Below are 51,269 nucleotides of genomic sequence, written 5' to 3' on the forward strand. Positions count from 1 at the left end.
CAGCCGTTGGAGCCGTTCTACAAGCAATAGCTTGGCTCCCGGGCGCGCGTGATCAGCTTCGCATCGGACAATTGGTCTAGCCCGGTCGTGTCGCCGATCGACTGTAGCTTGTCCATCTCCTGCCACGTTTCGTAGTCAGCGGTCACAAGTGCGTCACGGACCGTCACGCGCGGCGCGCTCTCCGATCAATTGAGCGGGGGGAACGCCAAGCCGTACTTGCGCGCCAGGCGCGCTCGGAGCGCGGCGCCGTGCCGGTTGATCTCGTCGCACTTCCGGCGGTGTTGTTCTTCGCCGGAACGCCACGAGCCGGCGGCCCCTTTGCGATCGGCGGCGCTCGCGGAGCCAAGCAGCGATGTGGCCCGCTCGTTAAGGGTCACTTCCTCCCGATACCAGGCCATCAGTTCGCGCCCAAGCTGCAGGGCCTCGGCATCGACGCCGCGCGCGTCGAGAGCGCCGAGCGCTTCGGAGGCGAACCGACCGGCCTTCAATCGCGCCCCCACGAATTCGCCGGCATTGGCTGCCGTCACGTTCGCCGGCGGGGCGCGCATCGCCGATTCCCGCGCGATGACGTCGTTGAGCGCGTTCCAGTAGCCGAGGGTCGTCTGTCCCGCAGAGGGCTTTTCTGCTGCCGGCTGTTCCGCACCGCGTTTTCGCGGAGGCGTCTCGATTTCCTGCGCGGACACGGCCGGCCTTCGGGTCGGCAAAGCGGGGTGCTCTTGTCGGTCTGCTAGCGAATCGTCGATTTCAGCCGACTCCTCTGTTGCGGCCTCAAGCTCCGCCAAGCGTCGTGCGAGCTGTTTCTTTTCGAGGACGGCAATCCGTTTTTTGAGCGCCTCGACCTCGGGATCGGGAGATAGCGCGTCGGCGGAAGGCGAAGTCGCGGGAACGGCGACTACGACGGCGTCGGTCTTACCTGCCGAGATTCCGCCTTTGAACAAAAGGACCCCGACGAGAAGTCCGCCGATCAATCCGCCCGCGATGACCGTCCGTTCACCGTTGTGCATGGCCGCCTCATCGAACTCGACACGTCATGGGGCGCGGCATCGGCGCAGCTGCTCGACAATGAACTCTAGCTCATGCCGGAGAAACGGGCCGCGATTCTGTCGTTTTTTTTCGGACCTCCGCAGCATCTCTACTTCTCCGGCCGTTCCAGCAGCCGGCGGAGGGACCGACAGAATGGCACTACCGACGCTGGAGCCGATCGCAGACGCGAACGCGACCAACAGCGCGAACAAAATGGAGTCGCTGGCACGCGTGATGTGATTACCCCTTGTCCGCGTTTGTTCGTGACTTGTCCGCGATAGCGTGAAAATGAACCTACCGGAGAGCTTGGCAGCGTTTCCCGGCGCGTTTAGAAGTCCGCTGGGCTGGACGTCCGATGGGACTACGATGTTCCTGATACTGGGATACCGAGTTTGCCAAGAATCAGAACATCGCGGTAAATGCAGGCACGAGCGCCCGTAGCGCATCATCCGCATTGATGATGTGTCTGTGATCGTCGCCAAGGCGTCATCCGAGTTACGGACGGCGGAGCAAACATACCCACGGCTTGCAGCCTGATCTTGTGGCTTGTAGCGGCGTAGAAACCGCCAGCGGGGTGCGAACCGCTGGCGGTATTTTTATTTTGCCAGATTGGCAGCCACAGAATGGCTCAGAAATTGCGCCGACGGGACCGCTTGACCTTGGAGACATACCTTTTCGTCATTGCCACAACATTCACATTAGGTCATAAACCCCATGACCTGAACACATTATAGAGCGTGCGACCAAATTTCCGGAAAATGGCCGGCGATTCCCTAGTTATTTTTGGGGTGCTTGGCGAATCTAGACGGACGGCATGGACGTGCCCAAAAAATGGCCAATGAGGCGTCAAAATGTACACGCTACGGCCAGACTGCTAGTTTTCGGATCAGCTAATGAACGGGGGATTGTCCATGCTTCACACTCTTTGTCGCTACCTTTGCGCGCTTGCCATTCTCTCAATGGCTTCTCAAGCGCACGCGGGTTTCCTCATTGGAAGCGCCGCCAACTATGCCGTTTTGGTTGAACCCCATCTGCATAACGTCCAGTTGACCAGCGATTCTGGTATCACTGGAAATCTCGGGGTAGGCAGCCCGGTCAACTCTGTCGGGCTGTCCGGCGGGACAATTCATGGCAACGTAGATTTCTCTGCCGCGCAGCCATCCGGCGGGCCCAACTTTGGCGGCACCGTCACCGGCACAGTGTCAAACACCGTCGCTGCCGTGACTTCGGCCCTTACCACGATGAACTCACTCAATACGACGTTGGGCGCTGAGCCAGGCACAACCTTGGTGATTTCGGGCAGCGGCCAAGTCATCAATGCCTCTTCCGGCACGATAGACGGCAACGGCAATGAAGTTTTCTCCGTCGCCTCGAATAAATTTAACAACAACAGCGGCGGAATCACGATCAACGGGACCGCGAGTCAATACGTGGTCATTAACATCGCCAACGGCAACAGCAATGAGAAATTCAACGGCGCGTTTAGCCTTTCGGGCGGGATTACGTCTGACCACGTACTGTACAATTTCGTTGGCACGGGCGGGGAATTAGGCGGTGCTGCGAACCAAGCGATCGCGAACGGCATCTTTTTGGCACCAAACATGAAGGTCAACGTCGATGCCGTTAATCTCCACGGTCGCCTAATTGGTGGCGGAAGTGCATCAAGCAATAACGATTTCCAAATCGTCTCCAATGCTTTCGTGACCGCCCCAGTGTCCGTGCCCGAGCCGGGCAGCATTGTGCTAGCCGCTTTGGGCCTTATCGGGTTGGCCGCGTGGCGTCAGCGCCGCAAGACGACCACATAGTCCCGACGGATCAAGCGATTCAAACACAACGACCCCAGGCGACATTGATCGTCTGGGGTCGTTTCATTGACGTCCACAGTGGCTGGTCAACGGACGATCAAGGGTGGTTCGCGAGCGATCAAGAATTTCCTCAATACCGACGCAAATCCCGGGTGGATGAGGATGGTACGGGATTTGCCCAGTCTCTCAGGCTTCGGCAGTCAACCACATACAGCCGGCCGGACAAGTCTTTGGCGGATAGGAATGTCCCAACGAATCGAGTTGAATCCACTCACTGAACACCACCTCTATTTGGTGCTGTTCATCACGAACGCTGGCGGCATATAGAAGCCCGTCGCGTCTCTGAATGTCGCGCTGCGCGCCAGCGCGATTCCCTACCCAGGTCGATTCCTCGATTTGAGGCGCGCCCCTAGTGCGCTCAAGTTTAAGCGGAGATAGCTACGCAATGGCTAATGATGTGAACGTCCGGTGCCCCAAGTGTTATCACGATACTGCAAAGGTGGTCGGCCAAACAGCAGACTTAGACGATTCTGGGAAGGCGGTCGCGACAATCTCTGACTGCCGATGCGAGCGTTGTGGTCATATGTTCAAACGAACGAGCGACCCACCTGCCGCGAAGGATCACTAGCTCCTTTTATATGCTGTTGGCCCGGTCGGATTGCCGTCCTGCGGTGTTCAATCTTCGGGCCTGGCTGCTTAGCGGCTCCCGGGCTGGCCGCTGGGTGGATTGACTAACGACTACCCAGCGGTCTTTTTATTGACGCCGCGCTCGTACTCGCTAGACTGGCGGCCGTGGGCAGCGATGCTCATACCGGGGCGCTCGAAGTTGCTCTGCCCCATGCGACGGGCGGCCCTCTGCCTAAATAAAGCAACCTCGGTAGCAATTGCTACCGAGGTTGTTTCGTTTGCTGGAATCGGTATGCCGGTGAGCGGTACAATAGCTCGCATGTCTACAATGCCTCCGATCCGCCGCCGCTGGTTCCAATTTGGACTTGGGACATTATTCATATTGATGGCTGTCATCGCAAGTTTTCTAGGCCATTACCTCAACTGGATATGGGAAAGGCATGCTCTGATCGCGGACGATGACGCAACCCGTATTGCTGAGGGTTTTGCGCCTGATACTGCAGTCGCTGGAGTGAACGTGTCCGCCCCGCCAATGCTTAGGCTCTTTGGCGAGCCGGGCTGGCACACGATTCATATTATGGCTGATGGATGGGGCGAGTATACGGACGACGATCGGCGCAAGATCAAGCGCACGAGGGCGCTATTTCCCGAGGCATATGTGCGGACCTTCCACCGCAAGGACGGCCGTTTCTTCACCTGGGAGCCAGAGGCGTTCGGTCTATGATCGCAGCCCTGGCGGCTTCTTTATGCGCGGTACAATAGGTCGCATGTCAGATGGCTCTACGACGCGCCGCCGCTGGTTCTCTTACAGCCTGCGATCGGTGTTTTTCCTCCTAACCCTGGTAGCCATTGGTTTGGGTTGGGTGGCGTCTGAGCGAAAGCGGTCAGAGCGTGAACTCCTGATTGCCGAAGATCTTAAAACGAGAGGGGCGCGTATTGACATAGCAGGACGTTTTGATGGCTCTGACCCGTTTTCGCAACCAGCCTGGTGGCAACGGTCGCTGTCGAGAGTCTGCGGCCAGAAAGTTCGGCAGGTCATCGTCGATGGCCCGAGTTTCTCAGGAGAAATCCCCGAGGTTGCAGCCCTTACGAAGCTTTCCGGCATTGGTTTGCACTGGACTCAAATTCGCGACCTGTCGCCGCTGGCGAAACTGACTTCTCTCGAAAATATCACGGTCGATGGCGGTCCAGTGAGCAATATTTCCCCGCTCGCCGAACTAACGAACTTAGTCGGCCTTGATCTCAATGTCAGTGGCGTTAAAGACGTGTCTGCACTTGCAAAGCTTGGGAATCTGACCGTACTTCGCTTGCAAACCTCTGGGGTCACGGACTTGTCACCGCTCGTCGGTCTCAAGAAGCTACGGTACCTCAACGTTCGACAAACGCCAATCAGCGACGAGCAAATCGAGTTGCTGAAGTCGGCACTTCCGGATTGTGAAATTGATAAATGACGCCGGATGCCCCAAGCTCCTGACGATTGCGTTGTTCATGTTGACCTCAAGTCGTATTTGTAGGTGGTGTGACGGTGCGCCATACGGTTAGCGAGTCACTGACCGGGCATCCCGGTATGGGTGCTGGCGACGATCAGCAAATCGAGACTGCCCGGACGATGACCGTGGGCAGCACTGGATACAGCGGAATATGGTCGCGGTGCTGTAGGCTCATCATTTCGCCACCCCGCCACGGTATTCGGGTGTGTTCATCAGCTCCGGGTTGACCATCGCCAGGGCGGTAGCCTTCGCGTCTGCCTTGTCGTCCGTGAAATAGTCGGCATTTGGCATGCGCTGCCCGGCCGAACCGTATGCCTTGACGCGGTACTCTTCAACGTCGCGGTTGTAGATGATCTTGGTACGTGCAATTCTCATCGTAGTACCTCGGCCAGCCGAGTGAAGTGAACGGAGCCAAAGACGTGGGCGACGTAGTAAACGACGAAGCAACAGAAAACGATGAGGCACGGATTCAACGGCTCTGGCTTGTTCCGCAGATAGTAGAACAAGCGCGGCTCTGTATCTGGCATGGTGTGAAACCCCTTGTCCGTAAGTTGTCCGCAACTTGTCCCCGAGAGCAGCAACAAGAGCCGCTTTCGGTGTTGACGGACCGGACAGGGATTGCAGAACGACCGAGAGATAAGGGGTTAGGTGGTCGTTCCGGCCGTATTAGAAGTCCGCTGCTCTATCCAGTTGAGCTACGGGCGCTTGTGCCTGAATTTACCGCGATGTTCTGATTCTTGGCAAACTCGGTATCACAGGCTGGGCGCCCAATGGGACTACGATGTTCCTGATACCGGCAACGTCATGACCAAGACTACCGACAAATGGCCGGAGAGCAAGGCGCAGACATCTGACGCCGCTTTTCCGCTGTTTCGGCGGGCCGGCGCCCGCTGGGTAATGCAGGTCTGTGCCAAATTCGCCTGCATTGGCAGAGGCGCTGACGATTCACGCGGCGGGAGCGACCCCTCTCATTGCGACCCCGTTGTGCTATGCGAAGGGCGGGCTGCTTCTTACGGGTCACACTTTGCCCAAATGGGACTCGATCCTATTCGCGCGATGTCCGCTTGTCGTATTCAATCATCGGCCTGATCGCCGTCCTTAATGACGAAGCGGGCCTTCAACCGCGCGACTTCGCTCGCCAGGCCTGCCAACTTCACGGAACGCAATACCTCGTCGAAATCCTTATACGCCGCCGGCGCTTCGTCGAGCGGATACATGCGGCAATTGGTCAGGATGTCTGAGTCCACGAAGGAACGATCAACCTCGGCTTGGTCGAGGGCCCGCTTGGCGGCCTTGCGTCCTAGCTGTCGGCCGGCGCCGTGATTCACGCTGTAGCAACTGATCGCGGCACCCGGCTCGGCGACCATCACTGCCGAGCCTGCTTGCGGATTCCCAGGAAGCAAAATCGGATGACCGCTGTCAGCAAAGGGAGTTCCGCGCAGCGCATGATGCCCAGCGGGGAATGCGCGGGTGGCGCCCTTGCGGTGGACCCAGGCCTGGCGATTGTCCACGATTTCCTTGCGCGCGATGTTGTGGCTGATGAAATACACCAATTGGCCGGTGGTGCCCGGCAGGATTTCCTGAAATGCTTCCAGGACCAGCGCATTGATCAGCAGATGATTGACCGTAGCGAAATTGGCGCCGAGCGCCATGTCGTCCAAGTAGGAATCCGCCTCGGGCGTGCCCAACGGAGCATAGACCAACTCGCGGTCTGCTCCGGGCAGCGGAATATCCCATTGAGCAAACTTCGCCTGCAGCGCCTTGAATTGGCCGGTGGCCAGTTGATGACCAATCCCGCGCGAGCCACAATGCGAGAGAAAGGCCACCGCGCCGTCGACGAGTCCAAATGTTCGCGCCACTCGTTGGGCGCGTTCGTTGGCATGAACGTGCACGACTTCACACTCGCCGAAATGATTACCGCCTCCGTACGAGCCAAGTTGCGAGACCTTGGCGGCGAAGCGGTGCATGCTCGGCAACAATCGTTCGAGCCGCAGCGCGAGCGAATCCGTCGAATCGTCGTGCCCTACGTGCGAAGAGTCTTCGCAACGGCTAACCCACTCGACCGGAATGCCCAGTTGTTCGCAGACGCCGGCCGAAGCCCCTTCGATAAGGACTCGCTGGCCGAGTTCTTCGCCGACGTGGCGCGACTTGGGGGCGTTTCGCTTTCCCCGGCCCGCGCCTGTGGGCGTGCGCTCGCAGATAGCGTTGATCAGGGCCCGCCGCGTTGCGCGATCGACGACCGCAGCGGCCGGCAATGAAGTCTGCAACAGGCTCATCGAGCACTTGATATCGACACCGACCGGACCGGGATAAACGTGCGTGGGCGAAACCAGCACGCAGCCCACCGGCGCGCCGTAACCGCAATGTGCGTCGGGATTGAGAACCAGGTCCGTGACTCCCGGAGCGGTTCGCGAGTTGAGGGCCTGCTGCAAGCAAAGCGCGTCAAATGTCGCTCGGATGGCCTCGGTACCAATCACCGTGATGGGCTTGTGCTTTCCGCCTGCCGGCAGGATCGCCGTCGCCTCGCCGTTGGCAATCATGGAAAACTTGCCCTCATCGGCTACTGTATCGCGTTGCATGGCGGGCTCTCTTTCAATAGGCGGCGACAAGTTACGAAGAAACGTTCTGCTGCTCTAACCAGCTGAGCTACAGCGCCGGCAGCTGCTCGGCCTCGGCGCGGAATCGCATCCGTTCGTCGTTCTTCGCCTCGTTCTTCTCCATCCACTCGACGTCCGATTCGAATAGCCGCTGGTCAGGGGCTAGTCAGGCGATGGGAGTCGAACCAGTCGAAGATTTCCTTGACTGAACTGATCGCCACCGACATGTGATCGCCGTCGGCGTACTCCAGGTACTTGACGTCGAAACCGAGCTCCTTGGCCTTCTCGGCCACCTCGCGACAGTCGGCCACCGGCACGATCGCGTCTTTGACGCCGGCCACGATGATCAGCGGTATCTTGCGGCCCGAATTGAGCCCGTTTGCGATGAAGGGCAACATTTTTGATCCGGCAATCGGAGCTAATGCAGCGAAGCGATCGCGATGCTCAAGTCCGATGAACCATGTACCGGCTGATCCCATGGAATGTCCTGCCAGATAAAGCCGGGCAGGATCAATGTGGTAATTCGCCTGCATCAGCGAGATCACGTCGAGCACGTCCTGCTGCGCGCCGTTCTCCTTGAGATAGTTGCTGGTCGGTCCGCGGCCGTTGGCCGCGACGATGATATACCCCCGCTCTTCGGCTAACTTGGGCCACACCTTCTCATAGCGATCAAAGAAATTGTTCTCGTCCCCTCCGGCTCCGTGCAACAGCGCGATCAGTGGGTAGGCCTTTGCCTGGTCGTAGTTCTTAGGCAGGTAGAGACGGTACGGCACCAGCTTGCCATCGAAATTCGAGCGATAGGCTAGCCGCAAGTCACCGCGAGCATCGGCCAGTGGGTCGCGGCCGTCCTTGAGAGCGGCGGCCAATTGTCCGGCCCGCTCAAGTTCCGCGTCAAAATCCATCAGCTCAAAGAGTGCATTGCCGCGCCGCCGATAGGCGGAGTGCAGGTAGCCTGTCAGGTTTTGGAAGTTGCCGCCCAGATACGTCTGATGCGCAAGTTTGATGGTCTCCAACAGGTATCGCGCGGTTAGAGCCGCAGGGCTTTGCTGCGCGCCAAGCAGTTCGAGCATCTGTTCGCTCGCGGCAAGGCGCTTGTTGAGATCCTTGACGATCACGAACGTGCGAAAATATTCAAACAGATCCGCGCCCTCGCCGTTCTTCAACGTAGCTCGCAACAGGTGCGTTCCCGGACCCACCAGCTTCGAGGGATCGAAGATGAGGCCGGCCGTTTCGCCGCTATGACGCCCTTTGACGTCGAACAGCGCAATGCCCGGCTCGACGGCGGCGACCTTTGTGCCATCGGACGCGAGGATATCGAGCGCCAGGCGATACGGCCCCGCCGCGGCCGGCGCGTCAAATAGAAACGTGACGCGGGTTTGCAGTAGCTCTTTGGGAGCAAGCACCTTCTTCTGAATGCTGAAATCGAGCGCCGTCGTCAATTCCGTTTCGGGCGTCCACTCCTTGCCGGCTATCAGAACCAATGCGTGCGTATAGCCGCGATATGCGTTGACCGGGTCGAGCAGCACGCTCTGGTTCGCCGACTCTAAGAGCGGCATGATCTGGCTCGTGTCTCCACCGGCCAGCTTATAAGGCATCAGCATCGAGCTGGAATTCAATCTCCCGAAACGAGCGTCGTCCGGAGTAATTTGCGCGGTTACCGGCGCCAGCGCCAGGATCGCAAGGATCAGTATTGTCAGGGAGAGCACGGCTATCGGCAGCTTGGCTTTGGACATCGTCTTCCTCATTCGTTCAGCTAGAGGTTTTGCCTTGCGGTCGAAGCTGCGCCATGTCGGCGGTCAGCAACGCGCCAGTGATTTGCGCCATGGTCGCGACTTGCGTAACAAAATGTTGGGCGTCGAGGGCCTCGATACGGGCTCGCGTCGACCAGTAACCGGTCATCGAGCCCATGGTGGCGCTGCCGGGCACGCCAATTCGCCCCGCAATGGCGCCCAGCCCATACCAGGGGCCTTGATCGCCGCCATGCATTCCTTTTCTGCCTGGGCACTGCACCTGTACCCGCTTCAGACCGTTGTCCTTCACGGCAGCGATGGCCAGGTCCAACAACGCCTGGTTGTTCGTGACCCAAACCGTCGATGGCTCAGGCTGGCCGGTGCGATGCCGCGGTTTATTCGGCAGGTCGAGATACTCAACCTGTCCCAAATGTTCGATGCCGACCGCCGCCACGACCGACTTGTAGAAATCCGGGTGCTTCGCGGCGTAATCCTGCTCGGCAAACGCGCGTTCTGCGCCGGGCATATAGTGGCGCGCGTCGAGAAAAATCATCACCGTGCGCGGGCGTTCTGTCTGCGGGATTTGAGAGAGGTAATGAACGATGCCCAAAATGCCGAAAGCGCCGTTGTCTTGCGAGATCGAGGGGCCGTCGGTGTGCGTGACTAGCATTACCTGTTCCTCGGCGGGCGTGCCGTAGTGCTTGCCGGGCAGAAAGCCAAACAATTGGTACGGCGCTGCCTTTTCTGTTTGGGCGATCAGCCGCAGCGTGGCCTGCGTGCCCGAGTTGGCCGCTGCGATTGCCTCGGCGCCCGCCTCGCGATCGAGCAACAGCGTGGGCAAGTTGTACCGTGCCGGCACTGGAAAGTTGTATGTGCCCGCCAACGCCTCGTAAGACAGGTCGACCACCCACAACATCCCCGCGGCGCCGGCCTTCTGGAGCTCGTCGGCATGACCTTGCACGTTCATGCGGCCAAACGGGCTTGAGCCGATGCCGGCGGAATTTGGAACCAGCGGATTCGGAAACGTCTCGGCCTCGGAGAGATATTCGTAATCGCCGAACGGGCTTGCGGCCCGCGCTCCGCGCACTTCCCAAAAAGGTGGCCCCGGCGGAATGACAACGATCTTGCCCTTGAGCGCTTCGCCCGACATTCCCTGTCGGTAGGCAACCAGGGCGCCAGTCACGCCGGCGGCTGCCGTCATGCCCGAATTGGCGCCGTAGCTGGCAACTCGTATTTTCTTGCCGTCGATGGTGAGCGTCCAGTTCGTGTCGTCGGGCCAGTCACTGGTGAACCACCGGTCATAGGTCCAGGCGTTGCGAAAGACGTCCGTGACACCTCGCGCGCGCAGCTCCCGTTCGGTGATCTCGAGAAAGTTTTTCCATGACGGGCTGCCCGCGAGCGTCGGCCCGCCCAACGAATCCTTTGCCACGTGCCAGGCCTGCGCCTCTTTGGCCGTAATCAAGAACGGCTGATGGATGCGAGTCAGATGCGGGCTAACGGCTTCCGGTCCAAGAGCATTGGCAGCCGATGCGGAAAATGCAGCCGGTCCCAACGCAATGCCCGCCCCCAACCCCCGCACGAATGTTCGGCGTTTCATTTCGGCCTGTCTCCCGCAACCACTGTGAATGGCGAGCCAAAAAGCCAGCGTTTGGGCGATTGAAAAAACCAGCGCCCGAAGTGATACGAGCAGCTTAACCCGCCGACGGCGGGTTGTCTCGGTGGTTTCGCGGCGCGCAAGACCTTATCAGTTATCGCGAAGCGCCGAAAGTCGCTCGAAATCCGACCTTCAGAGCGGGTACTCCCCATTCGTGCGCGAGACTTTGCGTTATCTTTTCCCGACTACTGGGAGTGTTGTTCTCTCAATCGGCAGCGTCGATACGACGGAGCCGCAAAACATTGGCAGGATGCGCCGATCAAGTTTTCGGTGAGCTGACATCGAAAGCAATCTCAGCGAGCGAACTCTCTGCGGCCACCGGCAAGAATTAGGTATTCGTCGGCAGTGATGACAACGACTGCACTGCAGTGGTACTGGCTTTGCGGTCGGGCGACTATCTTGCCCGTCGGCCAAATCGATACAATGGAGCCGCTTGTTGCCCGACAAATCGGTTGATTCAAAACGCGCGGTCGAGAGGAGGCAAAATCCTATGACGTCGATGGTTGGGCTGATCGGTTGGTCGTTGTCGCCTTCAAGTGTTGGCCCATGGACGACAAGCACGCTTGTGTTCTTTGTCGTTGCCCTTGGCGGGGCCGTTCTTCGTTCCGAGGAACATGATATTGACGGTCCTCTCCGGGATCGAGTCACTCATTACGCGATTTTAAGTACAGGCCCGTCCGGCGGCGGCAAGCTTGCTGGTTTCTATTGGGAAACCAACCAGCTCATGAATGCCGCACTTAGGGAATATGGCTATCTCGACGAAGCGATTTACCGGCTTTCGGAATTCGGCATCACTCAGGGACAGGACATCGACGGTCGCTCGACACTGTCAAATCTTCGTCAGACCCTTGATCACCTACGGCACATAATCAAAGAACAAGACGATCTATTCATTTTCCTGATTGGGCACGGCAAGCCCGCCGGCGGCGACTTCACGTACACGATGGTCGACGGCGATCTTACAGCGACGGAATTGAAGGAACTCTTGGATCGCCTTCCCACTCAAAAACTGACCATCGCCCTTCATCCATGCTTCAGCGGAGGATTTATTCCGAAGATCAGCGGCAAAGGCCGCGTCATCGTCACGTCGACCAGCGATTCCGAGGTCAACGCCATTCCGTGGGCAGAGGCGTTTATCCGAGCGTTGTCTCCGGGTGGAACGAAACAAGCCGTCTCCATTAAAGATGCGTACGTCGCTGGTCTTGAACCCGGACGCCAGCGGTACGGAACAGACGTCAAGGAGCATCCATTGCTCGATGACAATGGTGATGGGATTGGCCACTTCGGCGAACAGAAAGTCGTGGACGGCGATGGACGAGTTGCCGCTGATCGATTTCTCGGCGATCGCGGTCGCCTGCTTCGATTCAGCGAGAGCGCCGTCCGAACACTACGCAAGCAAAACAGCTCGCTGATTTTGTGCGACCGAACTCGCCTCGCCGACATATTCGTAACTGAGGCAGTCTATCTCGGTAAGTTGGGAGGGTACAAGGACGATCCCGGCGCGAACTCAACCAGCGTAGATGATCATCGTGCGTGGGCACTCGATCACGACCCGCGTATGCTTTCGCTTAATCTTGTCGATAAGTACCTAGTTCAGTTCGATCGTCAGGCTAGCTCGGGAAAGGCGGCGGCTGATCATTTCTACGCGGAGGCCTCAGCGCGTCTGGCATCCTATGGAATTGATTTGGGCAACAGCGGCACCAACGTCGATATCTCCCCGCCACATTTCGAATGGGCCAGTCGCACCTCCATAGAGCGTGTTCGCGACGAGCTTGAGGCCAAAGTCCGCGCACTAATTGTAGGTGCGAGTGATTGTCAAAAGCGGTGAAATATGGATTTGACTCGTCAGAGTGCAAATCGGCGGTATGCGATTGATCGTCTTGAATGCTTTTCAGCGATGAGGCATTACAGTCGAGGGTGGACTGATAAAATCGGTGGTGAAGTCGGTCCTAGCCCAGGTATCGCCGGCGCATGGACGTCTTTGGGCTTTCCTAGCGGTCGCGGCAGCAATGAATGGCAGTGCGCCGAGCCCATGTTGAACTGACCGAGGCTTCCCTGGCTATTGCCTCCGGACACGCCCTCATTGGTGACTTCGTTGCCCATACGCTCGAAAGCCCGGTTCACCAACAAGCCGGACGATCGCCAAGCGGACGCCGCCTACGCGCACAATGTCGCCTGACAGGCAACCGGGGGCTAACTATAAAAGGAGCAAGGTCGACGCTGACAGCCTCCGGTGAGATCCTGATTGATTTGCCACTTGGACTCGCGCATGCCGATGCTGGCGCCAGCGGTTGATCTCGTCGCATTGTCAGAAATCGCCTATCGCGCTTTCTTAGAGGGACGACTATGTTTCGCCATTGCCTGGCAGTCACCGTATCTGTGTTGTCGCTTTCGGCCGCCGTGCGCGGCGCCGACTTGAACGCCTACGAGCCGCCGCCCGAGGGCAAGGTTAGGATCGTGCGTGACACCTACGGTGTGCCGCACATCATCGCCGCGCGCACCAGGGACATCTACTTCGGCGCCGGATATTGCCAGGCGGAGGACCAAGTCGAACAAATCGGCAAAAACTACCTGCGCGCCGCCGGTCGCAGCGCCGAGTTCGAGGGCATATCCGGTCTGGGCATGGACTATTTGGTGCGAGCGTTCGGTGTGCCCGCTCGCGGGGACGCCTCGTACGAGCAGCTTCCTGTCGAGCACCAGCAACAACTGGTCGGGTTCGCCGCTGGCGTGAATGCATGGCTCAAGGAACTTCGCGATCAGGCGCCAGCCTGGATCGAGCCGGTCCGCCCACAGGACGTCATGCGGTTTGCCACGTATTCCGATATGCAGTTCACGCTGTCGCATTGCTTCCACGATCTCAACCGCGCCGGCGTCAAGTTCAACGCGGCCGAGGTGACCGCCGTGCTCGCCGACCGCCACGCCACGTTTGGGTCGAACCAGTTCGCCATTTCGCCACTGCGATCGGCAACCGGCGCGGCGCAACTGTCGATGGACCCGCACCTGCCGTACACCGGCTTCCACCGCTGGTACGAGCAGCACCTGATCGGCCCCGAATTCAACGTGATGGGGGCCTGCTTCTGCGGGTTGCCGTACATCAGCATGGGGCGCAGCGACGCTAGCGCCTGGTGCATGACTGTCAACGCCCCTGACCTGGGCGACATGTTCGTGTTCGATATCAATCCAGACGATCCCAACCAGTACCGCGATATCGACGGCTGGCGCAAGTTTGACGATCGCGAAGAATTATTCCTCATTCGCGATGGCGAGAAGAAGGCCGAGCGGCGATTGCCGGTGCGCTGCACTGTGCTGGGCCCGATGGTCGCCCAGCAGAATGGCAAGGCCTATGTGTTCGCGCTGCCCTGGAGCGAGCCGGCCGAGTCCGCCAATCGAGCCCGGCAATTCGGCGCCATGGCCAGGGCCAAGAGCGCCGGTGAGTTTCGCGACGCCTTGCGGTCGCTGGGTTTGGTGATGGGCAACGTGGTCTATGCCGACGCGGCCGGCGATATCTTCTACATTTCCAACGGCCGCATTCCCAAGCGCGACGGCCGCATTTCAAGTCACGATCCCCGGCCCGGGCACGAAAGCTGGGCCCGCTGGCAGGGCTTTCACTCGCTCGACGAATTGCCGCAGGTGCTCAATCCGCCCTGTGGGTACGTGCTGAACACGAACAGCGGGCCGCAGAACGTCTGTCCCGATGTGGCCCCACGGCCCGTGGATTTTCCCAGCTACCTAATGGGCCACGAGGCCAACAGCCGTTCGCGCCGCCTGTCGGCACTGTTGGCGGCGGACGAGAAGATTACGGTCGACGAGATGCGCGCCTATGCCACCGATACCCGGGTTGAAGCCGCCGACCTATGGCTGGACAAGCTGGTCGACCGCATCCGGGACCATCAGGCCAAAAACGCGGCAACGATAGCCGCCGATGACGCTACCTTGCTAAAGGAAGTAGTCGCCGTACTGGCGGCCTGGGACCGCCGGGCCGATCTCGATTCCCGCGGTGGCGCGTTGTTTTTTGTCATCTGCACGCAGCCGCAGTTTCTTGCAGCAATGGACGAACCAGATTTTAACAAAGCCGCAGACACGATTCTCAAACAGGCGCGCCTCGCCAAGCAGCGCTGGGGTGCGCTCAACGCCCCCTGGAGCGATTTCTGCCGGATTCGCCGCGGTGACGTCGAGCTGGGGCTGGTCGGCTGCGGTCAGGGTGAAGAACGCTTCGCTTCGTTTATTACGCTGCGGCCCAGTTTCGGGCCAGTGCGGGACGAGCGCATGTACAGCATCGGCGGCTCGAGCTACGGCATGGTGGTCGACTTTTCCAACGGCATTCGCGCGGTAAGCTGTCTGCCGTTCGGTGTAAGCGAACATCCCCAGTCCAAACACTTTGCTGATCAATTGCCGCTCTACGCCAAAGCCGGTTTCAAGCCAGCTTGGTTCGACCCCGATGAAATCCGTGACCACACGGAAAGCCAGCGGGAGCTGACCACTGCCGAATAGTGCGATATGCGCCGACAAGCACGCCGTGAACGCCGCAGGGACCTTAGTAAGTGGAGTTGCCTGGCTCGTTGTTGTCGCGACCGGCTAGCCGAGAAGCAAAGGACATGCGCTCGCTGGGCTCTTCGATGTCCGCACGTCTGGAAGGCCCGGACGACGGGATTGTCCAGGGCCTCGAACAAACCTCCGTAGAAACTGGTTAATGTGCGAACGACGATCTGACACTGAGAATACCAACAACTACAATCTGGCAACGCGAGTGTGACTACCATTTGCCGGCGCAGTATGCTCCACTGAGTTGTGCGCATCATCAAGAATCGGGAAAGAAAGCCATGGTTCGATATCACTTAAGAGTTGGTGCCGTTGTTGTGCTTCTTTTGGGGATCTCCAGCATATCCACAACCCTGTGGGCGATCGAAGGGACGGAACTGGATTACAAGCCCGACGTCACGTACGCGACGGTCGCGGGCGAGGAGCTGAAGCTCGACCTGGCGATCCCCAAGGGGCTGGATCACGCCGTGCCGGCGATCGTTGTTATTCACGGCGGCGGCTGGTTGGCCGGCAAGCGCCAAGACATGACTTCCGTCGCCAAGGAGGTCGCCGCCCGTGGCTACGTCGCGGCAACGATCAGTTATCGCTTTGCTCCTAAACACCGTTTTCCAGCACAGGTCGAAGACTCCAAATGCGCAGTCCGCTATCTGCGCGCGCACGCCAATGAATTGAATATCGATCCAACGAGGATTGGGGCCTATGGTGTATCGGCGGGCGCGCACCTGGCGATGATGCTTGGCGCGCTTGACTCGGCCGACGCCATGGAAGGTGACGGCGGAAATCCCGAGCAGCCGAGCAAAGTGCAAGCCGTGGTCAGCTTCGTCGGTCCGGTCAATCTGGCTGGAGAGAACTATACCCCGACGCAGGTGCAGATTCTGACAGCTTTCCTGGGAGGCGATCCGAAAGAGAAGCAGGCTGAGTGCCGCTCGGCTTCGCCCATCACGTACCTTAACAAGGGCGATGCACCGACCCTGTGTTTCTTTGGAACCAAGGATCCACTTGTCTCGTACGACCAGGCGTTGCAAATCGCCACGGCGCTTACGAACTCCGGAGTGCCAGGACGAGTTGAGATGATCCTTGGCGCAGGCCACGGCTGGGGCGGCAAGGAACGAACGCGCACACATAATGCCACGATGGCGTTCTTCGACGAACACTTGAAGAAGTAGCCGTTGGAGCATCCCCTATGAACTGTGGATCTTGAGGTTCACAATAGGTCAAAGTCACCAACCGCGGATTCATTCTTCATCGCGCGCCCAAGACGAACCGTCAGGGGTGTTGTGCGACCAAGGTCACGCCCACCTTACGCAGTGGGAATCAAGTTGCTGCCATCTTCAATTGAATTGTAGAATCGCCGAAGTTTGGGACATTTGACGCCTATTAATATCGGTTCTATCATGCGCAACGAAATCGATTCCTGTCGCTACCTGTATCTCCGCGCGGTTGACGAGCCGGAGGAACTGCGCCTACGGGTTGTGGTCGATGAAGCTAGAGCAACGGGTTCGCCGGAAGATTTAGGAGTTGCCGGAAACGTCGTAAGTGGCTATGGACCGATCGTGTCGGACGTCGGCTGCCGTTCGTTCGAGTTGATATGGGCAAGTTATGTCGCGTACTCCGTGCGCAACGAATCGTTTTGTTGCCTAGATAAAGCCGAGGCATGGACGGGGCGATTGCTTTGCAAGTACTCGAAATCGCATTTCCTGAACTACGTAAAACAGGCAACGATTGCGCGAGACGACTACCCCGGGCCGGTCCATCATTGGGGCGTGAATTGCCTTAATCATATCGTCGACGTTGCATCTATTGTCGAGCCTACTGTTCGACTAATCGGTTGACTTTTGCAATGTATCAACGGCAGGCGCGTCTGCCGTGCGCGCTTGCTAACGGCGTGCTGCGGAAATAGCTCGGGGCCAAAAGTCTTGCCATTCCACTGTCCTCGGTCTATTCTCTCGCTAATCGCTCGGCGGCTCCGGTTGCTTTCCAGATGGAATCTAGTCAAGCAACTGAGCGGCTTGGGCCGCGTCACAGCGGCACGCAGACCGGAAAGTGCGTCAGGACGAACCGTCCGAGGGCCTTTAGCTCGCGAGCACGTACACGCCCATCCAGCGGATCGGTTGCGAAACCGGTGCTGCCAAGCAAGTATGTCGGCTTGTGCATTCGGTCGATGTGACCGGCGCGAGGGCTAGTCTTGACCCCGTGCCGCCATCAGCGATGCTTCGGGAAACGTCGCCTTTCGACGTGAAACAGGTTACGCTCGACTTTTGTCGGATGCAAAATTAAGCCGCAGCGTCCTATGGCTTCCTATTTCCGAGAGGCCCAATCATGCTCCATCGCCTTGGTGTCCTCGTGCTTCTCCTTTCCTGCCGGGCCTACATCGGTCCCGTTCTGTTGGCTCGCGCCGACGACGTCGCGCCGAAAGAAATCTCTGCCCTCGATCAACACTTTAACGAGCCGGGCAAGGACATCGCCCCTTGGACTTTCGTTCCGGAAGGGAATGTCAAGGAGTTTTCGACGGCGGAGCATCCCGGGTTGGCCACGATCTACGAGGCGGGTGCGGGAAAGGACATCAAGGGAATTCTGCAACAACCGATCCGTATTGGCGAGTATCGATTGCCGTGGGAGTTCCAAACGTCGTTGGTGCAAAGTTTCAATCTGACAGCCGGCGTGGGGGCCAAGACGCAAGTCAACGCCGCAATCGGGCTGAACGTCGCAGTAACATTCTCCGACCCCGTGACGTGGCCCAGTGATCGGACGAAACGACCGTCCAATACGCACGATTTTCAATTATTGGTCGTGCATCTGGGTTGCACGGGTGAGGCGGGTGTCGGGCTGCCGCAGTTCTCATCGGAGCCGCACCCAGAGACCTACCTGGTGTGGGGGCGCGGCGACCTGGGCGACACAGTGATGGGTGATTGGCGCATTCCCTATGTTTGGATTGGGGATGGCGCGCGATACGCGGGCCCGGCAAGCCCGCAGCTCTATTTCCGGCTTGTGCTCTTGAGTCCCACTCAATTGGCCGTGGGCATTAAATTCGACGCATCGCACGGCTGGAACATGCGAACCATTGACTGCAGCGAATTTGGCGCGATCACCGGCGTGTGGGAATTGGGGCCGATCATTTCGGCCGATCGGTGGATTCCCGACGTCTTGTGTCGAAATCTGCCGCAAGTGAAGGGACCGCACCCGCTGTTCCTGGGACAGGTTGCTGCCGCCAATGGACCGCCAGCGATGACTCCTGTGCGCGCCCCCAAGCCGGAGCCGCCGAATCCTAAGTACGAGTACTACGTCGACTATTGTGTTTTCTTTGGCGCCAATCCCAGGCCCTTCGAACAATTTTCCGACGATTTCAACATCCTCGGTTACCTGGGACGATGGCAAGTTCAGGAGCAGTGCACGCTGTTGGACACCCACTCGCATCCTGGTCACTTGATGCTGAAACTATTGGGACCTGGCCTGGGCACCGGATTTGGGCCTGCCGGTGGATCGTCGCTCAAGTTGTCGGATTATCCGCCGCCGTGGGAAATCGAGACCAGCATGATCGCGCCCGACAACTCGGCGTATTGGAACTTCTGGATGAACTTCATCGCGATCGATCAGCAGGGTAAGGAATTCGGCATGTGGACACCGGGCGTGGAAAATGATCCCAAGACCGGCGGACAGCGCGTCTATTCGGGCGCGACGTTCAAGGTGCGTTTCGAACCCGCCGTGCCCGAAAAGATCCTGTCCAGTAAGCCATTGGGAATCCTAATTCAATGCATCGACGATGCGCACGTTCGGCTCGGCTTTCGCGCGAGCGCAAACGATCCTTGGTTCCTGTCCGAGGTATACGACGTGGAGAAAGAGTTAGGGAAGCGAATTGGCGCATTCGGGATGCATTGCTGGAGCACTTCAACCGGTCGCATGTATGGGGCACCTGGCGGCGGGCCTATGTACCAAAAGTTCTTGATTGACTACGTTCACTACCGTTACGGGCTATCCACAACCCACAAAAATGGGACCTGAGCGATGACTGCGCTATTCGTCGCATGGATTGCGCAAGCCGCGGCAAGCACTCTTGCCTTGGGACAGGTTGATCGCGTGCAGCTCGTAGAGGACTACCAGGTACTGCAACGCGACAGGAACGATCGAGCCTCTTGTGTGATGTCGCTGCCCGAGGACGCGCAAGGAATCTCGACATTCGTCATTATGGTTAAGGACGAAGCCGGCAATTCGCTGTGGCGACGCGAAACGGGCTCGATTGAACTGGGCGACAAAGGGCGCGGTGTGCCGATCGACGACTTGGGCGTCGGCGGTCCGTACATAATCTCGATTGCCTCGAAGGACGATCCTGCGACGGCCCCCTGGCAGTTTCGCAGAGTGCTGGTCGGCGACATTTGGATTTTGGGCGGGCAGTCGAACATGTTCGGCATCGACCGCATCAAGCAAGAGCTGCCCGCGGTGCCCTATCTAAACATCCTCGACATCAAGCATATCGAGAGGGACTCACATTGGTGCGCGGGCGTGCCACCTATCCACCGCATTCCCGAGTCGCTCGCGCCATTTATCGTCAAGGCGCAACACCCGGAATATTCCGAGGAGAGGATCCGAACAATCATTGCCAGCAAAGTGCCGGTCGGCGGGATTGATTGTTCGTACTTCTTCGCACGCGCGTTGTATGCCGAGAGCGGCGTGCCGATCGGCCTGATCCCCTGTGCCACGGGCGGTGCGTTGGCGATCTGGAATCCACAGGATCGCGCCACGAATCGCTATGGATTCTTACTTCACCACATCATGCGTGCTGGCGGACGCGTTAAGGGAATGTTGTTTTTTCAGGGAGAGCAGGATGCGATCTTCGGCGACAAGGATAGCATCGCGACGAAGCCATCGCTCATCGGACCGGTGTCCACCTACAGCCAACAATTCAAATCGTTCGTCGAGTCGCTTCGCGGCGACGTTCATGATCCGGACATGCCTGTGATCTTCGCGCAGATCTGCCGGCACCACAATGGTCCCACTGGGCGCGACTGGGCATGGGAGGCGGTGCGCGAGGCGCAGCGGCGACTGCCAGAGACTCTGGCGCATTCGTATTGTGTCCCGTCGATCGACCTGAACCTGATGGACGGTCTACACCTCGACGACGATTCGTTGCAACGCATGGGCCAGCGGATGGCTCGCTTGGCACTGCCGTATACCAAGAAGGGAGTGGCCAACCGGACGGAAATCCGACTGAAATCAGTGACGCGGGTCGCAATGCCGAAGCCGCGCATTGTCTTGCAGTTCAGTGGAGTTAATGGGCGCTTGCAAGCGCCCGGCCGGCCGACCGGGTTCGTCTTCAAAATGCCAAACGACGAGCTTGTCGATTGGGTTTTCAAGGCAGAGTTGGATCCGGACCGGCCCGATTCCGTCATTCTGTGGACGACCACCATGCCCGACCGAGATGTCGCGCTGTTCTACGGCGCGGGATCTGCTCCTTACGTCAACATTGTCGACGACGAAGACATGCCGCTGCCTGCACTAGGACCGATTGTTTTCGAGTAGAGGAAAATGCGAGGCCTGTCCGATTCGGTCCGACAGCCCGACACGATCTGCCCATCCGACGAGCCTACTTCGTTGAAATCGCCCGAAGAGAGCGGCAGCCCGACAGCGCCTCAGGTCGAATCGTCCTGAGCAGCCGCTGCGGGATAACGAGTGTCAATGGATTCTTTACCACGGTACAGAATCGATTTGAAACCGTGAGAACTCATCGTAAATTGTAGCCAGTTACGACATGTCATCGAGACGCCCATCTGTCGCAGAAACCGCAGTTTTTCCGGGGATGTTCAAGCAAAACCCTGCCAATCACTCGCGCGACTTCTAATCCGCAGGGTCGAGGTTCGATTCCAGCCGGGCGTACTTTCGATACCATTGGCCTTGAAGATAGCCCCGTTGCCCGCTGACGATCTTTCTCTTAGTTGATAATGCAAACTGTTACGGCGGTGCGAACGTCTCCTTCATCGCCTCTTCGAGCAGTGACAATGCAAGCCTATCACCTGACAAAAGCCTTGCTGCTCGTTGGTTTCGCTGTCCTTGGTCACGGCGTTACGGCCCAAGAGCCGAAGCCGTCTGTGCCGCTATCGGATGCCGAGCGTGCGGTGCGGACGGTGCCCACCAAGATCGAAGCCGCTTATCAGGGGGGCGAGCTGGTCCACCTGACCGTTCATGGGCGGATGGCGTACATCGTGAAACCGACCGGCAAGGTCGACGCGCAGAAGCGCTGGTTGTGGGAATTTCCGTTTTGGCTGGGGGTCAACGACGGATTCGGCAACTTGCAGCATCGCCATTACCTCGAGCAGGCGCTGGCTGCCGGATTTCACATCGTGGGAATCGACGTCGGACCATCCTGTGCCAGTCCTGCCGCGGCCCAGGTTTGCCAGGAATTCTACGAGCGACTGACGACCGATTATGGCCTGGCGCCGCGGGCACGCATCATGGGGCAAAGCCACGGCGGGTTGATAGCTTACGGCTGGGCCTTTCGTCATCCGACATGTGTTGAGCGGATCGCGGGTATCTGCCCTGCGACCGATTTCCGCAGTTGGCCGGGCCTGGCCAACACGATTAACTTTCCGGCCAAGGAATTGGGCTACGACTTATCGCTGGCCGAGCTCGAGCGCCGCACGTCCGAGTTCAATCCGATCGACAATCTGGCGCCGCTTGCCAAAGCCGGCGTGAGAATCTTGCACATCCACGGCGACAAAGACACGCTCGTGCCGATGAGCGACAATTCCACCGAATTGGCACGCCGCTATCGAGAGCTAGGAGGCACGGCCACGATCGCCGTGATTCCTGGACTGGGGCATGGCGGTCAAGAGCTGTACCATTCCGAGCCGCTATTGGCTTTTCTCATCGGCGACTAAACGGCCGGCAGCGGTTTTGCGCACGAGGCATGCACACTAAGGCAGTGCGAAGCGATGCAGCCTGGTTGGCCGTACTTTGCCCCGCGTGGCTACGATTCAATCGGCAGTCTGGCAAAGAGATCGCCCAGTTCGCGCTCGTAGTTCTTCCAACGAGCCACCGACTTTTTATAGACCGGCTGTCGAACTTGGGTAAGACTGGCCGTGCGCACAGGTCGCGCGAGTTTGTGATAGTCGAGACAGGCCGGATCCCAAGGGAGACCACACGCGCTGACCAGTCGTTTTGCCACGGATTCCAAGTCTGCTACGGTTTCTTCGTAGTCGATATGATGAACTGTCGTCGCGAGCGTGTCGTGCCAATGATCCATCAAGCGGCGGTATTGGCTGAATCGATCGACAATATATTGCGGGTCATTCGCCCAGAGAACACTGCGGAAGTCGGTCATCCAGCACGACACGGCAACGTCGCGCAAGTCGCGACGGCAATGGATGAAAACAGCCTGCGGAAATAGCGTCGCCAGAAAGCCCACATACATGTAGTTGTCCGGCATCTTGTCGATAATTCGCTCAGCACGATCGTCGATCGCGCGCAACCGCTCGAGATGCCGGTCGGCCAACGACTGAATTGTCGCGGGCTGTAAATGCGGTACACAGTCGATCGGCCAATCCGTACGCGCGAGCAGCGCAGGCATTGCCTCGAATAGCTTGCGCACCAGCCGTAACTCACCGGCGCCGTGCACGCTCGGATGACTGGCCAGCACCTGCTCGACAAGTGTCGTGCCAGAGCGTGGCAACCCAAAGACGAACACCGGTCGGCGGCTGTCGTTTCCCGCGCCGTGCCAACGATTAAAATGCCCGCGATCAAACACGCTGAGCAATCGATCGACAAATTGCTGATGCTCTAGCGAACTGTATTCCCGTCGCTCGCGAGTCACTTCCATCATCAGAGCGTTGGCCTGCCGCAGACATTCCGCCGCACGGGCATAATCACTCTGCGCGTCGAGCACATGCGCCAGCGCGAACAGCAATCGAGCCCGCGGCCCGTTGCCCAATGTTTCGTCCGCGAGGCGTTCTTCGAGGGCCACCACATCCGCAGCGGGCATTTTGCCGCGCAGCAGCGTCGCCAATCGCGCGTGAGGAAGCGCGAAGCGGGGCTGCAAGGCGAGCGCCTTGCGAAAAGTCTCTTCGGCCGCGCTCAATTGGCCCAACTCTTCGTATAGCCCGCCGATATTGAGCTGCGCCATGCCGGAATCCGGTTGCAACTGCGCGGCACTGCAATAGTATCTGGCCGCATCCTCCAGGCGCCCTTGTTCCTGCAAAGCCCAGCCCATCCCAAGATGCGCTTGGACCCGTTGCGGATCGAGGGCGAGCACCCTTTCCCAGCAAGGAATGACTTCGGCAAAGTCTTCCATATCGCCGAAAAGTTCGGCCAGGCTCGTCCAGAAGTCGGCATTCGCCGGCTCTAACTCGACCGCACGTTTCAGCCAAGGCAGCGCATCGCCGTGCTTCCCTTCACGCTGCAGCACGAGCCCCAGATGAGCCTGCGATACCGCCAGATCGGGGTCGAGTCTTAGCGCTTCGAGATAAGCGGCCCGCGCCTCGACATATTTATCGGTGTTCCGCAGAACGTTGGCCAGATTGTGCTGCAGCGCGGCCACGTCGGGTTGCAGACGGACGGCCTCTCGGCAGTGGGCGAGCGCTTCTTCGGCCCCGCCTCGATCCAACAGCATCTGCCCCAGATTGCTGCGGGCCATGGCAAAGGCTGGCTCCAGCTCCACGGCACGGCTGAAGTGTTCGAATGCCTCGTCCCGCTGCCCCAGCTCGCGCAGGGCAATCGCCAGGTTGTTGTGGGCGACCGAGAAATCAGGCCGCACCGCGAGCGCGCGCCGGAAGTGCGCTGCCGACTCCTCGTGCCGCTGCATGCCTTGCAGGGCCGCTCCTAAATTGCAATGCGCTTCCGCGTAATTTGGGCTTAACAGCAGCGCGGTCCGGCAACAGCCGGCCGCTCGTTCGAATTGGCCGCGGGCGCGGTACGCTTCAGCAAGATTGGCGTGAAACGCCGGAGCATTGGGGCGCAACGCCACGGCGCGGCCGATCAACTCGATGGCCTGCGCGTTGTCTCCCTGCTGGTGATGCGCCACACCCAAGAGGTGCAACGCCTCGGCGTTTTCCGGCTCGCGTGAGAGCACCGCCTGATACAGCCTGACCGCCTGCTCAAGCTGCCCCGAGCGATGCATCTCCATGGCGGTAGACAAAGCGTTTTGCATCGGACAAGATTTCGGGCAGACTAGCGGAGCATGATACAACGCGAGCTTCCATCATGTGTTGCGCGGGGCGAGTAGGCAAGCGCGCACCACGTGACGTAATGGCAGACGCTGGCCTTGCCGCGGCTTGATAACTGCGACAAGTTCAACGAGTCGTCCGCGGTTAGTGCCTTGTCAACGCTTAAATTTCGGGTTCGGGTGCCATGGCCACGCTCGTCGTGGCCATGCCGAAGCATCCTGAGAATGCGTACTTGCAGAAGGAGCATGCTCACGCAAGCGTGAGCATGGCACCCTAACATTTGGATTTAAGGCAGCACTAGCCCCCGCCTCGGCTGATGGCCAGTGCGTCGAGCAGATCTTCTTCCAACGCCGAGGCGTGTTCTGCGACGGCCCGTTGAACCTTGGCCGGTGCCTGCGCATACGCCGAAGATACGCCGTTGGCGAGGACGCCCAGCAGCCGCAACCTGTGCGAAGCGTCGATCCCGGCCGCCGTGTCGGTCGCGAAAACTGTATCGACCGCAGCGCCAGTGAGCGTTGTCCCCTGGCCCAAGAAAGACGCCGTGTGATCCACGGGCGCGGGACTCGAAAGTGCTGCGCTCGATAGTGCCGCAACACTCGGCATCGAATTGGTTGCCAGTGCTGCTTGCAGCGCCGGGGGCGATACACCGGCGGCGAGCGCGCTCAGACTCGCACCGTTCTCTCCGCTGCCTGATCCCCCGCCGGCCGGCAGTTTAGCCAGCCAGTGCGTCGCGATGGTATTAATGTCCAGACCGTTGATGATGTCATCGCCGTTGGAATCACCCATTACTCGTCCGACGTGCAGCCAATTGGTGGCTATCAGGTTGATATCCAATCCATTGACGATTCCGTTCTGAGTTACATCGCCTGGCAAAACGTTGAAATGGAAGTTGAAATCACCCCCTGCCGTGCCATTGCCGGAAGGATAGCTGCTGGTGCCGTCGGTCCATTCGCCATCTAGACCAGTGCCGATCGCATCCGTGACGGCCGACGCGCCCGTGGACTTCAAGTCCACGTGTAACCGGTCCGTTCCGATTGATCCGGCGACGGTCCAAGTGCCCGTGTGCGTGACTGAGTTGTAACTAAAGCCGGTGATCGAATAACTGGCCACGTTCACGCCTGTCAGCGCCAGACTGGCCTGCGAGACATTTACGTCTTCGTTGAACGTGATCTGGATCTGATTCAAGTTGCTCCAGGGAAGCGCCGCGGTCTGCGCCGCAGAACCAACCGGAATCGCATAGCCCAAACCGTTTCCATCGCCGGCCGTAGTCAACGCCGACAGATACGCCGCTGACCAACTACTACCCGCCACTTGCACACCCATCACCTGCGGCGTCGCCGTGGTTCCTCCCGACGTCACATTGAACGCGCCGACCGAGGTGCCCGTCAGCCCCGCGGCGACGACATTCAGCGTGTAGCCCGTACCTACTTTGTGCAGTGCCAGGCCGCTGAACGTCGCCACGCCATGCACGGCCGCAAGAGTAACTGTTCCTGACAGAGTGCTGCCGCCCGGATTATTACCGAGCGACACCGTGATCTGACCGTTGTAAGTGGGATCGACATCGTTGTTGGCATCCTCGGCATCGACCTCGATCGTGAAGGTAGATCCCGCCGTTACGCTCGACGGTTGCACGACAACGGCCGCGTGCGTGGATGGCTGCGAAGTAGTGACCGCGCCACCAATCGAGTAAAAGCCGGACCCGGCGGCCATACCGTCGGCGCTCGGCAGCCCGAAGCCCGCATCGCCTCCATCGTCCCCGTCATCTCCGTCGTCGCCGTCGTCTCCGTCGGATCCGTCAGCAGCGCTTGGCCCACTGGTAATCCCACCTGGTACCCCACCATGGCCACCCTGACCGCCATCGCCCCCGTCTCCAGCGTCGCCTCCGTCTCCACCATTTCCCGAGGCGCCCCCGAGCGCGCCGAGGCCGGCATTCAACGATCCGCTATAGGTGGTTCCGCTTCCGATGCTGAGTTGGCCGCTGGCCATGTAGATACTGCCGCCGAGCGATTTACCAGCACCTCCGGCGCCGTTGCCCGATCCAGCCTCGCCGCCATCGCCACCGTCGCCACCATCGGAGCCGTCTCCGCCATCACCTCCAGGCCCCCCGACACCGCCGTTGTGGTACAGGAATGTCGTCGCGCCAACACCTCCTCCACCACCATCACCGCCGTCGCCTCCTCCGCCACCGGCGCCTCCGCCACCGCCATCGCCGCCAGGCGCACCGATACCGGCCTGGCCGCCATTGGCCGAGTTGTCATGCAGCGAGACATTATTCAGCGTGACTGTGCCGGCGAGAATCGCGATACCTCCGCCGGTGGCGTCACCGCCGAAGCCACCGGGTCCGCCGTCTCCACCATCGCCGCCGCCGCCGCCGCCCCCGCCATCGACACCAGCTCCACCATCACCCCCCTGCCCTCCGTGGCCGGCGCCGGCCCCTGCGTCGTTCGACCCGCCCGAACCGCCGCCCCCGCCAGCGCCACCCGCTCCTCCGTCGCCGCCACCGCCACCATCTCCGCCGCCGCCGCCGCCGCCGCCCGCTCCGCCGACGCCGCCGTGCGCGGGATCACCGGCGATCTCTGCGTTCGTAACAATAAATGATCCGCCGTCCACAAAAATGCCTGCGCCGGCGCCACTGCCACCATTCCCTCCGGAGCCGCCGTCGCCCCCTTTACCGGCGTCGTTCCCATCGGCGCCCGCGGAGCCGTCGCCACCATCGCCGCCGTCTCCGCCGTCACCATTTCCGCTGGGAAGGACGACGAATCCTCCAGCTTCTCCACCGCTTCCGCCGTTGCCGCCTTCTCCTCCACCACCCCCTGAGCCGCCATCACCGCCGTCGCCTCCGTCGGCGCCATCGCCACCTGCTCCGGCCCAAGCGAAGTTCGTGTCAACGACGCCGCCGGTCATTGAAGAAACGGTGCCGGCCTGCAGGAAGATTCCGCCCCCCTTGGCGTTTCCTCCGTCGCCTCCACCACCGCCATCGCCGGCGTCGGCGCCCTGACCGCCGCCAGCCCCTGATGATCCATTCCCGCCCTTACCGCCGTGACCTCCTGCACCTGCGGGATAGGAATGAGCCCCGCCACCACCAGCGAGAATGCCGGTGATGCCGCCGTCGCCGCCATGTCCGCCATTCCCCCCATCGCCACCCGCGCCGCCGTCGCCGCCGTCGCCCCCTGCGAGTGCGCCTCCGCCGGCAGCCGCTCCTCCTGCGCCCCCCGCACCAGCGAATGTGGAATTGAACATCACGTTCGAGTTTTGCATCGTGAGTTGGCCGGCGTTGATATAAATGCCGCCGCCACTGGCATCGCCTCCCTTGCCGCCGTCACCACCGATGCCGGCCGCGCGCCCAGCATCCCCTCCGGCGCTGCCGGCCGAGCCATCTCCGCCGTCGCCGCCATCGCCGCCGCGTGCAGCATGCGTGCCCTCGTGATCTTCCCCCTCGGTTCCCTCGTCACCGTCGCTGCCTTGGCCCCCAGACGCTGCTGTAGTCCCCACGAAACCCGCACTGGCGCCCGCACCGCCGTTGCCTGCTTGGGCGGCGTTGTCATGAATGAATGAATTGTTGCTGAGATTCAGCGTGCCCGACGCCACGTAGATACCACCGCCACTGGCGTTCTGGCCATCGTGGCCGTTCTGTCCATCGAATCCGGCGATGCCATCGGCGCCGTCGACGCCTACCGCCTGGTTATTCCCCACATCGACGTTGCTGAGCGTCACCTGCCCGCCATCAACGAGGATACCGCCCCCCAAGACATCCGCGCCGCCGACTTGTCCGCTATCGGTGGCATACCCATGTTCGATTCCGAGGTCTTTCAAAACCACGGTCATGTTGGCGTTGGGGGTGCTGAGAATCTCCATCACCCGGGTGGCCAGCGCGCCATCAATCGTGGTCTGATCGGGCGCGATACCGACGATGTTTAACGTCTTGCTGTGGACCGTGGCGCTCGAATCTTGAATCAACAATTCGCCGCTAGCCGCGCTCAACCCATAGGTGCCGGCCGAGAGATTGATGGTGTTCGTCGCATCGCCGTTCGAGGCGGCGCTACTAATATCGGCGCGGAGGGTGCCGATATCACCTGCGGCAAAAACAGCCAGCACACGTCGCCCTTCGAGCGGCTCAAACCGCAGGATGCGCTGACGATTGGCTCGATTCGTATGGCGTGTACGTTTGGCAGGCCGCATAGTTACCCCCGGCAACGCGAAGATAGTGCTACGGACGCGCGAAATACGCGCGCAGGCAAATCCGGACTGGCGGGGGGCGCACCCCCCATAACTGCGGAAAATCGTAAAGGCCACGTCCGCTAAACGCAAGGGAAATCACCGCCGGACGAAAGGTCTTCGTTCGACAAAGGATGTTTTCCAGCGGATTCCGTCCGACGTTCGTTTGTGGCGCGTCGTGCCAAACGGTACCGGTAAGCCGGCGTGGGGGAAAACAGAATTCTCGACCAAGATTACGGCAAAACCGCCTTGGCGATTAGTAGCCCATAAAGCGCTACCGTAATCGCGGCGTTAAAGAACATGCAAGTCCAATATAGACGTGGACTTTCGTCCCGATGCGCCGTGCCGATTGAAGTCCAAGGAATTGAGCAGCTGCCTCGACCGTAGTCGCGCGTTACATGCAGCGTTTGTGCGATGGCAACTAAAGCAATCGCGGCGCAAAGAATCGCCTCTCCTGGATCATTCATTTCGTATCATCCCGCCGCTCTTTCGATCAATTCGTTGCTCGTCCATGCCCACTCATCGGCGAGACTTGCTCGCGCGGTTTCCGTCACGCAATGCCCGCTGAGCTCGACTCACCGCGTTTGAACCGAGGGCGCGCTTGACGAAGCCCAACACACAATCGCCCTATGCGCGTTGAACGAGCGATCAACCTCAGACGACCACCTGAAACGACACACGTGACCGGACCAATGTCATCGTCATCTTCCAAAAATGAACGTTCTGTTAGAAAAGGTCGGGCAGTAAATGCCCGCGCCTGAGTCTAGTTGGTTCGTCGACGCGCACCCCCCGATGGCGCCAAAGTTAAATTTCCAAAAAACGGCCTTTCTTGATTGATCAGATCGAACATGCCCGCTAGCCTCGTTGAGTACGGGTGGAGAGGCACCGATCGATTCGGTTCTGCCACCTACGGGGCACGGATGAAACGTCGAACGCACCCCCGCTAGGTCAAAGGAGCCGCTAATGATTCGGAAAACGAAATATCTCTTAGCCCGATTGGGCACGGTGGCAGTGTGCGCCAGCATGCTCACCTTCAGTCTGCCCACCAGATCGTCCGCAACGACGATCACTCTCGACACCACCAATGGTCTGATCAACGGATCGGCAACCAACACGATCAATGGTGTCACGGTCAGCTACACAGGCACTTCGGCTGGCGTCGCTGATTTCACCGTCTACGGTGATCTCGATCTTCTTTCGACCGACACCCTTACCGCGATCGGCAACAACGGCGTCGATTTGATCGTTGGCAACAACGTCAACATCGCCTCGGGCGCAAATGTCAGCATCACGCCGGGAACTGCCGGTGGCGGCGGCGGCGCGAGCGGTGGATCAGGCGGCAACGCCGGTGCCGGAGGCACTTCGGGCGGCGGCGGCACGACAGCCGGCAGTAACTCGGGCGGCGTCACGGGCGCCGTGGGCGCGGGCGGCCCCAGCGGCGGTGGCGGATCGGCAGGATCGAATCCATCCGGCACCGGAGGCAACGGTTCCCAAGCAGCCGCGGGGGGCGGTGGCGGAGGGGGCGGAAACACGACCACTCACGTCACAGCGGGTAATGGTGGCAGCGGCGCCGTAGGTTCGAGCGGAGGAAACGGAGGTTCAGGGCTAGCCGGCTCTACTGGGTCGGCCGGCGGGCTGGGACTTAATACTGTCAGTGGTGGTGGCGCGGCGGGTACTGCTGCCGGCACTGCAACGGGCGGCACGGGCGCCGCCGGTGGTTCGTCCGGAACCGCCGGAACTCACAGCGGCAACGTGGGTGGCGGTGGCGGTGGCGGTTCGACACCAACCGCACTTGGCGTGGCTCCCTCGGGCGGCGCCGGTGGTGGTGGATCCAATACAGGCGGAAACACTCTGATCCTGACCGGCGGCAGCGCCGGCGGTTCAGGCGCCGGAGGCACGGGCGGCGCAGGCGGTGGCGGAGGTGGCAGCGGCGGCGGAGGTGGTGGCGGAGGCGGACATAACGGAGTGTCGCTCGGTAATTCCGGCGGTGGTGGTGGCGGTGGCGGTGAAGGCGGCGCTGGCGGAACGGGCGGCCAAGGTGGCTCCGGCGGCAGCGGTGGTGCCGGCGGCGCGGGCGGTGGTGCGTTCCAGATCAATGCTCTCGGCGCGGTGAACGTCGGCAGTACGATTGTCGCCCAAGGGGGTAACGGCGGGGCAGGAACAGCCGGCGGTTCAGGCTCAGGCGGCAGTGCCGGCGCGGCAGGCGGAGCAGGTGGAACGGGGAATCATCAAGGAGCAGGCACCGGGGGCAACGGCGGCGCCGGGGGGACAGGCGGCTCCGGTAGCGACGGCGGCTCGGGCGGCATCGGCGGCACGGGCGGTGGTGGCGCTGGTGGAACCGTGGCCTTGTTCGGCACCACCGTGAATGGCGCCGGCAGCGTGGACGTCTCCGGAGGTGCTGGCGGCAACGCGGGTGGTGGTGGCCGCTTTATCCTGGGTTCGAATCTAGGCAGCATTTCCAGCGTGGGCGCTGCGAACACACCCACAACGGTCGGCTCGCAAGATTCCAATCCGTTTGTCGGAAGTTCGACGCCCTTCGTCCCCAACCTTCCCACAGTCGGTTCAGAAATCTACGGGCTTACGAGCCTCACGGCCTCTGGTCTCTATGGCAGCCTGCCGGCCACGGACGTCAACGGCGTGTCGCTCGCCAGTGCCGCGGGAGCACTCTTCCGCACCGGCGCTTCGGTCCTGGGACCAAGTTTCGCGGGCTACGACGCCTTGCTGTATATCAATCTGACCGGCAATGCCGCGAGCAATCCGGAGTTCACGATCGACGGTGCGTTGCAGCAGCTATTGAGCCGCGGTTGGGCGAACAACACGGCCTTCGGCGGCAGCGGCCCTGTGACTTTGTCGTCACTCGCCGGTGGTGCGGTCTACGGAACGCTGGTCCCGACCGGCACCACGGCAAGTCCGCAGATCGAGTTGACGATCGGCGCCACGACCTTTTCGGCCGCGGGTTCCGCCCTGGGCGCGGACGGCCAGGCGTTGTACGTCACGCCGGAACCGTACACCTGGCTGCTGTTGCCAGGTGGCCTATACCCACTGCCGATCGGGCGACGTCGGCGGAAGTAGTATGACCGACGCTCGCATGACCGAACTCCGTCAGTCGCGCCAGACCGTTCAGATTCGCAACCGGGGTATGTCCTATCGCGGACTACCCCGGTTCTTTTTTGCGCGCTGCTCTGCGGCGCATCGACACGGCGCGCGTGTTGGGCACTCAGCAGGCGTCGATTCGGCACGCAGCACGTGTACTACAAGTGATGCGTGTCATGCCAGGCCTGCACCTTCAGTGCGAGATCGATGACATCGGCCTCATTCCGTAGGGCACCGTAATACCAGAGCGCTTGCGCGACCTCGTTGTAATTGATGCTCTTCGGCACTCCCGTGGGCGAGAGCTCTTTTCCCACGCCCGTGCGTGTGTTTCCCTCGGCTTCCACTTCACCGGTCGGCTTGATGCGCGTTCGCTGCCATTCCATGGCCGGTTTCATTGCGGCATCAAGTTCCGCATTGGGCAAATACAGCGAAAGATGCTGTCCCATGAGGATCGCGACGGCATTGTAGCTCGAATCACGACCACTTCTTTCGATGAATACGCCGTCCTTGTCGCGACGCGCCAATGCCGCCTTCACCAGGCGACTCGAGTTTTCCTTCATGGCTTCATCGTCCAGCACAATGCCGCACAAACCAAACGCCTTCGCGGCAATCAATAGACGGTTCGGCGTATGGCCGACTTTGAGAATGATCGTTGAATAGCCCTTCTGGATGAAATCGCACGCGCGGCGCAACTTCGGTATCATCGCGGCGAATCGCTCTCGAAAATAGGGCTCCAGCGGCGACGCCTGTACAACGAGAACCGCACGGCCTACCTCTTGCAAAAAGAAGTAGGCGTTCTCAACCCTGATCCCGAAAACCGTGATGGCGGCGTCGCCCGGCTTGCCCCCGCCTTCGAACCCACCATCTTCGACCTGGGTCGCGAACATCGCCTCGATCGATATCCAGGCGTCGTCGGCGCGCTGCTTATCGTCAAGTACCGCGCACGCTGCCAGATATCGGCAGGCCCCCCGCCCCTTGATGGTCGTGCCAAGTTCGGTGGGAAAATATTGAGAGATAATTTCCTTCGGCATCTTGCGCAGCAGCTCGTACTCCCTGGTCAACGTCTCCGCGGCCGCCGAGCAATCGGCCCAGATCATAGCGAGCGACAGGAGGACGCAAATCGGCTGGGCAAATCTTCGCAACATTCGATGCACTCTTTGCAGCACTGAGATCTAGGTTGAATCCGGCCTGGGCTCGATCTTCGCCCGCCACGGCAGTGATGACAAGAGGGCTTGCCTCGTGCCAAAGGGGCTCGTCAACATCGCCCTGCCGTTCCCTTATTGCCAACACAATTCAGGGTCACGAGCCGCAACCTTACGATCCGCCCCAGCACTACGACGCAGGGACCGAGAAGACCGACGTATTGTTGTTCGGATCGGTCGCGGTCGCCGTAAAGAAGGAATCGCCAACCGGCACCAGGGCGCTCGAGAAATCGAACGAACCGACTCCCGATCCGTTGGTGGTTACCAGTTGCGAACCGAGGTATGTCGTGCCCGATTCGGCATCCGTACTGTTGGCGAAGAATTCGACGGTAAATGTCGTGCTCGGCTTGCTGGTGAGCGTCCCTTGCAGTTGCACGTTGGGAGACTGCACGCTGACCGAAGTAATTACCGGCGCGGCCTGATTGGCGTTGGCGCCTGCGCCCAGCCCGATGCCGATCGAGCCGTTGCCGTAGATCGAATTCTCGCGTATGCCATTGCCGGTGCCCGAGGCGACATACACGCCGTTGAGCGTGTTATTGGCAATCGTGTTCGCGTTGCCCGAGGCGCTGCCGATCGTGTTGTTGAAGCTGTTGTACAGGTAGATGCCACTGTCGCCATTGCCCAAGCCAGTCAGGGCCGCGGCCGTCGTCCCGATAAACGTGTTGACGATCGTGTTATCGTGCGTGTTCAACAGGCTAACGCCGTTACCGGTGTTGGCAGCCACGGTGAGTCGTAGCGTCGGATCGACCGACCCAACCGTAACGCCGTAGGCGCTTTGATCCACGAGGATGCCCGACTGCCCGTTGCCAAAGGCATGTTCGCCCGAGAGGTCGGTGCCGATTACGCCCGAGTTGACCGTGATATTGTGGGCGTTGCCAACGATAGCCACGCCGTTGGCGCCATTGGCCGAGATCGTGTTGTGCGGAATGACATTGAACGTGGGCTGCGGCCCGCCGATGACGATGTTTGTGGCGTTCCCACCCACTTCCACGCCGTTGGCGGCGTTGCCCATGGGCGTGATGCCGTACGTGTCCATACCGACAATGTTGCCCACCACGCGAACGTCGGTGGCATTGCCTGTAATCTCAATGCCGTCGTGCAGGTTGTTGCTGACGACGTTTGTGCGGATCAGGTTGTTGCCGCCGCTGGACGTTATGAGCATGCCATCCTGGCCGTTGCCAAACCGACGATCTGTGCTAAAGGCGGCCAATCCGTCGAAGGTGTTGTAGCTGGTGAAGAAGCTGGCCGTATCTGTCAGATAGATGCCGTTCTCGCCATTGGCGGCGTCGACGTTGCCCAGCGGAATCGGGCCGCCCATCGTAGTGTGGCTCGAGTTACCCTCGACCTCGACGCCGTTGCGGTGATTTGCTACGGCCGTCTGATTGTCGGCCCCCATGCCGAAGAAGTTGGCCTGGATCGTGGTGTTGGACGAATTGTCCACCCGCAGACCGTTGCCGTTGTTGCCGCTAATGACGTTGTAAAAGACGAACGGGCTGTTCGAGAAGCCGCAACCAATGAGCGAATTGTTATCGGCATCCACAATGGCCACTCCATCGGCACCATTGCCCAGAGCGGCATCGCCCGAGGCCGTCGTGCCGATGAAGTTTCCGCTCAGCTGCGTATGATTCGCTTGCCCGGTAAGGGCCACGCCGTTGACGTGATTACCCGAGATCAGATTACCCATGGCCGGCCGGACGAAAGTCGCGTTCGTCGGATCATTGCCGGACGTATCTTCGCCGCCAATTAAGTTTCCGGCCGACAACGCAGTTACCAGGATGCCATTCTGGCCATTGCCGATCGTCTGAGTGCCTGTGAAATCGGTGCCGATGAAGTTCATGCCAATGCGATTATCGTTGGCGCTGATCAGATCGACTCCCTCGAAGCCATTGCCGCCGATGACATTCGACAATTGGAGCGACGTATTGACCGTGGCCTGATAGGCGAACGTACTCTGGCCGATAACGACGCCCACCACCTGGTTGCCGTACACGCTATCGGCGCTTGTCAGCCCGTCGCTACTGGTCGCGCCCGTGGGTAGAGCGCCGTCATAGGCAAGCGGGGTCCAAGTGGCCGGGCCGAACGAGCCATCGGAATTGCGCGTGACGGTGACCCAGTAACCTTGCGTCGGGCCGTTGCTGCCGCTTTGCAGCGTATCGGCCGCCAGCGTGTAGACGCCCGGCACAGCGCTGCTGATACCTTGGAAATGGCTGAGGAAGTTCGCGCCCTCGGGCGCGGTAAACGATGCCCAGTTGGTGAACACGCCGCTCGACGAATCGAAGTCGACCATGAAGGCCGTGCCAATCGGCGCATCTTGGTTGGCGAAGTTGTTGACCGGCGAGTTGCTATAACCGCCTACGATCGTGTAGCTGGTGCCGCCGTTGTACCAGATGCCGTATACCGAATTGCTCATCGATCCCGGAAACACGACGTCGGTGAGAAACTGATGAGTCTGGAGGTTGTAAATCGTGGCATGCCCCGGACCGTACGGCAAACTGTAGGCGCCGTGATCGTAGGGATTGTCGTAGTTACCGACGACCAACCCGCCCATCGTGCTGTGCATATAGTTGTACACAGCGCCAGGATAGTCGATCGTTTGCCAGGCACTCGGGTTGGTGACGTCGGACAACGTGCCGCCGAAGGCGAAGCCATTGACTTGCACCGCGGCCGTGGCGTAGTCGGAGTTTTTGTAAGTACCAACGGTGCGCACCAGATTGTTGCCCAGGTTGTCGGGGCCGTAGACGTTGGTGTTGAGTGTGGCGGTCGGATAGTTCATCACGTAAGCGGTGCCGGTGCCGTCGATAGTGCCGACGAACAACATGCCGTCGTCCTCGCTCGAGCCAGTGATGTAGTACTGGCCCGTCGTGTCCGTGGCGCGGATGCCGGTCTCGCCGCTGACGGATTGCGTAGTGCCACCATCGTTGATGACGATGCTGTCGGTGTTGTAGTAGGTTTCACCTGTCACGGGGTCGATCTGGCCGATGAAGTTTCCGTTGGCCGTATCGACCCGAACGCCATCGACCGCGTTACCTAGCGCCGCATTGCACGAGGCGGCCAGGCCGATCAGGTTGCCGCTGACCGAGTTGCCCGTGGCGCCTGCGCTGAGCAGTACACCGCTGCCATGATTGCCCGAGATCACGTTTTCTTGCGGTGCCAGGCTGAGCGTGCCATTCGTGTTTTTGCCGCCAATGACGTTGCCGGCCGATAGCGCCGTCACCAGCACTCCGTTCAGAGTGTTGCCCCGGCTGAGCGTGCCGGTAATATCGGTGCCGATGAAATTCATCGCGGCCACGTTGTCGTTGGCTCCGTCGAGCTCGATACCGTTGGCGCCATTGGCGCTGATGATGTTCGAGAGCGCAAACGCGCTGTCCACCGTGGCTTGATAAGGGAAGCTGCTGGAGCCGGCAACGACGCCCACAACCTGATTGCCAAACACCGAATTATTGCTGGTCATGCCGGTGCCTGAGCTCGCGCCGCTGGGCGTTGGCCCCGCATAATTGAGCGTTACCCATTGGGCCGGACCGAAGGATCCATCGGCATTACGAACTATGGTCACCAGCGACCCCTGCACCGGATCGTTGCTTCCCTCCAGCACCGAGCCGGCGGCCAACGTATACACGCCCGGCTGCACGCTGCTGATTCCTTGGAAGTGCGTGGCGAGATTCGTTCCGCTGGGATCCTGCACCGAGGTCCAGTGCGAGAATTGATTGGTCGCCGAATCGTAGTCGACGATATAAGCGGTGCCGATCGGCCGGTCTTGATCAGCGAAGTTATTGACGGCATCCAGGCTGTAACCGCCCGCCAGCGTGTAACTGGTGCCGCCGTTGTACCAGATGCCGTAAACGGTGTTACTGACCGCGCCGGGATATGCGACATCAGTCACGTACTGATGAGTGATGACGTTGTAGATCTCGGCATGTCCTGGACCGTATTGCAGATTAAGGGTGTTGTGCGCCGCCGGATTGTCGTAGTTGCCGACCGCCAGCCCACCCATCGTGCTGTGGATGAAGTTGTACACGGCACCCGGGTAGTCAATCGTTTGCCAGGCCGTCGACTGGCTGCCATCGGTGAGAGTCCCGCCGTAGGCAAAGCCATTCACCTGGACCGGCGCCGTGGCGTAGTCAGGGTTCTTGTAGGTCCCCACCAGGCGCACCAGGCCGTTGCTAAGGTTATCGGGCCCATAAATGCTCGTATTGAGCGCGCCCGGATAATTGAACAAATAGCTCGTGCCTGTTCCGTTTATTCCGCCGATGAAGAGTAGTCCGTCGTCCTCGGACGAGCCGCTTATCATGTACTGGCCGGGCTCATCCGCGCCACGGATGCCTTCCCACGAAGTAACGGGCTGCGTGGTACCGCCATTATTGATAACGACATTGTCGGTGTTGTAGTACGTGATCTGCCCACTCACGGCGAGCTGGCCAATGAGGTTGCCGTTGCTGGATGCAACCTTGATACCGTCCGCCGAGTTGCCGAGCGCCGTGGTACCGTTGACGGCCAGGCCGATGATGTTGTTGGCGACTGCATTTTTGGCCGCGTTGGCATCAATGAGAATGCCATTGCCGGTGTTGCCCGAGATCACATTTGCGGCCCCGCTCGCGCCGATCGTCGTGGTGCTGGCGCCGCCGGTGACGTGAATTCCACCGCTGGCGTTGCCGCGCGGTTGCGTGCCCGAGATATCGGTGCCGATATAGTTGCCCAGAATCTGATTATCGGTCGTGGCCGACGCGCCCGAGATCGTCACGCCGGCGCCGTAGTTTCCCGAGATGATATTGCGCGCGTGCGCGGTATCGCCACCAATCGTGTTGCCGGCCGAGCCATCGATTTCGATGCCACTTCCCTTGTTGCTGGCAAAATGATTGCCATCGAGCGCCAGGCCAATGATGTTGCCGGTGATCGCATTGCTCGACGCGCCCGAGATCGTGATCGCCGAGTTGGAAGCATTCTGCAAATCGAGCGCTTGGATCTGACTTCCCACGGCGCTGGCAGTCAGGTGCAGCCCGCCGAAATTGTTGAAATTGATCGCCAGCGTCGGCGACGCTAAGTAACCCGTCGCCGTGGTGCCGTTGATGTTCAGTGTGTCGGTGATGTCGGGCAGCGCACCGCTAGTGAGCTTGATCGTGCCGGCGATGCTGAAATTGATCGTGTCCGCGCCTGCATTGGCATTGGCGTCGAGAATGGCCTGTCGCAATGAACCGGCCCCACTGTCGTTCAGGTTCACGACGCTGTAGGCATCGAGAACAATCCGTTCTTCGAGGCACTCCACCCTCAACGACCGCTTGGCGATGGCTCTCTTTGTCTTCCGAGGCTTGGGGCATTGGCTGCGAAAGAAGGGCATAGATGGATTCAAAATGCAGGGGTTGACGGTTCAGCAAAACGGCCTGACCACGATCCGCCAACGGATCGCGATCGAGACTCGCCCGAGAGTGGATGGCCCGACGCAGACCTGAAATCGCGGGAGCAGATTGCCCAGCCCGCGTTAAGATTTGCCGGATACGCTGGCTATTCCGGCTATTTACATCGGCAAGTAGGCACCGAAACTTAATGCCTTCGGGGGGAACCAGGCCAAAGGTTCCTTGCCACATCCCATCAAAAGCGCCCCGCCAGCCATCCTTTGCCCGTGCGACCTTAAGTGCACAAGCCGGGTGGCAATCTTTGTGTCTCGCGTAACAGGGCGCGGTTCGCCGGAAACTATTGCCAGGCGGACAACGTTGCCGTTGACCACCTTCGGCCTTCGATAGCGCCCCTTTTTTCTACTGCCACCGCCTTGGCCGTGCATCCGCGAGTCTGCGGCAGTCGGCTGTCGACCAACACGCACGCAACACGTCACGACACCCAAGGTTTACGAAAAAATGGTTTCTTCTGCACGGCCGACGGCGCAGCTTTCTGGGGCGCTCCTCCCTGCGGCACCGCCCCCTGGGCTCCGGGTGCGGGCATGGGTGCGGGTGCGGGCATGGGCACGGGCGCGGGTGCCGGTATCGGGATCGCGGGGGGCATCGCAGGCCCCGGCGCAGGTCCGGGCGGCACCGGTCCCTGGATCACCGGCTGTGGCGCGGGAATGTTTTCGGCAGCCGCACCGGGCGGCATTTGATCGACCATACCCGGCGGCGGCAACTGGATCGGCCCGCCCACGTAGCGCCAACCGCCGCCCAGGGCTTGATAAGCGCTGACGATGCCAGCCAGCTGCTCCTGCTTGGTTTCGATCAAGACAATTCGCGCTTCATTGCGATCACGCAGGGCCGTCAACACATCGAGGTATTCAATACGGGCATTCTGGAAGAGTTTGTTCGCGATGCTGACGGCTTCTTCGAGGGATGCTAACTGTTGCTTTTTCAGGTCGGTGCTTTGCGTATAGTTCTGCACCTTGGACACGCGGTTGATCACCTCGGTAAACGCATTGAGGATGACGCGCTGATACTCGTAAAGAGCCTCCAGTTGCTTGGCGTTCGCGTTCATGTAGTCAGCCTGGATCGCTCTTCTGTTAATCACCGGCGCGACCAATCCACCTGCGACGCCGTAAATCAATGATTCCGGAGTGAAGAAAATATATTTTGGTTGGAAGGCCTCGTAGCCAACACCTGACGTGATGATCAACTTGGGAAAGAAATTAGCGCGAGTCACGCGGATGTCGAGCCCGGCAGCCTGCAACTCTCGCTCGGCTGCGCGGATGTCGGGCCGATTCAGCAGTAGCTGCGAAGGGACACCCAAGCGCAACGCTTGCAGTTGCAGATCAAGAAATCGTGCGGAAACGCGATCGACAGGCTGCGGGTAACGACCGCAAAGGAAGTTGATTCTGTTCTCAGTCTCGATGATTTCCTGCCTGACAATCAGCTTTTGGCTCTGATTTTTACGAACCTCGGCCAGGAACCGTTGGACGCCCAGCTCGGTGCCGCGGGCCCCTTCTTTTTGGGCCTTGGCGAGTATGAGGCTTTGCTCCATCAGCGCGATCGTTCCATCCAACGTTTCCAACTGCTTGTCGAGCGACATCAGCTGGTAATAGTTTTCTGCAATCTCTGCCACCAGACGGGTCACGATGTAGTTTCGACCATCGATGGTGCCGAGATAGCGCAGCCCGGCCGCGTCTCTGGCATTGCGCAGCTGTCTCCAGATGTCGATCTGCCACGAAATATTGGCGGCCAGCATGAAATCCGGCAGCGGATTCGGAAAGGGCCCGCCGTTGGGAGTCACGATTTGGTTCAGGTCCGCCCCCAGAGGAGTGTAGGTGCTGAGCTTATCGTACGACGCGTTAGCCCCCAGCGAGACGAATGGCAGGTACGCTCCTCGCCGTCTCAAGATCTCGTTGTTGGCGATCGCGATGTCCTGCGCCAGGATTCGCAGTTCCTGATTGCTGAACAAAGCCTGGTCGATCAAAGCCGACAAACGCGGATCATCGAAAAACTGCGACGGCCCCAGCTGCGACGAGTTCTCGGGGTCGGTCGAGCCGTCGAATGTCGGCGGCGGAGTGGGCGCCGGGTCAGGGCCTCGGAGCTTGGGAATTCCGCAGCCCGACATGCCGAGCAATATGCTGCAAACGAACGCTGTGGCGACAGCGTTCGTCAGATGCTTCGTATTCGAAGATCTCACAAAGGTCTTCATCCTTGTCGTCCTTGATGAGCTTGCGCTTATCGGTAATCCGCTCAGGTTGCCCGACCTGAGCCCACGCGGGATCGGAAGACATGCTTTGCGGGGGTTCCCAAAAAGCTGGGTGCAAAGCCAAGCCAGTTCCGTCGCATGAAGCCATCGTTCCCGCCAGTGGCGTTCACACACGAGCGTCCTGCTCGTGCTACAGTGCGATGACCAGGAATCTCATCGTCGGCAGAAGTCGGATGGCGGTGATGAATTGCGCAGAGTCGTTACAAGCTAACACCCGCGCCGCTAGCAATTCGCGCCACTGCTACTGCTAGCATTCGCGATTCAAGCAGATGGGATGTTAAGGCGCGGATTGAGATGTCCGCTGGCGCGCCGTCAGCCCGTGGGTTTTCCACACGCGCTGCACCATGGCGGGAGATGTCCCCAAAGCCGCTGCTAGCGAACGTGTGCTCCAGTAAGAGCGGCGGGGAGGCGACTCATGAAGAGTCTTGTGAATGATCTGCTGCGCGAGTGCCTCGGACTTTTTGCTGCGTTGGCCACCGCGCGGCGCATCTTTCTCGATGCCGGCAATGCCGCGCTGCGCAAACCGGCCGCGCCACAGGCTTACCGTTTTGCTAGCACAGCGAAGCTCGCGAGCGATTTCCTTGTTGAGAAATCCCGAGGCGGCCAACAGCGCGATGCGGGACCGCAACACCAATCGCGCGGGCGTGGTGCGTCCGCGTGCCCAACGTTCCAGCTGCAGGCGGTCGCTGTCTGATAGCTTGATAGCAGGTGCGGCTCTCATCACAAATGCGCGTCGCGAGAGTGTGAATCCGGAGTGCTTTTCGACTACTTGTTCTTGAATCACACGACGCGGAGCTTAGCCGCTCGGACAGCTAGACGATTTCTGCCCAACTACGGATCGTCGCGAAGGTTTTCTTGCTACGCTGCGCATGGTATCGACTACGGCGAGTTTGACGGGATTGATCCCGCCTGCACCGGAACGTTTCCGGGGCGGCGACGATCGAGCGCTGTCGCTGTCGTTCATAGCAGTAGGTGTCGGGCAGACGATGCGGCTGTTGCCGAAATTGGATCTCTGTCGTTGGCAATGATGTTTACCATGTCAACGCATTCAGATCGGTTTTCAAGCGATGTCGACCGGTCCGTAGTCGAATGTGTCTGGCGGCAGCGATTCCTATTAAAGCCCTGTCGCTTTTTCGCAATATGACTTTCTCTTCATGCAAACAGCGCATGGCAACGCAACGAACGGTCGCACGGCTTGATGAAGGCACGACACAGACGAAATGCGCGTCTCGCCGAAAATGCGATGGCGTCGTCGGTTGGCGCGTTGCGGATCAGCAGCTGAAATTGCAAACGCCTTCGGGCCGCCCACAGTGCATATGCCAGGGCTGTGATCGCGGCGATACGGACCCGTCGCTTCCTGGCGCAGGCTCTTAGTGTTCGAGGACTTCACTAAGAGGTTCATCCGTCTCGTCCTCAAGGAGTTTGCCATCGCCAGAGAGCTTGGCGAACAAATAGTAAAGTCCAGGAATGACCAAGACCCCGATGATGGTTCCCAACAACATCCCGCCGACCGCGGTGGTGCCAATCGTGCGGTTGCCGATGGCACCCGGACCCGAGGCACGGACCAACGGAATCAAACCGGCGATGAAGGCGAAGGAGGTCATTAGAATCGGCCGGAAGCGCAGCTTTCCGCCTTCGATGGCTGCGTCCTTGAAGCTCACACCCTCATGGTGCCGTTGCACCGCGAATTCGACGATCAGAATCGCGTTCTTGCCTAGCAAACCGACGAGCATGACCAAACCAATCTGGGCGTAGACGTCGTTGGCCAACCCCATGGCTTGCAAGAACAGAAAGGATCCGAAGATCCCGACCGGCAGCGACATGATCACCGCCAGCGGCAGGATGAAACTCTCGTACTGACCGACCAGCACCAGGTAGACGAATATGACGACGATCAAGAAAATATAGACCGCCAGGTTTCCTTTGCCCGCTTCGTCATAAGCAAGAGCTTCCCAGCCGAGGTCGTAGCCGCGCGACAGCGTCTCGTGCGCGACTTCCTTGATCGCGTTGATGGCCTGACCGCTGCTGTACCCAGCCGCCGGTGAAAGCTGAATGGGGGCAGACGGATACAGGTTATAGCGGTTGATCTCGTTCAATCCTTGCTTCTTCTCAAGCGTCATGAACGCAGAGTAGGGAACCATTTCCCCGGTATCATTCTTGACGAACAGGTTCTCGAAATCCTCTGGATACCGCCGGAACTGCGGCAAGGCCTGCACAAAGACCTTGTAGAATTGGTTGAAGCGGATGAAGCCCTGCTCCCAGGTGCTGCCAATGACGATGGACAGGTTATCCATCGCATCCTTGATGGACACGCCCTTCTGCATGGCCACGTCGTTATTGATGATCAGCTCATACTGCGGATAGTTGCTGGCAAAGAAGGTGAAGATACTTTTCACCTCCTTGCGTTTCGACAAGGCAGCCAGGAATTTCTCGGTCTCTTCGCCGAGGCGCACGTAATTCATCGTGTTCGTCTTGTCCAAGACGCGCAACGACAGCCCGCCGGCCGCACCGAAGCCTGGCACCGCGGGGGGCTCGAAGAACTCGAGCTTCACATTCGTCATCGCGCGGCCTTCGCGCTCGAGCTCTTGGATGATCTGCTTCGAGGTCATCTTGCGCTTCGACCAGCTCTTCAAATTGATGAGACAGGTTCCTGCGTTCGAGCCGCGGCCTTCGGTCAAAACCTCGTACCCGGCCAAGGCCGAGACCGAGTTAACGCCGTCGATCTTTTTGGCGATCTCTTGCAGCTCTTGGCTCTTGGAGTTGGTGTACTCCAGCGTCGACCCGGGCGGCGTCTGCAGAATTCCGTAGATCATGCCCTGGTCTTCCAGCGGAATGAAGCCGGACGGAAGCACCGTGTTCACGGCGAAAATTCCGGCGCCAAAGCCCGCGATTACCAACATGGTCAGCGAGCGTCGCGTGACGATCGGGCCCAAGAACGCGGCATAACCGCCGGTGACCTTCTCGACCCCGCGGTCAAAAAGGTGCAACAGCCTGGCCAACGGCCCGCGCTTTTTCACGCCCGTGTGAGGCTTGAGAATCATGGCACAGAGGACCGGCGTGAGCGTCAGAGCCACCACACCGGAAAGAACGATGGACGTGGCCATCGTAATACCGAACTGCCGGTAGAAGGTACCCACCGGCCCGGTCATGAAGGTCACCGGAACGAACACGGCCGTCATCACCAGGGTAATGGCGATGATCGCACCGCTGATCTCGCTAATAACCTCTTTGGTCGCCAGATAGGGCGAGAGGTGCTTCTCGTGCATTTTGGCATGCACGGCTTCGACAACGACAATCGCATCGTCCACCACCACACCGATCGCCAGTACCAGCGCGAACAGGGTGATCAGATTGATCGATAGGCCGAGAATCTGCAGGAAAAAGAACGTCCCAATCAACGATACCGGAACTGCCAGAGTCGGAATCAGCGTGGAACGCCAGTCCCCGAGGAACAGGAAGACCACCAGAGAGACCAATACGAAGGCCTCGCCCAAGGTATGCAGCACCTGTTCTATCGAGGCTTCCAGGAAGGTAGAAACGTCGTAGCTGACCTCAAAGGTCATGCCAGGCGGAAACTGCTTGTCTTTGATCTCCTCGAGCTTCTCCTTGACTTCCTCGATGACCGAGGCGGCGTTGGTGCCGGGGATTTGCTTGAGAACGATGGCCGCCGAGGGATATCCGTCGATGTTCGAATAAATATTGTAGTACGAAGGGCCCAACTCGACTTCGGCAACGTCCTTGAGCCGCAAGATCTCGGCGTCGGGATTCGCCCTCAGAACGATGTTCTCGTACTGCTCTGGCTTGTTGTAACGTCCCACCCAGGTCAGCACGTACTCGATGGTTTGCGACGTTCTGCCCGTCGCCTGACCGAGCCGGCCAGGCGAACCGAGCATACTCTGTTCACTAATCGCCTTCATGATCTCGTCAGCCGAGATACTGTAGGCTCGCATTCGGTCGAGATTCAGCCACACCCGCATGGCCAGCGCGCGACTGCCGAGGATATTCGCGCTGCCGATACCGCGCACCCGCTTGATCTCGGGCACGACGTTGACGAAGGCGTAGTTGTAAAGGAAATCCTGATTGTGGGACGGATCCGTGCTGTAGATGTTCACGTACATCAGCATGCTCGTCATCGACTGGAGCACGATGATGCCCTCCAACTCCACGATCGGAGGGAGTCTTTGCTTGACGGTTTGAATGCGGTTTTGCACATTCAAGACCGCCACGTTCGGATCCGAGCCAGGCTCGAAGATAATCAGGATCGTGGCCTCGCCGGCGCTGGTGCCGGCCGAGACCATGTACCGCATGTTCTGCACCCCGTTGATGGCCTGCTCCAAGATGACCAGCACCGAGTCAACCAAAACTTGGGCACTGGCGCCGGGATAAGCAAGCGTGACGACCACGCTGGGGGGCGCGACGTTCGGAAACTGCGAGATGGGCAGGGTTTTGATCGACAACCCGCCCAGGAACAAGATGATGATCGATATGACGATCGCGAGTGCCGGTCTATGGAGAATTTTCGAGAACATTGCGCTCAGACACTCTAGTTGGCATTCGCATTCCGAGACCGGAGATGCTGACTATTCCGCGTGGTACTTTAGCTGGCCAGCGACTTGCTCGGACTTACGCTCTTCGTATTCCACCGTGTCGCCGTCGCGGACCTGCCTGACCCCCTCAAGGACGATCTTGTCCTCCACGCCAATCCCCTCTTTGATGACAAACTGGTCTTCCAATTCATTCTGAATGACGATCTCGCGCTGATGGGCCACATTGTCCTTGTCGACAACGTAAACGTACCGCTTCTGGAGAACCTCGAATGTCGCCCGTTGCGGAATGACGATGGCGTCATTCTGCACGCGGCTGATCAAAATGGTCCCGGTCTGTCCGTGACGCAGCAGCCGGTCCGGGTTCGAAAAGTCAGCACGAAAAGGAATGTTGCCGGTCTGGTTGTTGAAGTCGGCCTCGATCGCATTGATCTTGCCGGGTTGGTTGAATATTTCGCCGTTCGCCAGGCGGAGTTCGATTTTTAGATTGTCTTTCTGCTGAGACAGCATGTACTCCAGGTAGCGAGCCTCGGGAACGTTGAAATAAACCCACATCAGGCCGTTGTCGGACAGCGTCGTGAGAATTTCCCCTTCCTGGACCAGGCTGCCTTGCTGCTGGCGCAGACGATCGACGATGCCGTCAAATGGCGCGATGACGGTCGCAAAATCCAATTCGGCCTTAGCCAAAGCTGCCTTGGCCTGGGCTTTCTTAAACTCGGCGTCGCGCAACATCACTTCGTTCGGCGAGACCACATTGTCGTCAGCCAACTTTTGGGTGTAATTCAACTGCAGCTTGGCGAGCGTTGCCTCGGCAGTCTCGGCGTCCCACTTTGATTTATAAAGAATCGGCCTCACCGTGAACAACGGCTCGCCTTCCTTGACGTGCTGCCCTTCCTTGACCGTGATCGCCTCGAGATATCCCATCTCTAGCGCGCGGATATTAATATGGCGCTGGGAGTGGATCTGGCAGACATACTGCTGGACGAGCGTCACGTTCTTGGACTGCGGCGTGGTGGCCGTAATCTTATGAGCCTCGTGGTGCTCCTCCTCAGGGTGCATGTTGCACGCAGGCAGAGAAAGCGAGACCAGCGCCAGGATCATTGTCAGAAGGGGAGAAACTTTCATAGTGCTTTTGGCTCGTTGGTTGGTAACCAGCAGATTTTTTTTGAGTTTCAACTTGGGTCGCCACCGCCCGCACATGCGGCGGATTGTGAAGGTGGCAATCGCTTCGGTAATGTTATCGCGGTTGGGCGTGCGAATAACGATTTGCGATGGATCGCCTGTCTTAACCATGGTGACCGTGTCACTTTCGAACACCAAGAGGCCATCGGCACGCTCTTGGGGTCGTGCGCATGATCAGGGGGGCAATGTACATTTGGGCATCCATGACATCGCCCGGTAGGGCATACAAGAGGAATTCGGCGAGCACTAAGGACTGAATGCTGACGGCCACCTCACATACGAAACTCCTGGCCTGACTAAAAACCATCAACCCTGGCTTAACGACAAACACGAGAGCCGATCGCATCAGTCGGCACGCGCGACTTAAACCCCACATACGGTAGCTCGATTTCCGGCAACGTCCCGATTGGGGTGAGACGATCAATTATTACAAATAAGCGAACTAATTGTCACGAATCGAATTCCGCGATATCCCTGTCATGAATACAATATCGTACTCTTCTCTTATACGACGAGCAAGAGATGCACGCCCAACATTGCCGAGAAGTAATGCCACGACAGACGGCGCCCAGCCCCCCGAAATTGGCACCAGTCCAAGGGTTAGGATCTCATGTGGGTTGATCGTTGGCAAAGGCACTTCTCGACAGCGATCCGCATTTGTCTGCCAGTGCTTAACGCGGATGCTCAACGAACTTTGCCGATCAACCGTCATGGGGAATGCGTTTTCGACAATATGCATGCGTGCCAGGCACGTTAGCGCCCAAGTTGGTCGACCAGCGTGCAAGGCAGCATCGAAAGTACGGGCCTTATCAATTGGTGTCAATCGTCCTTCGATGACAACTTTGCAAGGCTGACCGGCCATGCCAGTTCGCACGAGCACGCCGGTTCGCACGAGATTGCGCATGCCACCGAACGTAGCGAGAGGCGCCACTCCCCTATAGGCGCTGCCTACCTATAAGAACCGTTGATCAGCGTCAACAACTCTCCGACTGTGCGACGCGCTGTAACCACGTGTCGTAGTGGTTGATCGGTGAGGATTCGGTAGTGGTTCTGGCGGCCCACCTTTTCCCGTTCGATGACTCCGCCGGATTCCAGATCGGCGATGATCCGCTGCACGGCCCGCTCGGTGATTCCGACATGCAGGGCCACCTCACGCAGCACGAGCGAGGGATTGCGCGACAAAAGCACCAGCACGTGCGAATGATTGGTCAGAAACGTCCAATGGCCGCCCCCCCCCTCCGACGGCGATGAAGCTGGCGGCGTGTCGACTGCAGAAAGCCGCTTGGAGGGCGCGGCCGCCACCGCCAGGTCGGCACGAGAACGCTTCCGGGCAGAAACCATAGGCTCGTCACGGACGGTTTTCATAGAGATCGGCCAAATCGCTCAAAATAGGGAAACCTTGCCGGCTGGAGGACCTCCCTAAGTGTATTCAACGAAATGCGAACTGGAAATAGCGAATTTTAATACGCGACGATGTTTTCATATTTTGCTAAGGATTCTGTAAGAAAAGTAGGACCTACAGAAAGCTCTCCCCGCTCTTGGCCGTGTAATTCGTAAATGCATGTCCGCACCGTCGACCGCCAACACGCAGCCAGCGATGGATTAGGGGCAGTTCGGCTCGCTGCGCCCCTTACTTGCCCTCGACGACGGGCGCGGTGAGTTTGACGACCTCGCGCTGCGCCAGTTCGACGGCTACCGGGATCGCCCAAGGGACCATACCCGGGCTGTTCTGCGGCGGCCCCGAGGCAAGTTTTTTGATCAGGGCCTGAAGCGTCGTCAGTTGCTTCGCCAAAGCTTCCTGGTCCCCGCGTGCATGGAGGGCCCGCGCCAGCATCGTCTCGCCCAATAGGCGGCTGACACGGATCTGATCTAACATTTTGGGCGCGGCGAGCTCGGCCACGGCGTGCTGCGGCAACGCCTTGCTAATGGTAGCGATCGCCTCGTCGAGTTGGCCGCAGCGGAACTGCGCTGCCCCCAGCACAATCTTGGGCACTGGATTTCGCGCATCCGCCTCAGCAGCACGCTTGGCGAGCGTCAATACCTCGCTCATGTCAACAGCCGACTTGTCGGGCAAGACAAGCGCGACAGCAACCGTCGAGGCCTGGTCCGGACTGGTCGTCTTCCCAAAGCGGCTGAAAAGCTCCCTGGCAGTCGCTTGATAACCTTCGTCGTCGCCGGCGGCGAGTTGCAAAATGGCCTGATTGTATACAGCGCCCATCATTCCCTTAGTGGCCATGACCGCCAGGCGATTGGTCTGGGCGGCATCGCTCCATCTCCCCAGCATGGCCTGCGCAGCGCTCCACTGCCCCACGAATTGCAAATAGATTGTGCCCAAGGGAAACGCCAGCGAGAAATTCTCGTCGGCCGTGGGCCAGTCTTTTTGTTGGTACGCCTTTTCCGCGCGATCGATGAACTTCGAGAGCGAGGCTTCCAGACCCAATTTCACATTGTGCAGCTCACCATCGTTCATATCGGTCAGCGGGGGCGCGATGCCGATGGCCTTTACGATGCGCATCGCCTCGTCGCGATTCTCGAGATTTAGATTCGCCAACATCCGTATCGCCAGACTCGCGCGATCATTGGCTTTCGCGGCGTTCAGCAGCGCAATTGCCTCGTCACATCTGCTGGTTTTGCAGCAAGCAATTGCCAGCAAGCGGGTGTACTTGAGATTGCCTGGTTCATGGCGGACAAAGGCCCGCGCTATGCGTTGCGCCTCGGCGAGCTTCTGCGGATCTTGCTGCGGCGCGCGCATTTGCGTCCAGGCCGCCGCATAAAGGTCCTCCGGCTCCCGAGCCTTGGTACGCGCATAAGCGACCGCCGCCTGCCGAATTTCCGCATTGAAATCCACGCGACGGTTCACCGCTGCGATCACATCGTCGGCCAGGACTAGCTCTTCGTACAGCCGGTCGACTTCCGCTCGCGCGGCGGTCTCTTCGGGACTACGCGCGAACCCTTGCAATGGGATCAGGCCCAGGCCGACAAACGCATCCGAAATATCGCGCAGGCTGACCCGGTAGCTCTGGCCGTCTCGATCGACAGTGACCAGCCGATCGTCGGCACGTTGGTAACCGAGCGATACGATCGGCCCGTCCTGGGTCTCGATGCTCCAAATCCTTTTGCCATCAGTCAAATGCCAGGCGTCAATCTGATTTCCGGCGGCGAAGCAAATCGTATCGTCGGCAGCACACAACACCGTGGCACCTTCGCTAGCGCGCACAGTGTTCGTCACCGCGAACGACGAAAGGTCAAGTCGGTGCAGATCGCCACCGGATGTGAGCAGATAAGCCACATTGCGCGATGGCGGCATGGCGATCGCCGTGATGGCGTCTGGAGAAACTTCACACTCGGCCGTCAGCGCCGCGGTGGTGGACGAGATTCTCTTCGCTTTTCCATCTCGACACGCCAGCAGAAGATCGCCGCTGCCCATGAACCGGGCCGCGACAGCCTCGACTTTGGCTGCCTGCAAGGCTGTAACCTGCCGGACTTCCGCCCCACCGCGGGCTTCTTTCAAGATCAAGTCCTTGTCGGTCATGATCACCATCTGTTGGCCGGTTGCGGAAACGTCGAAGTCGAGAATCGTCGCTGCGGTGCGAAACAATTCCTCCTCGAAAGCGCCGTCTTGCTGACGCCACTTCAATATCACGCCGTCCGAACTGGAAATGACGCTCGACGGTCGATCGCAAGTGACGATGCGCTTCACCGGTCCGAGATGCGCGCCATGCGAGATCGACTTGACCGTCTTCCCCGTCGCGGTGTCGATCAAGGTCAGCCCACGCGGCGCCCGTAGGAGGAGGCTGTGTGCGCGCGGTCCCCATTTAAAATGACGATCTTGCAAATCTTGCGGCAAGCCTTCGCACGGAACTTCGGAAACCATATCGCCGGTCGCCAGGTCGTAAACGCGCAGATGGATCGCGGTTTCGTGGGCTGCGCGAATCAACAATTGCTGTGCCTGTTCGTCGTAGGCCAGACGATTGCCCGCGTCCCAGTGCGCAATCCGTTTCCCCGTCCGTGCATCCCACAGATCACTCCCCCCCAGCAGCGTCGCGCCGCTCGCAGATAAAATCGACGCGCCGTCGACGTCCTTCGCGCCTTTGGCTATCTCCAGCTGCACCACGCCTGTGCTCTCGGTAACCAGGAATATCGCGCCGGCGCTGGACTTCCGCAACTGAAATCGACCGTCGTCGTAAAGAAGCTTGCTGCTGGCCTCGCCCAATGACTCCTCCTCGCCATCGCTCCACCGATGCAACGTCAAATTACCCTTTACGTCGGCGACGACGAAACGCGACGAGGATCCGTTGAAATGCGATACGCTTGCCTCCCTTTGCTCAAAAGCGCGGATTTTCGTCAGGCCCTGCGCGTCGAGCAATTCCCATTGCTTGTCGTGTAGTCCGCGAACAAGTATGCGTGGCGCTGACTTGCAAACGATGACGTCACGATACTCGGCGCTGCTGATGGTCGCCGTCCTAAGATCGAAAGCTGCCAGGCTACAGACTTCACTAAAAAGTCTACCGTCGATTTTGAGAGTTACGGTGTCGTTGCTGGACCGGGAAAGAACCGCATCGCTTAAGAACGAGTCCCCTCGCCCAGCTGATACCGAGAAGTGCAATCCATTCGCAAAGCGAGTCATCGAAAAAGGGGACAAGCAAACCACGACCACATCGTCGAAAGTAACTGTGGTCGAGGAATTAGCCGGTCGCGGCCCTTGCATGATCAGCGCAAACCTTTCATCCTCGTCGAAATATAGTCCCAAACGCTTAGTCTCGTCGGAATCT

29 protein-coding genes are annotated in these 51,269 nt (G+C 59.5%); 11 read left to right on the forward strand and 18 right to left on the reverse strand.

Going from position 1 to position 51,269, the window contains the following annotated elements:
• Positions 1-17: 17 nt before the first annotated feature.
• A complete protein-coding gene (locus VGG64_22310) occupies positions 18-167 on the reverse strand; it encodes a hypothetical protein (GenBank protein ID HEY1602352.1) in 150 nt (49 codons plus the stop codon).
• A gap of 18 nt (positions 168-185) precedes the next feature.
• Positions 186-1,004, reverse strand: coding sequence for a hypothetical protein (locus VGG64_22315; protein HEY1602353.1), 819 nt, complete (start codon positions 1,002-1,004; stop codon positions 186-188).
• A 930-nt stretch (positions 1,005-1,934) separates the two neighbouring features.
• On the opposite strand from VGG64_22315, the gene VGG64_22320 reads away from it, so the two are divergent.
• On the forward strand, positions 1,935-2,828 hold the full coding sequence (locus tag VGG64_22320; GenBank protein ID HEY1602354.1) for a collagen-binding domain-containing protein: 894 nt from the start codon (positions 1,935-1,937) through the stop codon (positions 2,826-2,828).
• 738 nt (positions 2,829-3,566) lie between these two features.
• On the opposite strand, the gene VGG64_22325 is transcribed toward VGG64_22320, so the two are convergent.
• Positions 3,567-3,851: a hypothetical protein gene (locus VGG64_22325; GenBank protein ID HEY1602355.1), complete on the reverse strand. Its 285-nt coding sequence runs from the start codon at positions 3,849-3,851 to the stop codon at positions 3,567-3,569.
• A gap of 121 nt (positions 3,852-3,972) precedes the next feature.
• Between VGG64_22325 and VGG64_22330 the strand changes: the two genes are divergently transcribed.
• Both VGG64_22330 and VGG64_22335 read left to right on the forward strand, forming a co-directional pair.
• On the forward strand, positions 3,973-4,179 hold the full coding sequence (locus VGG64_22330; GenBank protein HEY1602356.1) for a hypothetical protein: 207 nt from the start codon (positions 3,973-3,975) through the stop codon (positions 4,177-4,179).
• A gap of 43 nt (positions 4,180-4,222) precedes the next feature.
• Complete coding sequence (locus VGG64_22335; GenBank protein ID HEY1602357.1) at positions 4,223-4,906, forward strand: hypothetical protein; 684 nt, start codon at positions 4,223-4,225, stop codon at positions 4,904-4,906.
• 213 nt (positions 4,907-5,119) lie between these two features.
• Here VGG64_22335 and VGG64_22340 read toward each other — a convergent pair whose 3' ends face one another.
• The 5 genes from VGG64_22340 to VGG64_22360 all read right to left on the reverse strand — a co-directional run bounded on the left by VGG64_22340 (position 5,120) and on the right by VGG64_22360 (position 10,869).
• Positions 5,120-5,320, reverse strand: coding sequence for a hypothetical protein (locus VGG64_22340; protein HEY1602358.1), 201 nt, complete (start codon positions 5,318-5,320; stop codon positions 5,120-5,122).
• Entirely contained in the window at positions 5,317-5,472 is a 156-nt protein-coding gene (locus tag VGG64_22345; protein HEY1602359.1) for a hypothetical protein, read from the reverse strand. The genes VGG64_22340 and VGG64_22345 overlap by 4 nt, the downstream gene beginning before the upstream one ends.
• Before the next feature lie 546 nt (positions 5,473-6,018).
• Positions 6,019-7,524 (reverse strand): RtcB family protein, encoded by a 1,506-nt coding sequence (locus VGG64_22350; GenBank protein ID HEY1602360.1) that lies wholly within the window; start codon positions 7,522-7,524, stop codon positions 6,019-6,021.
• Positions 7,525-7,697: 173 nt separating this feature from the next.
• On the reverse strand, positions 7,698-9,275 hold the full coding sequence (locus VGG64_22355; GenBank protein HEY1602361.1) for a prolyl oligopeptidase family serine peptidase: 1,578 nt from the start codon (positions 9,273-9,275) through the stop codon (positions 7,698-7,700).
• A gap of 16 nt (positions 9,276-9,291) precedes the next feature.
• Positions 9,292-10,869, reverse strand: coding sequence for a hypothetical protein (locus tag VGG64_22360; protein ID HEY1602362.1), 1,578 nt, complete (start codon positions 10,867-10,869; stop codon positions 9,292-9,294).
• 547 nt (positions 10,870-11,416) lie between these two features.
• Here VGG64_22360 and VGG64_22365 point away from each other — a divergent pair.
• The 7 genes from VGG64_22365 to VGG64_22395 all read left to right on the forward strand — a co-directional run bounded on the left by VGG64_22365 (position 11,417) and on the right by VGG64_22395 (position 22,334).
• A complete protein-coding gene (locus VGG64_22365; GenBank protein HEY1602363.1) occupies positions 11,417-12,754 on the forward strand; it encodes a C13 family peptidase in 1,338 nt (445 codons plus the stop codon).
• Positions 12,755-13,272: 518 nt separating this feature from the next.
• Positions 13,273-15,417 carry a penicillin acylase family protein gene (locus tag VGG64_22370; protein ID HEY1602364.1) on the forward strand — a complete coding sequence of 715 codons (2,145 nt, stop codon included), beginning with the start codon at positions 13,273-13,275 and terminating at the stop codon, positions 15,415-15,417.
• Positions 15,418-15,746: 329 nt separating this feature from the next.
• Positions 15,747-16,631 (forward strand): alpha/beta hydrolase, encoded by an 885-nt coding sequence (locus VGG64_22375; protein HEY1602365.1) that lies wholly within the window; start codon positions 15,747-15,749, stop codon positions 16,629-16,631.
• Positions 16,632-16,859: 228 nt separating this feature from the next.
• Positions 16,860-17,297, forward strand: a complete 438-nt coding sequence (locus VGG64_22380) for a hypothetical protein (GenBank protein HEY1602366.1) — start codon at positions 16,860-16,862, stop codon at positions 17,295-17,297.
• 487 nt (positions 17,298-17,784) lie between these two features.
• Complete coding sequence (locus tag VGG64_22385; GenBank protein ID HEY1602367.1) at positions 17,785-19,464, forward strand: hypothetical protein; 1,680 nt, start codon at positions 17,785-17,787, stop codon at positions 19,462-19,464.
• Between the two features lie 3 nt (positions 19,465-19,467).
• Positions 19,468-20,979 carry a sialate O-acetylesterase gene (locus VGG64_22390; protein ID HEY1602368.1) on the forward strand — a complete coding sequence of 504 codons (1,512 nt, stop codon included), beginning with the start codon at positions 19,468-19,470 and terminating at the stop codon, positions 20,977-20,979.
• 476 nt (positions 20,980-21,455) lie between these two features.
• Positions 21,456-22,334: a prolyl oligopeptidase family serine peptidase gene (locus VGG64_22395; protein HEY1602369.1), complete on the forward strand. Its 879-nt coding sequence runs from the start codon at positions 21,456-21,458 to the stop codon at positions 22,332-22,334.
• Between the two features lie 89 nt (positions 22,335-22,423).
• Here VGG64_22395 and VGG64_22400 read toward each other — a convergent pair whose 3' ends face one another.
• On the reverse strand, positions 22,424-24,598 hold the full coding sequence (locus tag VGG64_22400) for a tetratricopeptide repeat protein (GenBank protein ID HEY1602370.1): 2,175 nt from the start codon (positions 24,596-24,598) through the stop codon (positions 22,424-22,426).
• Between the two features lie 313 nt (positions 24,599-24,911).
• Entirely contained in the window at positions 24,912-28,793 is a 3,882-nt protein-coding gene (locus VGG64_22405) for a hypothetical protein (protein ID HEY1602371.1), read from the reverse strand.
• A 999-nt stretch (positions 28,794-29,792) separates the two neighbouring features.
• Here VGG64_22405 and VGG64_22410 point away from each other — a divergent pair.
• Entirely contained in the window at positions 29,793-31,901 is a 2,109-nt protein-coding gene (locus VGG64_22410; protein ID HEY1602372.1) for a hypothetical protein, read from the forward strand.
• A 179-nt stretch (positions 31,902-32,080) separates the two neighbouring features.
• Here the strand turns inward: VGG64_22410 and VGG64_22415 are convergent, their stop codons facing one another.
• The 8 genes from VGG64_22415 to VGG64_22450 form a co-directional block, all read right to left on the reverse strand.
• Positions 32,081-33,067: a hypothetical protein gene (locus tag VGG64_22415; GenBank protein ID HEY1602373.1), complete on the reverse strand. Its 987-nt coding sequence runs from the start codon at positions 33,065-33,067 to the stop codon at positions 32,081-32,083.
• Positions 33,068-33,254: 187 nt separating this feature from the next.
• Complete coding sequence (locus VGG64_22420; protein ID HEY1602374.1) at positions 33,255-38,384, reverse strand: hypothetical protein; 5,130 nt, start codon at positions 38,382-38,384, stop codon at positions 33,255-33,257.
• 560 nt (positions 38,385-38,944) lie between these two features.
• The gene (locus VGG64_22425) at positions 38,945-40,714 is read right to left on the reverse strand and encodes a TolC family protein (GenBank protein ID HEY1602375.1); all 1,770 of its coding nucleotides are present in this window, start codon (positions 40,712-40,714) and stop codon (positions 38,945-38,947) included.
• Between the two features lie 334 nt (positions 40,715-41,048).
• Positions 41,049-41,492, reverse strand: a complete 444-nt coding sequence (locus VGG64_22430; GenBank protein ID HEY1602376.1) for a helix-turn-helix domain-containing protein — start codon at positions 41,490-41,492, stop codon at positions 41,049-41,051.
• A gap of 649 nt (positions 41,493-42,141) precedes the next feature.
• Entirely contained in the window at positions 42,142-45,300 is a 3,159-nt protein-coding gene (locus tag VGG64_22435) for an efflux RND transporter permease subunit (GenBank protein ID HEY1602377.1), read from the reverse strand.
• 51 nt (positions 45,301-45,351) lie between these two features.
• On the reverse strand, positions 45,352-46,608 hold the full coding sequence (locus tag VGG64_22440; GenBank protein HEY1602378.1) for an efflux RND transporter periplasmic adaptor subunit: 1,257 nt from the start codon (positions 46,606-46,608) through the stop codon (positions 45,352-45,354).
• Between the two features lie 837 nt (positions 46,609-47,445).
• Positions 47,446-47,862 carry a winged helix-turn-helix transcriptional regulator gene (locus tag VGG64_22445; protein HEY1602379.1) on the reverse strand — a complete coding sequence of 139 codons (417 nt, stop codon included), beginning with the start codon at positions 47,860-47,862 and terminating at the stop codon, positions 47,446-47,448.
• Between the two features lie 265 nt (positions 47,863-48,127).
• Positions 48,128-51,269 (reverse strand): hypothetical protein (locus tag VGG64_22450; protein HEY1602380.1); only part of this gene is annotated, 3,142 nt, incomplete at its 5' end.

The organism is Pirellulales bacterium (genome assembly GCA_036490175.1).
Lineage (GTDB): Bacteria > Planctomycetota > Planctomycetia > Pirellulales > JACPPG01 > JACPPG01.

Bases quoted from the DNA above. Each gene is read 5' to 3' on its own strand.
- VGG64_22315 (HEY1602353.1), bottom strand. From the start codon at position 1,004: ATGCACAACGGTGAACGGACGGTCATCGCGGGCGGATTGATCGGCGGA.
- VGG64_22320 (HEY1602354.1), top strand. From the start codon at position 1,935: ATGCTTCACACTCTTTGTCGCTACCTTTGCGCGCTTGCCATTCTCTCA.
- VGG64_22325 (HEY1602355.1), bottom strand. From the start codon at position 3,851: ATGACAGCCATCAATATGAATAATGTCCCAAGTCCAAATTGGAACCAG.
- VGG64_22335 (HEY1602357.1), top strand. From the start codon at position 4,223: ATGTCAGATGGCTCTACGACGCGCCGCCGCTGGTTCTCTTACAGCCTG.
- VGG64_22340 (HEY1602358.1), bottom strand. From the start codon at position 5,320: ATGAGAATTGCACGTACCAAGATCATCTACAACCGCGACGTTGAAGAG.
- VGG64_22345 (HEY1602359.1), bottom strand. From the start codon at position 5,472: ATGCCAGATACAGAGCCGCGCTTGTTCTACTATCTGCGGAACAAGCCA.
- VGG64_22350 (HEY1602360.1), bottom strand. From the start codon at position 7,524: ATGCAACGCGATACAGTAGCCGATGAGGGCAAGTTTTCCATGATTGCC.
- VGG64_22355 (HEY1602361.1), bottom strand. From the start codon at position 9,275: ATGTCCAAAGCCAAGCTGCCGATAGCCGTGCTCTCCCTGACAATACTG.
- VGG64_22360 (HEY1602362.1), bottom strand. From the start codon at position 10,869: ATGAAACGCCGAACATTCGTGCGGGGGTTGGGGGCGGGCATTGCGTTG.
- VGG64_22365 (HEY1602363.1), top strand. From the start codon at position 11,417: ATGACGTCGATGGTTGGGCTGATCGGTTGGTCGTTGTCGCCTTCAAGT.
- VGG64_22370 (HEY1602364.1), top strand. From the start codon at position 13,273: ATGTTTCGCCATTGCCTGGCAGTCACCGTATCTGTGTTGTCGCTTTCG.
- VGG64_22375 (HEY1602365.1), top strand. From the start codon at position 15,747: ATGGTTCGATATCACTTAAGAGTTGGTGCCGTTGTTGTGCTTCTTTTG.
- VGG64_22380 (HEY1602366.1), top strand. From the start codon at position 16,860: ATGCGCAACGAAATCGATTCCTGTCGCTACCTGTATCTCCGCGCGGTT.
- VGG64_22385 (HEY1602367.1), top strand. From the start codon at position 17,785: ATGCTCCATCGCCTTGGTGTCCTCGTGCTTCTCCTTTCCTGCCGGGCC.
- VGG64_22390 (HEY1602368.1), top strand. From the start codon at position 19,468: ATGACTGCGCTATTCGTCGCATGGATTGCGCAAGCCGCGGCAAGCACT.
- VGG64_22395 (HEY1602369.1), top strand. From the start codon at position 21,456: ATGCAAGCCTATCACCTGACAAAAGCCTTGCTGCTCGTTGGTTTCGCT.
- VGG64_22400 (HEY1602370.1), bottom strand. From the start codon at position 24,598: ATGCAAAACGCTTTGTCTACCGCCATGGAGATGCATCGCTCGGGGCAG.
- VGG64_22405 (HEY1602371.1), bottom strand. From the start codon at position 28,793: ATGCGGCCTGCCAAACGTACACGCCATACGAATCGAGCCAATCGTCAG.
- VGG64_22410 (HEY1602372.1), top strand. From the start codon at position 29,793: ATGATTCGGAAAACGAAATATCTCTTAGCCCGATTGGGCACGGTGGCA.
- VGG64_22415 (HEY1602373.1), bottom strand. From the start codon at position 33,067: ATGTTGCGAAGATTTGCCCAGCCGATTTGCGTCCTCCTGTCGCTCGCT.
- VGG64_22425 (HEY1602375.1), bottom strand. From the start codon at position 40,714: ATGAAGACCTTTGTGAGATCTTCGAATACGAAGCATCTGACGAACGCT.
- VGG64_22430 (HEY1602376.1), bottom strand. From the start codon at position 41,492: ATGAGAGCCGCACCTGCTATCAAGCTATCAGACAGCGACCGCCTGCAG.
- VGG64_22435 (HEY1602377.1), bottom strand. From the start codon at position 45,300: ATGTTCTCGAAAATTCTCCATAGACCGGCACTCGCGATCGTCATATCG.
- VGG64_22440 (HEY1602378.1), bottom strand. From the start codon at position 46,608: ATGGTTAAGACAGGCGATCCATCGCAAATCGTTATTCGCACGCCCAAC.
- VGG64_22445 (HEY1602379.1), bottom strand. From the start codon at position 47,862: ATGAAAACCGTCCGTGACGAGCCTATGGTTTCTGCCCGGAAGCGTTCT.